At 62.6% G+C, this 56,878-nt stretch carries 56 protein-coding genes (2 of these 56 only partly in view); 38 read left to right on the top strand and 18 right to left on the bottom strand.

The features are described from left to right. The 4 genes from FNV92_RS22870 to FNV92_RS22855 form a co-directional block, all read left to right on the top strand. On the top strand, positions 1-1,403 hold the 3' portion of the coding sequence (locus FNV92_RS22870; RefSeq protein ID WP_143844454.1) for an ABC transporter substrate-binding protein. It extends 160 nt beyond the left edge of the window; 1,403 of the gene's 1,563 nt are visible here — the last part of the coding sequence; its start codon lies off the left edge, out of view; it ends in the stop codon at positions 1,401-1,403. Positions 1,404-1,515: 112 nt separating this feature from the next. Then, positions 1,516-2,496, top strand: a complete 981-nt coding sequence (locus tag FNV92_RS22865) for an ABC transporter permease (RefSeq protein ID WP_143844455.1) — start codon at positions 1,516-1,518, stop codon at positions 2,494-2,496. Positions 2,497-2,498: 2 nt separating this feature from the next. Further along, on the top strand, positions 2,499-3,416 hold the full coding sequence (locus FNV92_RS22860; protein WP_143844456.1) for an ABC transporter permease: 918 nt from the start codon (positions 2,499-2,501) through the stop codon (positions 3,414-3,416). A gap of 1 nt (position 3,417) precedes the next feature. After that, positions 3,418-5,238, top strand: a complete 1,821-nt coding sequence (locus tag FNV92_RS22855; RefSeq protein ID WP_143844457.1) for an ABC transporter ATP-binding protein — start codon at positions 3,418-3,420, stop codon at positions 5,236-5,238. Between the two features lie 38 nt (positions 5,239-5,276). Here the strand turns inward: FNV92_RS22855 and FNV92_RS22850 are convergent, their stop codons facing one another. Further along, positions 5,277-6,137, bottom strand: a complete 861-nt coding sequence (locus tag FNV92_RS22850; protein ID WP_143844458.1) for a LysR family transcriptional regulator — start codon at positions 6,135-6,137, stop codon at positions 5,277-5,279. 207 nt (positions 6,138-6,344) lie between these two features. On the opposite strand from FNV92_RS22850, the gene FNV92_RS22845 reads away from it, so the two are divergent. The 3 genes from FNV92_RS22845 to FNV92_RS22835 all read left to right on the top strand — a co-directional run bounded on the left by FNV92_RS22845 (position 6,345) and on the right by FNV92_RS22835 (position 8,654). After that, the gene (locus FNV92_RS22845) at positions 6,345-7,169 is read left to right on the top strand and encodes an oxidoreductase (RefSeq protein ID WP_143844459.1); all 825 of its coding nucleotides are present in this window, start codon (positions 6,345-6,347) and stop codon (positions 7,167-7,169) included. A gap of 49 nt (positions 7,170-7,218) precedes the next feature. Further along, positions 7,219-8,025, top strand: coding sequence for an alpha/beta fold hydrolase (locus FNV92_RS22840; protein WP_334266064.1), 807 nt, complete (start codon positions 7,219-7,221; stop codon positions 8,023-8,025). A 98-nt stretch (positions 8,026-8,123) separates the two neighbouring features. After that, positions 8,124-8,654 carry a VOC family protein gene (locus FNV92_RS22835; RefSeq protein WP_143844460.1) on the top strand — a complete coding sequence of 177 codons (531 nt, stop codon included), beginning with the start codon at positions 8,124-8,126 and terminating at the stop codon, positions 8,652-8,654. A 583-nt stretch (positions 8,655-9,237) separates the two neighbouring features. Here FNV92_RS22835 and FNV92_RS22830 read toward each other — a convergent pair. After that, positions 9,238-10,644 carry an amidase gene (locus FNV92_RS22830; protein WP_143844461.1) on the bottom strand — a complete coding sequence of 469 codons (1,407 nt, stop codon included), beginning with the start codon at positions 10,642-10,644 and terminating at the stop codon, positions 9,238-9,240. A gap of 125 nt (positions 10,645-10,769) precedes the next feature. Here FNV92_RS22830 and FNV92_RS22825 point away from each other — a divergent pair, with 125 nt between their 5' ends. Beyond that, on the top strand, positions 10,770-11,819 hold the full coding sequence (locus FNV92_RS22825; protein ID WP_244623649.1) for a phosphotransferase: 1,050 nt from the start codon (positions 10,770-10,772) through the stop codon (positions 11,817-11,819). Further along, a complete protein-coding gene (locus FNV92_RS22820; protein ID WP_143844462.1) occupies positions 11,816-12,772 on the top strand; it encodes a choline/ethanolamine kinase family protein in 957 nt (318 codons plus the stop codon). Before FNV92_RS22825 ends, FNV92_RS22820 begins: the two co-directional genes overlap by 4 nt. A gap of 24 nt (positions 12,773-12,796) precedes the next feature. On the opposite strand, the gene FNV92_RS22815 is transcribed toward FNV92_RS22820, so the two are convergent. From FNV92_RS22815 to FNV92_RS22805, 3 genes are all read right to left on the bottom strand, one after another. After that, positions 12,797-13,588, bottom strand: a complete 792-nt coding sequence (locus FNV92_RS22815) for an inositol monophosphatase family protein (RefSeq protein ID WP_143844463.1) — start codon at positions 13,586-13,588, stop codon at positions 12,797-12,799. Positions 13,589-13,655: 67 nt separating this feature from the next. Further along, positions 13,656-14,681 carry a helix-turn-helix domain-containing protein gene (locus tag FNV92_RS22810; RefSeq protein ID WP_143844464.1) on the bottom strand — a complete coding sequence of 342 codons (1,026 nt, stop codon included), beginning with the start codon at positions 14,679-14,681 and terminating at the stop codon, positions 13,656-13,658. Between the two features lie 13 nt (positions 14,682-14,694). Then, a complete protein-coding gene (locus FNV92_RS22805; RefSeq protein WP_143844465.1) occupies positions 14,695-15,531 on the bottom strand; it encodes a DeoR/GlpR family DNA-binding transcription regulator in 837 nt (278 codons plus the stop codon). 340 nt (positions 15,532-15,871) lie between these two features. On the opposite strand from FNV92_RS22805, the gene FNV92_RS22800 reads away from it, so the two are divergent. Together FNV92_RS22800 and FNV92_RS22795 are read left to right on the top strand one after the other, a co-directional pair. Continuing rightward, complete coding sequence (locus FNV92_RS22800) at positions 15,872-17,215, top strand: aspartate aminotransferase family protein (protein ID WP_143844466.1); 1,344 nt, start codon at positions 15,872-15,874, stop codon at positions 17,213-17,215. Positions 17,216-17,286: 71 nt separating this feature from the next. Then, positions 17,287-18,513 carry a Zn-dependent hydrolase gene (locus FNV92_RS22795; protein ID WP_143844467.1) on the top strand — a complete coding sequence of 409 codons (1,227 nt, stop codon included), beginning with the start codon at positions 17,287-17,289 and terminating at the stop codon, positions 18,511-18,513. Between the two features lie 30 nt (positions 18,514-18,543). On the opposite strand, the gene FNV92_RS22790 is transcribed toward FNV92_RS22795, so the two are convergent. Continuing rightward, positions 18,544-19,017, bottom strand: coding sequence for a MarR family winged helix-turn-helix transcriptional regulator (locus FNV92_RS22790; RefSeq protein ID WP_143844468.1), 474 nt, complete (start codon positions 19,015-19,017; stop codon positions 18,544-18,546). Between the two features lie 247 nt (positions 19,018-19,264). Here FNV92_RS22790 and FNV92_RS22785 point away from each other — a divergent pair, with 247 nt between their 5' ends. From FNV92_RS22785 to FNV92_RS22720, 14 genes are all read left to right on the top strand, one after another. Beyond that, on the top strand, positions 19,265-20,311 hold the full coding sequence (locus FNV92_RS22785; RefSeq protein WP_143844469.1) for a substrate-binding domain-containing protein: 1,047 nt from the start codon (positions 19,265-19,267) through the stop codon (positions 20,309-20,311). Between the two features lie 66 nt (positions 20,312-20,377). Beyond that, the gene (locus FNV92_RS22780) at positions 20,378-21,616 is read left to right on the top strand and encodes an urea ABC transporter substrate-binding protein (protein ID WP_015687038.1); all 1,239 of its coding nucleotides are present in this window, start codon (positions 20,378-20,380) and stop codon (positions 21,614-21,616) included. 62 nt (positions 21,617-21,678) lie between these two features. After that, positions 21,679-22,545 (top strand): branched-chain amino acid ABC transporter permease, encoded by an 867-nt coding sequence (locus FNV92_RS22775; protein WP_015687037.1) that lies wholly within the window; start codon positions 21,679-21,681, stop codon positions 22,543-22,545. Next, the gene (locus tag FNV92_RS22770) at positions 22,545-23,609 is read left to right on the top strand and encodes a branched-chain amino acid ABC transporter permease (RefSeq protein WP_015687036.1); all 1,065 of its coding nucleotides are present in this window, start codon (positions 22,545-22,547) and stop codon (positions 23,607-23,609) included. Before FNV92_RS22775 ends, FNV92_RS22770 begins: the two co-directional genes overlap by 1 nt. 2 nt (positions 23,610-23,611) lie before the next feature. Continuing rightward, positions 23,612-24,340, top strand: coding sequence for an ATP-binding cassette domain-containing protein (locus tag FNV92_RS22765; RefSeq protein WP_015687035.1), 729 nt, complete (start codon positions 23,612-23,614; stop codon positions 24,338-24,340). Next, positions 24,337-25,038 (top strand): ABC transporter ATP-binding protein, encoded by a 702-nt coding sequence (locus tag FNV92_RS22760; protein ID WP_015687034.1) that lies wholly within the window; start codon positions 24,337-24,339, stop codon positions 25,036-25,038. Before FNV92_RS22765 ends, FNV92_RS22760 begins: the two co-directional genes overlap by 4 nt. An 88-nt stretch (positions 25,039-25,126) precedes the next feature. Beyond that, positions 25,127-26,641, top strand: a complete 1,515-nt coding sequence (locus FNV92_RS22755; RefSeq protein ID WP_143844470.1) for an amidase — start codon at positions 25,127-25,129, stop codon at positions 26,639-26,641. Further along, positions 26,641-26,943 (top strand): putative quinol monooxygenase, encoded by a 303-nt coding sequence (locus tag FNV92_RS22750; RefSeq protein WP_015687032.1) that lies wholly within the window; start codon positions 26,641-26,643, stop codon positions 26,941-26,943. The genes FNV92_RS22755 and FNV92_RS22750 overlap by 1 nt, the downstream gene beginning before the upstream one ends. A 31-nt stretch (positions 26,944-26,974) precedes the next feature. Continuing rightward, complete coding sequence (gene ureE / locus FNV92_RS22745) at positions 26,975-27,427, top strand: urease accessory protein UreE (RefSeq protein ID WP_244623650.1); 453 nt, start codon at positions 26,975-26,977, stop codon at positions 27,425-27,427. Further along, complete coding sequence (locus FNV92_RS22740; protein ID WP_244623651.1) at positions 27,417-28,097, top strand: urease accessory protein UreF; 681 nt, start codon at positions 27,417-27,419, stop codon at positions 28,095-28,097. The genes ureE and FNV92_RS22740 overlap by 11 nt, the downstream gene beginning before the upstream one ends. A gap of 16 nt (positions 28,098-28,113) precedes the next feature. Beyond that, on the top strand, positions 28,114-28,812 hold the full coding sequence (gene ureB / locus FNV92_RS22735) for an urease subunit beta (RefSeq protein ID WP_143844472.1): 699 nt from the start codon (positions 28,114-28,116) through the stop codon (positions 28,810-28,812). A gap of 2 nt (positions 28,813-28,814) precedes the next feature. Then, on the top strand, positions 28,815-30,521 hold the full coding sequence (ureC, locus tag FNV92_RS22730) for an urease subunit alpha (protein WP_143844473.1): 1,707 nt from the start codon (positions 28,815-28,817) through the stop codon (positions 30,519-30,521). Then, the gene (gene ureG / locus FNV92_RS22725) at positions 30,518-31,168 is read left to right on the top strand and encodes an urease accessory protein UreG (RefSeq protein WP_143844474.1); all 651 of its coding nucleotides are present in this window, start codon (positions 30,518-30,520) and stop codon (positions 31,166-31,168) included. Before ureC ends, ureG begins: the two co-directional genes overlap by 4 nt. 26 nt (positions 31,169-31,194) lie before the next feature. Then, the gene (locus tag FNV92_RS22720) at positions 31,195-32,007 is read left to right on the top strand and encodes an urease accessory protein UreD (protein WP_143844475.1); all 813 of its coding nucleotides are present in this window, start codon (positions 31,195-31,197) and stop codon (positions 32,005-32,007) included. Positions 32,008-32,052: 45 nt separating this feature from the next. Here FNV92_RS22720 and FNV92_RS22715 read toward each other — a convergent pair whose 3' ends face one another. Together FNV92_RS22715 and FNV92_RS22710 are read right to left on the bottom strand one after the other, a co-directional pair. After that, positions 32,053-34,008 (bottom strand): primary-amine oxidase, encoded by a 1,956-nt coding sequence (locus FNV92_RS22715; RefSeq protein WP_143844476.1) that lies wholly within the window; start codon positions 34,006-34,008, stop codon positions 32,053-32,055. A gap of 65 nt (positions 34,009-34,073) precedes the next feature. Next, positions 34,074-35,522: an APC family permease gene (locus tag FNV92_RS22710; protein ID WP_143844477.1), complete on the bottom strand. Its 1,449-nt coding sequence runs from the start codon at positions 35,520-35,522 to the stop codon at positions 34,074-34,076. Between the two features lie 315 nt (positions 35,523-35,837). Here FNV92_RS22710 and qhpR point away from each other — a divergent pair, with 315 nt between their 5' ends. Both qhpR and FNV92_RS22700 read left to right on the top strand, forming a co-directional pair. Continuing rightward, the gene (gene qhpR, locus FNV92_RS22705; protein ID WP_143844478.1) at positions 35,838-36,776 is read left to right on the top strand and encodes an AraC-like transcriptional regulator QhpR; all 939 of its coding nucleotides are present in this window, start codon (positions 35,838-35,840) and stop codon (positions 36,774-36,776) included. A gap of 62 nt (positions 36,777-36,838) precedes the next feature. Continuing rightward, a complete protein-coding gene (locus tag FNV92_RS22700) occupies positions 36,839-37,318 on the top strand; it encodes a hypothetical protein (RefSeq protein WP_143844479.1) in 480 nt (159 codons plus the stop codon). 108 nt (positions 37,319-37,426) lie between these two features. Here the strand turns inward: FNV92_RS22700 and FNV92_RS22695 are convergent, their stop codons facing one another. Continuing rightward, positions 37,427-38,161: an SDR family NAD(P)-dependent oxidoreductase gene (locus FNV92_RS22695; RefSeq protein ID WP_143844480.1), complete on the bottom strand. Its 735-nt coding sequence runs from the start codon at positions 38,159-38,161 to the stop codon at positions 37,427-37,429. 10 nt (positions 38,162-38,171) lie between these two features. Continuing rightward, positions 38,172-39,188 carry a LacI family DNA-binding transcriptional regulator gene (locus FNV92_RS22690; protein WP_240536067.1) on the bottom strand — a complete coding sequence of 339 codons (1,017 nt, stop codon included), beginning with the start codon at positions 39,186-39,188 and terminating at the stop codon, positions 38,172-38,174. A gap of 218 nt (positions 39,189-39,406) precedes the next feature. Between FNV92_RS22690 and FNV92_RS22685 the strand changes: the two genes are divergently transcribed. Genes FNV92_RS22685 through FNV92_RS22650 form a run of 8 tightly spaced genes read left to right on the top strand, consistent with a single transcriptional unit; the run spans position 39,407 to position 47,741 of the window. After that, positions 39,407-40,708: an ABC transporter substrate-binding protein gene (locus tag FNV92_RS22685; RefSeq protein ID WP_143844481.1), complete on the top strand. Its 1,302-nt coding sequence runs from the start codon at positions 39,407-39,409 to the stop codon at positions 40,706-40,708. Between the two features lie 59 nt (positions 40,709-40,767). Then, positions 40,768-41,655, top strand: coding sequence for a carbohydrate ABC transporter permease (locus tag FNV92_RS22680; RefSeq protein WP_143844482.1), 888 nt, complete (start codon positions 40,768-40,770; stop codon positions 41,653-41,655). Between the two features lie 4 nt (positions 41,656-41,659). After that, complete coding sequence (locus tag FNV92_RS22675) at positions 41,660-42,487, top strand: carbohydrate ABC transporter permease (RefSeq protein WP_015687017.1); 828 nt, start codon at positions 41,660-41,662, stop codon at positions 42,485-42,487. Positions 42,488-42,494: 7 nt separating this feature from the next. Then, positions 42,495-43,499 carry a zinc-dependent alcohol dehydrogenase family protein gene (locus tag FNV92_RS22670; protein WP_143844483.1) on the top strand — a complete coding sequence of 335 codons (1,005 nt, stop codon included), beginning with the start codon at positions 42,495-42,497 and terminating at the stop codon, positions 43,497-43,499. 2 nt (positions 43,500-43,501) lie between these two features. Beyond that, a complete protein-coding gene (locus tag FNV92_RS22665; protein WP_143844484.1) occupies positions 43,502-44,575 on the top strand; it encodes an ABC transporter ATP-binding protein in 1,074 nt (357 codons plus the stop codon). Further along, the gene (locus FNV92_RS22660) at positions 44,572-45,531 is read left to right on the top strand and encodes a sugar kinase (protein ID WP_143844485.1); all 960 of its coding nucleotides are present in this window, start codon (positions 44,572-44,574) and stop codon (positions 45,529-45,531) included. The genes FNV92_RS22665 and FNV92_RS22660 overlap by 4 nt, the downstream gene beginning before the upstream one ends. Then, positions 45,528-46,565 (top strand): tagatose 1,6-diphosphate aldolase, encoded by a 1,038-nt coding sequence (locus tag FNV92_RS22655; RefSeq protein ID WP_143844486.1) that lies wholly within the window; start codon positions 45,528-45,530, stop codon positions 46,563-46,565. Before FNV92_RS22660 ends, FNV92_RS22655 begins: the two co-directional genes overlap by 4 nt. Before the next feature lie 48 nt (positions 46,566-46,613). Further along, positions 46,614-47,741 (top strand): mandelate racemase/muconate lactonizing enzyme family protein, encoded by a 1,128-nt coding sequence (locus FNV92_RS22650; RefSeq protein ID WP_143844487.1) that lies wholly within the window; start codon positions 46,614-46,616, stop codon positions 47,739-47,741. A 236-nt stretch (positions 47,742-47,977) separates the two neighbouring features. Here FNV92_RS22650 and FNV92_RS22645 read toward each other — a convergent pair whose 3' ends face one another. Next, positions 47,978-48,247: a hypothetical protein gene (locus FNV92_RS22645; protein WP_168213603.1), complete on the bottom strand. Its 270-nt coding sequence runs from the start codon at positions 48,245-48,247 to the stop codon at positions 47,978-47,980. A 69-nt stretch (positions 48,248-48,316) separates the two neighbouring features. Between FNV92_RS22645 and FNV92_RS22640 the strand changes: the two genes are divergently transcribed. The 3 genes from FNV92_RS22640 to FNV92_RS22630 are packed head-to-tail and all read left to right on the top strand — an operon-like array spanning position 48,317 to position 49,763. Then, positions 48,317-49,051: an ATP-binding cassette domain-containing protein gene (locus FNV92_RS22640; protein WP_143844488.1), complete on the top strand. Its 735-nt coding sequence runs from the start codon at positions 48,317-48,319 to the stop codon at positions 49,049-49,051. Between the two features lie 20 nt (positions 49,052-49,071). Continuing rightward, a complete protein-coding gene (locus tag FNV92_RS22635; protein ID WP_244623652.1) occupies positions 49,072-49,590 on the top strand; it encodes an ABC transporter ATP-binding protein in 519 nt (172 codons plus the stop codon). Continuing rightward, entirely contained in the window at positions 49,557-49,763 is a 207-nt protein-coding gene (locus FNV92_RS22630; RefSeq protein WP_334266105.1) for an ATP-binding cassette domain-containing protein, read from the top strand. Before FNV92_RS22635 ends, FNV92_RS22630 begins: the two co-directional genes overlap by 34 nt. 237 nt (positions 49,764-50,000) lie before the next feature. Here FNV92_RS22630 and FNV92_RS22625 read toward each other — a convergent pair whose 3' ends face one another. The 7 genes in view from FNV92_RS22625 to FNV92_RS22595 are tightly spaced (at most 28 nt apart) and all read right to left on the bottom strand, a layout consistent with a single transcriptional unit that may run on beyond the window. Continuing rightward, on the bottom strand, positions 50,001-50,627 hold the full coding sequence (locus FNV92_RS22625; protein WP_143844489.1) for an FMN-dependent NADH-azoreductase: 627 nt from the start codon (positions 50,625-50,627) through the stop codon (positions 50,001-50,003). A 5-nt stretch (positions 50,628-50,632) separates the two neighbouring features. Then, positions 50,633-52,210: an isochorismatase family protein gene (locus FNV92_RS22620; RefSeq protein WP_143844490.1), complete on the bottom strand. Its 1,578-nt coding sequence runs from the start codon at positions 52,208-52,210 to the stop codon at positions 50,633-50,635. 23 nt (positions 52,211-52,233) lie between these two features. After that, a complete protein-coding gene (locus tag FNV92_RS22615) occupies positions 52,234-53,082 on the bottom strand; it encodes an MBL fold metallo-hydrolase (RefSeq protein ID WP_143844491.1) in 849 nt (282 codons plus the stop codon). A gap of 28 nt (positions 53,083-53,110) precedes the next feature. Continuing rightward, on the bottom strand, positions 53,111-53,995 hold the full coding sequence (locus tag FNV92_RS22610) for an amidohydrolase family protein (protein ID WP_143844492.1): 885 nt from the start codon (positions 53,993-53,995) through the stop codon (positions 53,111-53,113). Further along, on the bottom strand, positions 53,992-55,113 hold the full coding sequence (locus tag FNV92_RS22605) for a vWA domain-containing protein (RefSeq protein WP_143844493.1): 1,122 nt from the start codon (positions 55,111-55,113) through the stop codon (positions 53,992-53,994). Before FNV92_RS22605 ends, FNV92_RS22610 begins: the two co-directional genes overlap by 4 nt. After that, complete coding sequence (locus tag FNV92_RS22600; protein WP_143844494.1) at positions 55,110-55,991, bottom strand: AAA family ATPase; 882 nt, start codon at positions 55,989-55,991, stop codon at positions 55,110-55,112. The genes FNV92_RS22605 and FNV92_RS22600 overlap by 4 nt, the downstream gene beginning before the upstream one ends. A gap of 11 nt (positions 55,992-56,002) precedes the next feature. After that, positions 56,003-56,878 carry the 3' portion of a xanthine dehydrogenase family protein molybdopterin-binding subunit gene (locus FNV92_RS22595; protein ID WP_143844495.1) on the bottom strand. It continues 147 nt past the right edge of the window, so only the last 876 of its 1,023 coding nucleotides appear in the window; the start codon falls outside the window, past its right edge; the stop codon is at positions 56,003-56,005.

The following is a 56,878-nucleotide window of genomic DNA, read 5'->3' as shown; positions in this document are numbered from 1 at the left end:
CGACCACGCACACCAATCTTGGTCAGCTCATCGTCGAAGGGTTCGTGTTCGGCTATCTGACGCGGGCGCCGATGAAGCCGGACAAGCCGGATGAGCTGATCTTCGAGCTGGCTGAGTCGATGACGCCCATCGATGGCTCCACGATGGAAGTGAAGCTGCGGAAGGGCGTCAAGTTTCATGACGGCACGCCTTTTACAGCAGCCGACGTCAAGGCGACCTATGAATATGGCTGTCTGCCCGACCGGCCGGCGCAGTGGTATCCGGGCCTCGTCACCGTCGACATCGTCGACGATTTCACCTGCCGCATCAACACCAAGGCGCACGGCTATCCGGCGGCGCTCTACTATTATCTCTCCTCGTTCCTGCCGATCATGTCCGCCAAGGACATTGCCAACAAGGCGCAGCTGTCGGCTCGCATGAACGGCACCGGGCCGTACAAATATGTCGAGCAGAAGGGCGACACCACTGTTCTCACTGCCAACGCCGACTTCTTCCTCGGTGCGCCGAAAATTCCCGGCGTCGAGTATCATTTCGTCGGCGACACCACGACCCGGACGCTGTCGTTGCTGAATGGCTCGGCGGACATCATCGAGCGGCTGGAGCAGGAGCAGGTCGAGACCATTTCCAAGGATGCGCGCTTCAACATCCACAAGGCGGTGTCGGTCGAGAACAAGTATCTATTCTTCCGCTGCTCCAAGAAGCCGTTCGACGATCCCCGCGTTCGTCTCGCGGCGTGCCATTCGATCGACCGCAAGCAGATCCTTGAGATTCTCGGCGTCTCCGGAACCTATTCCAAGGCGCACATCTCGCCGGTGAAGTTCGGCTATACGGAGGTTGCCGAATATCCGGAATTCGATCCGGCAAAGGCCCAGAAGCTGTTGGCGGAAGCTGGCTTCCCGAAGGGCCAGGGCCTTCCCGAACTCACCTATTACACGTCTGTCGGGTTCTATCCGAAGACCAAGGAATATGCCGAGCTGATCACCGGCATGCTCCAGGAGCAGGGTTTCAAGGTCAATCTCCAGACGCTCGAGGTCGCGGCTTGGGGCAATTTGCTTTATGACAAGCCCGGCGGCGGCGAAGGCAACATGATCGACTGCGGCTGGTGCACGGGTTCGCCCGAGCCCGATCTGGTGCTGCGCACCCACTTCCATTCCTCGTCCAAGCGTATCACCGGAATCGTCGACAAGGACATTGACGCGGTGCTCGACAAGGAGCGCAACGCGACCTCCATCGAAGAACGCAAGAAGATCCTCCAGACCGAGACGCTTCCGACCATCGCCAGGAAGGCACCGGCACTCGCGCTGTTCACGTCGGTCTTCATCCACGCCTACAGCAAGAAGCTCGACGGCCTCTACATCTATCCGAACGGCATGCAGGACATGACCAAAGCCACGCTGGCATGATGATTGCTCCGATAGGTCGGGCCTGTCCGACCTATCGGTTTCTATGGTCGGGTGCAGGTCGGACGACCCGGCCTGCCGGAATTTCCGACGAATGCAAGGATAGCTCTTCCCGATGTTGATCCTGGAATTCCTGGTCAAGCGGATCGCGCAGGGCCTCCTGATCGTCGTCATCACCTCGTTGATCATCTTTACGCTGTTGCGCGTGGTGCCGGGCGATCCTGTTCGTTTGATCGTCGGCGGCATGGCGCCGCCCGATGTGGTCGAGAAGGTGGCGACCAAGATGGGGCTGCGCGATCCGATCATCGTCCAATACGGTCGCTACATGCGCGGCCTGCTCCAGGGCGATCTCGGGCAATCCTATCTTCGGCCGCGTAGTGGCATGATTGCGGCCGGCGGGCAATATGTCGATCCGACCAAGTCGGACATGGCGCTGGTGACCGACCTCATTCTTGAACGCTTGCCGTTCACGCTGCAATTGGGCGGCATGGCCTTGTTGTTCGCGCTGCTGATCTCGTTTCCGGTCGGAATAGCCGGCGGCCTGCATCAGCATGGATGGCAGAACGCCCTGGCGTTCGGCATGCAGTCGCTGTTCGTGTCGATCCCGAATTTCTGGCTCGCGATCGTTCTGATCCTGTTTCTATCGATCAAGCTGAAGCTGCTTCCGGCGCTCGGCTACCAGGGCTTCTCCTATGTCATTCTGCCGGCCCTGGTGCTGGCGGTGGAGATCGCGCCCTTCATCATCCGGACGCTGACGACGTCACTCGGCGAGGTGATGCAGGCGCCGTTCATCGACGAAGCCCGGGTTCGCGGCCTGTCGCGGCGCCGCATCGTCTATTCTCACGCGCTACGCAATGCCGCGGTGCCGCTGGTCAATTTGCTCGGCATCCAGCTTTCGACCCTGATCGGCGGCGTGCTGGTGATCGAATACATCTTCGATTATCCGGGCCTCGGCAATCTGACCGTCGTCTCCGTGGTCGGGCGTGATTTCCCGGTCATCCAGGGCATCGCCATCACGACCAGCGCGGTGTTTGTCTTCATCAATATCATCGTGGATCTGGTCGCTTATCTCATCGATCCTCGCGTGGAGATCTGACCATGACGGCGACCACGGTCATCGCAGCGGAGCTTGAACCTCGATTGGCCCGTATCCGGTCGGTCAATCGGCGGATCCTGGCTGCAGCCTGGGGCATGTCGAGCTTCAAGATCGGCTTCTTCGTCTTCATCGCGCTGCTGCTCGCGTCCGCGATCTATCCTGAAGTGTCCTCGGTCAGCGCCACCAAGATGGTGGTAAAGGACAAGTTTCTGGCGCCGGTCTATCTGGGCGACAAGTGGACCTGGGATCATTTGCTGGGCACGGATCAGCTCGGCCGCGACATCCTGATGCGCAGCCTGATCGGGCTGCGCTACTCGCTGCTGGTCGGCGTCGTCACCGTGGTCCTGATCTTCGTCATCGGCTGTGGCCTCGGCCTGTTCGCGGGCTTCAAGGGCAAGTGGTGGGACACCATCATCATGCGGATCACCGACGCCCAGCTCTCGATTCCGATGATCATCCTGGCGATCACCATTCTCGGCGTGTCGCGGCCGACAGTCCCGACCATCATCATCGTGCTGGCGCTGTCCGGCTGGCCGCTCTACGCGCGCGTGGCCCGCAGTGCCGCGGTCGCCGAACGCGGCAAGGAATATGTGCGCGGCTTGCGCGTGCTTGGGGCAGGGGACTGGCGTATCCTGCTGCTGTTCGCGGCGCCCAACATCCTGCCGCCGATCGCGTTCGTCGCGGTGCTCGATGTCGCCCGCATGATGATCTTCGAAGCAATCCTGGGCTTCCTTGGGCTCGGCATTCAGCCGCCGACCCCAAGCTTTGGCAGCATTATCGCCGATTCCCGCAAATATCTGCTCAATGCCTGGTGGATCGGGACCATTCCAGGCATCTTCCTCGCCGTCGCGCTCACCTCGATCAACCTCATGGGTTCGGCGCTGGAAAAGGCGCGCAACCGCATCTATGGAGGTCTCTGAGATGGATCTCTCCCTCATCCTCGAAATCGACGATCTGACGGTTGGCGCCACGACGCCGGGCGCGGCTCCCATTCTCGATCACATCAGCTTTCGTCTCAGCACGTCGGAGATTTTCGGCATCTACGGCGAGAGCGGGGCGGGCAAGACGGTGCTGAGCCGCGCGCTGGCGAACTGGTTGCCGGAGAGCCTGGAATATCGCGCCGGTCGGGTCGCCTTCGCAGGACACGACATCCTCGGCGCCGGAGCGCGCGAAGTCCGGATCGGGCGTGACATCGCCTATATCGGCTCCAAGCCCCAGAGTTCGCTGGATCCGACCGTGCCGGTCGGCGTCCAGATCGCGGAGAAGCTGCACAGCGTCAGGCCTGAATGGAACGGGCGCGAGTGTCGTGACCGGGTCATGCAGCTGCTCGGCGAGGTGCGCATCCCATCGCCCAAGGAACGTTACTGGGACTATCCGTCGAAATTCTCCGGCGGCATGATGCAGCGCGCGATGATCGTGGATGCCATTTGCGCCGAACCCGCCGTGCTCATCGCCGACAACGTGACCCAGCCGCTGGACGTCACCATTGCCGCGCAGATCGTGGCCCTGCTCCATGACCTCTGCACGCGGCACAAGATGGCGACGATCTATCTGTCCTCGTCCTTGCCGACACTCGGGCAGTTCGGCGATCGGACGGCCGTGCTGTACCAGGGCCGATTCGTCGAGCAACAGGCCTTCGCCGAACTGCTGGCTGCGCCGCAATCCGACTACACGCGCAAGGCCATCGCGAGCGTGCCGCGGATGTGGGAAACGGCGGAGGGGCCGCTGGCCCGCCGTCAGGCTCAAGGCGAGATCCCGTTGATGAAGGTGGAGAATGTCCATCGCACCTATCGTGCCCGCAAACGCGGCACATTCAACACCTACAGCAGCGTGCAAGCCGTGCGCAGCGTGACGCTCGACATCATGCCGCGCGAGAATTTCGGCATCGTCGGCGAATCCGGCTGCGGCAAGTCGACCCTGACCCGCCTGCTGGCCTGGCTGGAGACGCCCGACAGCGGCGGCATCGTGCTGAACGGCACCTCGCTCGGCGCGCTGTCATCGCGCGACCTGATCCGCAAGCGCAACGAGTTCCAGCTTCTCCTGCAGGATCCCTACAATGCCTTGCCGCCGCGCACCACGGTCGGCCGCATGATCGAGGAAAGTCTCCTGATCCGGGGCCGGATCCCGCGTGCCGATTTGCGGAAGCGGGTGATCGCGGCGATGGCCGAAGTCGGTCTTGCTGCCGAACTGTACGATCAGTTGCCGAACGCGCTCTCGACCGGCGAGCGCCAGCGCATTTCGATCGCACGAGCCCTGATTCTCGATCCCAAGCTCCTGATCCTCGACGAGACCCTGTCTGCACTGGACCAGCGCGAGCAGGGCAGGCTGATCGAGCTGTTCTCCAAATTGCAGGAAAAGAACGACCTCACCTACGTCTTCATCTCGCACGATCTGGCCATGGTGCGGAAGGTCTGCACGCGGATCGCGGTGATGTATCTCGGCGAGATGGTCGAGATTGCCGACAACCACCATCTGTTCTTCGATCCGCAGCATCCCTACACCAAGGCGTTGCTGTCGGCAGCCCCGACGCTGGAGCAGAAGCCCTTTGATCCCTCCGACTTCCTGCTGGAGGGCGAGCCGCCCAGCCCGATCGACATCCCGGCCGGCTGCAGCTTTGCGTCGCGCTGCCCGAAGGCATTCGGCCGTTGCCGGGTGGAGACGCCGGCGCTCGTCGAGCATTCGCCCGGGCGCCTTGCCGCCTGCCATCTTCTCGATGGCAATCAGGCGCAGGCGGCGGCCTAGAGACGGGGCCGAGAGCTCATAAACTTCTTCTTTTCGTGCTATGCGGTCGCGTTCACGAGATGGTCCGATACCGTCGAGATGAATGCGCGAAGACGCTCAAGACGCCGTAGGTCCCGGTGGTATCCCATCCAGATGTCTCGCGCTGGCGGCGGCGTCGGCAGTTCCAGTCTGCGGATACCCGGGATCTGATTGCCGACCACCCGGGGCAGGACGGCGATGCCGACGCCTTGCCTGCACATGCGCCCCTGGACGTTGCGGTTGTTCGATCGCAGGACCGGTCTTGCGTTGGGGAAACTCTCGATGAGCCACGCGATGTCAGGGAAACGGCCCGTGGATGTGTCATGGGTGATCAGCCGGAAACCGGTGCCATCGCCATATTTGGGATCAGCCGCCTCTTCGGCGAGGTAGACGCCGTATTCGAGCCTGAAGAGCCGCCGCTGAACCACATCGGCAGTGTCGAACGGCACGATACGAAAAGCGACGTCAGCCTCCCGTTGGGCAAGGTTGACCCGGCGTGTGCCGGTCAGGATCTCGACATCGACATTGGGGTAGGCTTTCGAGAAATCCGCCAGGATAGGAGGGAGGACATAGGCCCCAAACCAGTCCGCTGACGAAATGCGCAGACTGCCTTTGAGATTCTGTTCCTGCCCTGCTAGCCGGCGCTCGATGGCCAGCGCGCCTTCTTCCATTTGCTCGGCCAGCGCGATGACCCCGTGGCCCTCTTCGGTCAGAACAAGACCGTCCGCTGTGCGCTGGAAGAGCGTGTGACCGATCGCCTGCTCAAGTGCGCGAAGGCGCCTGCTGACGGTCGGATGGCTTGTCTGGAGAGAACGCGCGGCGCCTCCGAGCGTGCCGGATCGCGCAATAGCAAGGAAGATTCTGACGTCACTCCATTCCATCGCGATCACCCGAACAAAACTGAACGCTGAGAGTACAATTATGTCAGTTAAAGAACAAATCTAAGCACCTAGTTTTCCGACATCGTCTGGGGGCGTCCTTCCGTGGATTCCCTCTCGGAGAGAAAAACTGGTCGATCATGGCCGATATGACGGTTTGCGGCGGGGCGACAGCGTGGCGTCGTCTGAAAACAACTCGGAGAAGAAGTCATGAAAACTTGGCTCATCACAGGCTGCTCAAGCGGCTTCGGCCAGCGGCTCGCGCTCGCTGCAGCACACCGCGGCGATCGGGTCATCGCGACGGCCCGCAATGTCAAGACGATCGAGGACATGGCCGAGCCCTTCGGCGGTCGCATGATCACTTTGCCACTCGACGTGACCGATGCGGCAGCGGCCTCAGCAGCGGTCGCAAAGGCGGTCGAGACCTTTGGCGGTTTTGACGTGCTCGTGAACAATGCCGGCTACGGACTGTTCGGCGCGATTGAGGAAGGCACGCCCGAGGAATATCGGCCGATGTTCGAGGTGAACGTCTTCGGTCTGATCGAAACCACCAGAGCCTCCTTGCCGGTCCTGCGACGTTCGGGCGGAACGATCGTCAACATGTCGTCCGGCGCGGGCATCGCGGGCGGCGGCGGAGGAGGTTATTACAACGCTGCCAAGTTTGCCGTGGAGGGGATTTCCGAAGCGCTCGCCGGCGAGCTGGAGCCGTTCGGCATTCGCGTGCTGATCGTTGAACCCGGGCCGTTTCGCACTGATTTTCTTGGCCGTTCGATCACGATGGCGGCCAACGGGATGCCGGAATACGCCGCGAGCTCGCGCAAGCACTATCGCGAAACCAACAACGGCAATCAGGCGGGCGATCCCGACAAGGCGATTGCGGTGATCCTGCAGGCAGTCGATGCAGATGACGCCCCGCTTCATCTGCCGCTCGGCCCGATCGCGCACGCGATCGCCGAGCGAAAGCTGGCTGCCTTCCGCAGCGATATTGACGCCTGGCGCGACATCACGATCGCCACCGATTTCGACCAGCCCTGAGCGCTGGCCACGAGCTCTGTGAACGTCAACATCTGACTGGAAAGCGATCATGATCGCAACTTTGAAGGGGTTTACCCAGCAGCTGGTGCCGGTGAATGGCATCAAGATCAACGCCGTCACGGGAGGCTCAGGCCCGCCGATCCTTCTGCTTCACGGCTGGCCGGAAACATGGTGGGAATGGCACAAGGTAATGCCGCTGCTGGCCGATGATTTCAGCGTGGTGGCCATGGATCTGCGCGGCGCGGGCTTTTCGGACTGTCCGCTCGACGGCTATGACAAGGCGACGATGGCGCGCGACGCGCATGAAGTGATGGTTGCCCTTGGGCACGAACGCTACGCCGTGTGCGGTCATGACATCGGCGGAATGGTCGCCTTGCCGCAGGCCGCCATCCATCGGAAGGCTGTTACCCACCTGGCCGTCCTCGACGTTCCGCTTCCCGGCTGGACTGGATGGGAGGCGACGGCCGCAAGGCTCTGGCATTTCGGCTTCCATATGAGCCGGGACCTGCCCGAGCGCCTGCTTTATGGCCGTGAATATGACTATCTGTCGGCCTTCATGGCAGAGCGGTTTTACGATCACAGCAGCTTCAATCCGGCGGACATCGAGATCTACGCCAAGGCGATGGCGCTTCCTGGCCGCACGCGCGGCGGCATGGAGTGGTACCGCGCCTTCGCCGCTGACCATGCGGCCGCGCTGGAATACAAGAAGCAGCCGCTCGCGACCTGTGCTTGGCCTCGGCGGAGACCAGCGGTTCGGTGCGCAGATGGTGCCGATGCTCAAGGAGTTCGCCACCGATGTGAGGGGCGGCTCGATCGCGCGGTGCAGCCACTATGTCGCGGACGAGCGGCCGGATGAAGTCGCAACCGCCCTGATCGATTTCCTCAAGGCCAATTGAAACTCAGCGCCCGCGCCGTGTCGGGCCGGGCGGATCGAATAAATCGAAGGAGACTGTCATGAACGCACCCGTCATTCGCGGCGTCAATCATATCGGCATCACGGTGCCCGACATCGAAGCGGCAAAAGCGTTCCTGGTGGAAGCTTTCGGCGGCCAGGTCATCTACCAGTCCTTTGGACCGCAGGATCCGCCGCGGCAGGGATCCGAATTCGAGCGGGCCGTCGGCGCTTTTCCCGGAACGGTCGTGCGTGCCCAGGCGATGGTCAAGATCGGAACCGGACCCGATATCGAGCTCTTCGAAATGCACGGTCCTGAGCAAGCCAAGCCGATCCGGGCGAGCGACTTCGGCATCACGCACTTCGCTCTCTACACCGACGACATCGACGCATCGGTCGAGCGCTTCGAGAAGGCGGGAGGCACACCCCTCACTGCGCCGCGCGCTATTCCCTACGCAACCGAGAAAGGTCCTGGAAACAAGGTCTGCTACTGCCGCATGCCATGGGGCACGACGATGGAATTCATCACCACGCCGGACCGTATGGCCTATCATGACCAGACAGATCTGCGCAGGTGGCAGGACGAGAACTGAGCAGGGCGCGAAAAGGGACCTGCATCAGCTAATTCACGGCGATGCTGACGTTGTCGGAAGGTTCGACAAGTGCGCAGCCGCGACGGCTATCGTGACGGATCGACCGCGCCGGCGGTCAGCCCATCCGGGTGAGCCTGACCTTCCTCAGCGCCTGCCTCTTGCCGCGATGCGCTGCGAGCGGGCGAAGTTCGCACGGGGATGCTACAACGGCCGACCTGTCGCTGCCGGCTTAACTCATCTCGGCTAACACTGTGCACAGGCTTGGACCGCATCATCTGCTTGGGTGCTTCGACGGTGACGCTTCGTCGGGCTATCCCTCGTCGAGAGCTACGGCTCATAGCCTCGAGCAGCGTAAGTCAGCTTGGGATCATAGGACTAAACCGCTCGCGCGGTAGGGCACGACGCCGGCAAGGAGCAGGGGTGGACATTCCGTAAAACGAAATCGCAAAGTGTGACGATGACATCATGCCAGTGTTTTGCCCGACGTGTCAAACGTATTTCGTAAAATCCGCAAGGGGCGCTTGCGGCTCTCTACTGTGCATGGGGTTGTTTTCGACGTTTTTTTTGTCCGGCCCTGGAGGCCTCAGGGCCGCGGCTTGAACGGCCAGTCCATCTTGACGGTCCGCATGTCCTCCAGCACCTTGGTCACCTGCAGCACGCCGAGATCGTCGAAGCGATGGCCGATGACCTGCACGCCGATCGGCAGATGGCGGGAATCGAACGCCATGTTGACCGTGGAGGCGGGCTGGCAGGTCTGGTTGAACATGGCCGTGAACAGCGTGTGCTCAAGCGGCATCTCGCGGGAGACGCCAGGCTCCTCCGCCGGAAAGTTCACCACCGGCATGACCGGCGAGATGACATAGTCCCAGCCTTCGAAGGCCGCGAGCAGCGCCGCCTTCATCTTGGCGATCCGGCCCAAGGCGCGGTAGAGGTCGATGCCTGAGTGCTTCGCTCCGCCCAGCGACCACGCGCGAACGTAGGGGTTGATATCGCCTGGCGTGTCGCCGTGTGGGGGCAGGGAGATGTATTCGAGATAGCCGCGGACCTGCAGGAACAGGTCGATGGCCTCGTAGGCGTCATGATCGAGCGGCGAGACGAACGGTTCGACGCTGGCGCCAGCTCCGGCCAGCAGCTGTCCGGCCGCCTCGACGGTCTCGCGCACGGCCGCCTCGGGCTTCATGCCAAAGCCCATGTCGGTGAGGACGCCGATCTTCAATCCCTTCACATCGCGCCCGAGGCGCTCGTGATAGCGCATGCCGTCGGCGGGGAGGCTCCAGGTGTCGCGCTCGTCCTGCCGCGTCAGCACGGTCAGCAGGCGGGCGATGTCGTCGACGCTGCGACCCATCGGGCCGGCCATGCGCATGGTGTCAGCCGGCAGATGCGGCACTCGTCCGTGGGTGGGTTTCAGTCCGGCGAGGCCGCAATGCGCGGCCGGAAGGCGGACGGAGCCCGCGATGTCGGTGCCGACGGAGACATATCCGGCACCGGCCGCGACCGACGCGCCGGCGCCGGCCGACGAGCCGCCGGTGTTCCAGGCAAGCCCCCAGGGGTTGCGAGTGATGCCGTGCAGCGAGCTGATGCCGGACGCCATAAGGCCGCAATCCGGCATGGTGGTTTTTGCAAAGATCACCGCCCCGGCCTCGCGCAATGCGATGGCCGGTGGTGAATCGTAGTTTGAGGGTGGCAGGGCGCGGTTGGCGCCGATACCGTGAAAATAGGGCCAGCCGGCCATGGCGACGCTGTCCTTGACGGTCATCGGAACGCCATCGAGCGGACCCAGCGCAGCTCCCGCCTTCCATCGCGCCTCCGATTGCCGCGCGCTGGCCATGGCCTGCTCAGGACGGAAGCTGAACAGGGCGTTGATCGCGCCATTGACGTTCTCGGAATGGTTGATTGTGGCCCGCAGCACCTCCACCGGCGATAGCGCGCGCGAGGCATAAGCGCCGGTCAATTCGGCAAGGCTCATCCCGATCAGTTCTGCAGCAGACATAGTGGCCTCAATGGGTAGCGTCCCGGATCACTGTCCCGGATAGCGAACATAGCCTGCGTTGGGGTAGGGCCGCTGCTTCAACGGCATGATTTGGTGGAGCGCGAGGCATCCCTTTTGCATCTGTCTTGATCAAAATCTGCCTGATCAAAATCTGGTTGATCAAATTTGGCGGACATGAAGGTCGGCCAGACGGCAAGCGCAAGAGATCAGAAGTCACCATGAGTCAATCTGGAACGGAACTGGCCATCATCCGGAATTTCATTGCCGGGCTCCCTGGATGGGGGTCCGAAGACATCGTGATCGAACCCGCGATCCCGATCCTGGCTTCGCCAAGCTGGCGAGGCGTCGACGGCTTTCCCTGGCGCGCCACCCGGAAAGGCGGTGGTGACAGCATCTTTATCAAGGCCATGGATCGCGATGCGGAGCTCTATATCGACGTGCCGTGCGCCTTCGAGGCGGCGCAGCGTGCATCCGATCTCGGCATCGGCCCAAAGGTGCTCATGGCCGATTCGGATGTAGGCCTGCTGGTGATGGAGGATCTCAACCAGGGCTGGCGGGTCGGCACATTGGAGCGGATGCTCGAGCCCGACATCGTCGACGCCGTCATTGCGGCGATGCGCCTGTTTCAATCCGGACCACCGCTGCCACGCCGCAAGACCGTCTTTGACGAGATCGAGCATTTCTATGCTGCTGCGGCGGCCGCGAAAGCCCAGTTGCCGTCGGACGCCGAATGGCTGGTCAAGGAGTTGCGGTTTGCGGCCGACGCGTTCCGGTCGCTTGATATCGCGGCGGTGCCGATCCACGGTGATGGCAATGTCTCGAATATCCTGATCAGTGATGCAGGCGAGGTTCGTCTGATCGACTGGGATCGCGCGACGACGGCCGACCCGCTGGAGGATATCGGCAGCTTCCTCGTCGAGGCCTGTGCACAGGAGCCCGAGGCGCGCGACGTCTTCACCCGCAGCACCGGGACGTTCGAGGAGGGGGCATTCAACCGTGCACGGATTTATGGCGTGGCTGACGATCTGCGCTGGGGATTGATCGGCGCGCTGCTTGCCGCCAAATCGGCACGCAATACGCTGGAGTTCTACAAATTCGCCAGTTGGCGCTTCGTGCGCTGCCGCATGGTGGTTCGGGAGCCCCGCTTTGGCGAGATGCTTCGGAGGATCGCATGACTGTTCGCAGACAAGTTGGCGAGGCGACCACAGTTCACGAACGCAACCTCGAAGCCGCAATCGCCCGCGTTCCGCAATGGCGCGGCAAGCAGGGCACCTATGCGCCGCTGGTCGGCGGCCTGTCGAACCAGAACTGGCTTGTCGAGATCTCCGGCGACGGGCGCCGCTATTTCGTCAAGGTGCCGGGCGAGGGCTCGGAAATGTTCATCGATCGCGTCACCGCCAACGAGGCCGCGCGCAATGCCCATGCCATGGGTGTCGGGCCGGAGGTGATCTTCTTCGACGCGGCGGACGGGCTGGAGATCAGCGAATTTCTGGAGGGCTATCGCGCCTGCACGAATGCGGATTTCGGCGATGCCGCCATCCAGTCCGACGTTCTCGATCTCTATCGCCGTCTGCATGGCGGCCCCAAGCTCGGCCAGACCAAGACGATCTTCGACATGATCGAGGAACACATCGAGCAGGGCAAGGAGCTGGGGGCGCATTTCCCGCAGGACATGCCCTGGCTGATGCACCGCTACAATCAGGCCAAGTCGGCCTTCCTGGCGTCCGGGCTCGACCTCGTGCCGTGCTTCAACGACCCGATGCCGGGGAATTTCCTCATTTCGGCGGAGGCCGGCGCGCCGAGGCCAATGAAGCTGATCGACTACGAATTTGCCTCCAACAACGAGCGCAGCTACGAGCTCGGCGTGCTGTTTGCCGAGATGTTCTTTGACGAGAAGCTGACGGAATCGCTCATCGAGCAATATCTGGGCGAGGTTCGTCCGCAGATGATCGCGCGCGTCATTCTCAACCGTGCGCTCGCGGACATGAAGTGGGCCTCATGGGCGGTGGTCAACCGCAAGCTCAACAGCTGGGATTTCGACTACCAAAAGTATGGCGTCTGGAAATACATGCGCGCCCACGACGTGATGTATGACCCGCGCTGGGACAGCTGGCTGCGGCTGGTGTGAGGCGGCCCCGGCCGCCTCTTGTGCCTATTGCTTTAGGACGCTCAGGGCCTGCTTGAGCAGGCTGTCGTTCGCCGCGGCGATTACGCGCCCGTCGGAGTCCGGCGTGAGTGGCCGCCCATCCCAGTCACGGATGACTCCGCCGGCCCCCTCGACCACGGGGATCAATGCCATGAAGTCGAACGACTTGAGCGACGTCTCTACGACGAGATCGCAATGGCCGGACGCCAGCAGGCCATATTGATAGCAATCGCCGCCAAATCGCCGGAACATGGCCTTCTTGCTCAGTATGTCGTAGCGGGCCCAGTCCTGCGGCGTAAAGAAGTCCGGCGATGATGTATAGATCTGAGCGTCCTCCAATCTCGCCGTGCGGCTCACCTTGGCCGGCTTGCCGTTGAACGTCGCACCGCGCGATGTGCCGTACCATCGTTCTGCCAGTGCCGGCATGTCGATCATGCCGGCGACGACCGCGCCCTTGCGCTCGTCGGCAAGCGCGACAAGTGTGCCGAACAGCGGCATTCCGGAAATGAAGCTTTTCGTTCCGTCGATCGGATCGAGATACCAGGTGTAGCGATCGCCCGGGGTCGATCCCATCTCCTCGCCGAGAATGCCGTGATCGGGGAAGCGCGCGCCGATTAGGCGCCGCAATTCCACTTCGATCGTGCGATCGGCGATCGTCACCGGCGTCAGATCCTGCTTGCGTTCGAAATCGACGCTGGAGCGAAAGTGGGTCCGCGCGATCCGGCCGGCCACGTCGGCGAGTTCATGGAAGAACGACGCGAGTTCGTTCGCGGAAATCTGGTCTTGAATATCGTCCAATGCATGGCTCCATGGGAAAGCACGTCGCGCATGAGCGGCGCAACGGCTGGCCTTGGGAATGTCGGCTCTAGACCGTCTCGCGAAGCTCTTGCTTGTTGACGTCCCAATACGGGGACCCGAAAGCCCTTCGCGACGAGGCTATTCGCGGCGAGGACGATCCGTTCGGTTCGGCGGTGCGGGTATTTGCGCCCGGCTGCGATCCCGCTTCCGGGGCTTGGCGAACGTCACGCGGGGCCACCTTGAAATGACGGCTGAAGCAGCGCGAGAAGTGCGACACGTTCTTGAATCCCACTTCGTAGGCGACCTCCGACACGGTACGGTGGCCCCTGGGATCAGCAACCAGGATTTCGTAGGCGCGCTGCAGCCGCTTGGTCTGCACGAACTGGCTGACCGTGGTCTCGTTGTCCGTGAACAGGCTGTAGAGATAGCTCAGCGAGATGCGGCTGCTGGCCGCGATCTTCTTCGGGGACAGCGACTGGTCGCCGAGATGGCTTTCAATGAAATCGACGATCCTGCGGCGCAGATGATAGCGCGCATTGCGGACGTCCGTGGCGGCGCCCCGGTCCTCCGAGCCGATCGTGAGTGCCACGAAGCTGATAACTTCGGTCGCGAGCGCCTGCGGATTCGGCGCCGGAAACTCGATGAACAACTCGGCCACGCTTCCGATCATTCCGGCCAGAAGGCGGGTCATCTGTTCGTTCGGCTTGAAGCGCCGGCTGACATGATCCTCGATCGAGACGAGGCGTCCGCGCAGCTCCGCGGCCGGGATCCGCAGCACCAGAAAGCGCGCGCTCTTGTCGGACGACAATTCGTAGGAGGCGAGTTCGCTGAGCAGGACATATTCGCCGGCCCGGGCAATGGCGACGCGGCCGTCCTGGCTGAATGCCACGCATCCGGTCAGGGGAAATACCAGCACATAGGACGCATCGAGGATGCTGGAGGTGCGTTTCCAGCTGCGGGTGAAGGCTTGATGCGGCTCGATGAGTTCGAGATCCAGGCGTCCAATCCTGGTTCGCTGATGCGGTGCAGGACCCTCGTCACCGTCACCATCAAGGAACTCCTCGCGAGACGCAAGAGATGTGAGGCTTGCCATGGTTTGGTCTTTCTCAGGGTTGGGCAACTATCAACTCCGTTCCGGCTTCGCGGAGTGCCGTTGCCAGAGATCCTTCCGGTTGCCGGTCGGTAACCAGACGGTCGATATCGGTCCATTGCGCAAACACGGTCAGGGCGCGCTGGTCGAACTTGCTGTGATCGGCGACAAGGATCGCTTCCGCGGCGCGCTTGACCATCGCGCCGTAGATCGCGCCGGCCTCGTCATCTGCATCGTTGGCGCCCCGGGCGCTGATGCCTGTCGCACTCACGATGGCGCGGTTGGCCTCGTAGCTGTTGATGTTGGCGATCGTCTGGGTGCCGAACACATAGCCTTCGGCCGGGTGATAGCGGCCCGGGCAGCACAGCACCCGGATCGATGGATTGACCGCGAGCGCGCCCGCAATCGCATAGTCGTGCGTGATCACCGTGATGTCGCGCGCGCGCGAAGCCAGTCGTCTGGCGACATGAAACGTCGTGGCGCCGGCGGCCAGCATCAGCACTTCGTTCGGCAGAACGAGGTCGGCGATCACGGCGGCGATCGCTTCGCGTTCGGCGATCATGAGCGCCTTGCGATCGGTGAGCGCTGGCTCGAGCGCAAACGGGCGCGAAGCGCCGCCATAGGTTCGGTTGATGAGCTTCTGTTCCTGAAGCTCCACTAGGTCTCGACGTATGGTTTCGCCGGAGACGCCAAGCACCGCCGCAATCTCTGAGGCGCGCAGAGTAGGGGCGGCGGTGAGCTGCGCGACGATGTGCTTGTGTCGCGCCAGCTTCGAGAGGCGATCGCCATCGCTCTTTCGCGGCCGTTTGTCGGCCGCGGAAGCGTCACTGGTCTGTAGCGGCTCGCTCGTCATTCAGATGTCCTCATCTGCCTCGGCCGTCGGGACGAGGAAGTCTTTCTCGCGGCGGCTTGGAAAGATACACTAATTATGTGGCAAGTCCCTCAAATTTTGGGCAGCCACATGCACACTATCTCTGCAGGTCATGACTCGCTTGCCAGTATTGCATTGATATTGATTGTATATTTCTAGAGGCGCGAGGTTGGATGTCTGAGGCTCCGATGTTTCTTGCCTCCGTGCAGCTCGACGTTGTGGGAATTCGCACATTTCTCCAAGCTGACCGTAGAATGGCTGCGGCACGATCGCTGCAGCGGTCGCTTTGACTTGCGCAAGGCGCGGTCAGAGGAGGCGTGCGGTGAAGCAGGAACGAGAAATTCTGGCGTTGAACGCCTTCGACCAGAGCCGGGCGTCGGCGATCGGCGCCGAACTCGGGGAGCAGGTGCAACGACGACTGCGATCGTTCGGCAAGGCTTCGGTCCTGTTCTACCAGGAGCCGATCCGGATGGAACGCGCCGAAGGCGTCTACATGTTCGACGTCGAGGGTCGCCGATATCTCGATCTCTACAACAACGTCCCGTCGGTCGGGCACTCGCACCCTCGAATCGTCGAGGCCATTCGCCGCCAGGTCGGCATGCTTAACACCCACACGCGCTATCTCAACGACGTCGTCGACGCCTATGCGGAGCGCCTGCTGGCGACATTTCCATCCGAGATCGGTCATCTGGTGCTGACGTGCACCGGGAGCGAGGCCAACGATCTCGCGCTGCGGATCGCGACGGTCGCGACCGGCCGGGCCGGCTTCATCGTCACGGAGACGGCGTATCACGGCAACACCGCAGCCGTGACCGACGTATCGCCGTCCTCACGTCCCGGCCAGCCATCGCCGTCCCATGTGCGGGTGGTACCGGCGCCAGAGATGTTCCGCAATCCTGTCGGTGATCCCGGCAGACGTTTCGCCGACGATGTTGCGGCGGCGATTGCCGATCTCGAGCGAAGCGGTGTTGGCTTTGCTGGGCTGCTGGTGGACACAATCTTTTCGAGCGATGGTGTCTACGCCGAACCCGCCGGCTTCCTCGCGCCGACCATTGAGCTCGTCCACGAACACCAGGGGGTGTTCATCGCCGACGAGGTGCAGCCCGGTTTCGGTCGCACCGGTGCAGCAATGTGGGGCTTCGCGCGCCATGGTGTCGTCCCCGACATCGTGACCATGGGCAAGCCCATGGGCAACGGCTTTCCGATGGGAGGCGTCGCTCTGCGTGCGCCGCTGCTTGATCGCTTTGCCGCGGACGTGAAGTACTTCAACACGTTCGGCGGCAATCCGGTGGCCGCTGCGGCAGGGCTTGCCGTGCTCGACGTGATCAAGGACGAGGGCCTGTTGCAGAATGCGCGCGAGGTTGGACGTCATCTGATGGACGGATTGCTTGAGATCGGCAATCGTCGCATCCAGATCGGGGATGTTCGCGGCGCCGGCCTGTTCATCGGCCTCGAGCTGGTCATTGATCGCGATAGCATGGAACCGGCGCCGGAGCTCGCGATCACGCTGATTAACCGCCTGCGCCAGCGCGGCTTCCTGATCGGCGCTGCCGGACCATTCGGCAGCACGCTGAAGATTCGCCCGCCTCTGTGTTTCGGCACCGACCATGCAGATATGTTCATCTCCGCTTGCGACGAGGAGTTGGGCGCGATCGCGCCGGCCTGAGGGGCTCGTTCAGGTCCATGGATGCAAGGCCGGTCGGAGCTGAAGAACTGGATCGCCCATTTGGATAGGACATGACCGAGTTACGCAATCTCATCACGAGCTTTGCCGCCATCGGCGCGACGGATGATGGCGGGGTCTGCAGGCTTGCAGCGACCGCACCTGACAAGCAGGCGCGGGACCTCTTTTTGCGCGAGATCGGTAACCGCGGCCTCGTCCCGAGGATCGATGGGATTGGCAACATGTTCGGCGTCGCAATTATTGAACCTGGGTCGAACGACGTTGTGATCACCGGCTCGCACCTCGATTCCCAGCCGACGGGTGGTCGATACGATGGTGCCTATGGTGTGCTGGCAGGCCTCCTTGCGGTTGAAGAGGTTAGGGGGCGCTGTCTTGCCAACCCCGGAGCCGCGAGACGCAACTTGGCCGTTGCGAACTGGACCAATGAGGAAGGCGCTCGGTTTCAGCCCAGCCTGACCGGTAGCTCCGTTTTCGCCGGCGGCTTAAGCTTGCAGGATGCCTATGCCTGTACAGACGGTGACGGGGTCACGCTCGGCGCTGCGCTGGCTGCAATCGGCTATTGTGGCGTCACTCCACTCGAATATCGCCCGGTACGTTATGTGGAACTTCATGTCGAGCAGGGCGATCGGCTCGAGCAGGTTTCAGGGGACGTTGCCGCGGTTTCCGGCGCATGGATGACGCGCAAAATATCGGTCGTCTTCGAGGGCGACTATTCGCATACGGGACCGATGCCGATGCCGTTGCGCCGGGACGCCCTGCGCGCGGCGGCCCGTGCGATAGAAGCCCTCTACGTCGAAGTGGCCAGCGAAAACGCCGGCGCGCACGCCTCCGCGGCGCGCATCAGCGTCTACCCGAATTCGCCAAATGTGGTCGCAGGCCAGGCCAGGGTCTGGTTCGAGATCAGACACGAAGACGAAGCCGTGGTCGTCGCAATTAGCGACCGTTTTCTGGAGCGGATCGAACGCGAGGCTCGCGAGATTGGAGTCGGCATCTCGATCGCTGCCGACGAGAAGAGATCCGCCTCTTCGCTCGATCGGGATGGAGTTGAATTGGTCCGTTCCGTGGCAAGGGATCTCGGCTTCAAAATCGAGACCTTCAAGACCATCACCGGCCACGACGCTTTGGCGATCCAAAAGCGCGTTCCGGCCTCGCTCATTTTCGTGCCGAGTCAGGGCGGACTCAGTCACAATCCGCGTGAATTCACAACACAGGACGCGCTCGACAAGGGCTATGCGGTGCTCGCGGAAACGCTGTGGCGCATGGTCACGGCGCGAGAGTGAGGTGCGAAACGGCTTTTCAACTGGCGCTGTTCATTTCGAAGCAGCCTTATCATCGTAGCTCAAGCTTTCGCGTCCGCGAAACGTTCGTGGACGGGAAGAGACGGAGCCACCGAGCAGTTCGGAGAGCAGGCTCGTCAAAGCAGCGGCATCTGATGCGCCGAGCCTGTCCAGGATGTCCTGCTGAATGGACGAGATCAGTGGACCAATATCTTCGAAATGCGCCGCTCCTCTGCGCGAGAGGAAGATCAGAACCTTGCGTCGATCATTCGGATCAGGGCCGCGGTAAACTTCGGCCGACTGCACCATCCTGTCGATAATCTTTGTGAGCGTCGGACTATCGACAAAGAGGCGGGTTGCCAGATCGCCCATAGGCAGTCCGTTCCGTTCGGTCAGCGCCTCGAGCACACGATACTGGTGAGCAGACATGCCCCTTGGCTTGAGCTCCGCCTCGAGCGTCTGCTCGAGTAGGCGGTTCACGCCCCGGATGAGGTCGGGAAGATCCACTCTATTGGTCCTCGGCGGAGTTTATTTGATAATTCAACCTTTGCATTGGAATATAAAGCGGAGCAAGTGGAAAGCAGATGTACTCCCGGTTGCTCAATGAATGGGCGGTTATTGCGCTCCGCGGCGAAGGAAGCGGCAATTTCCCTCCCGGCCGGGCCGCTTTCGCTGCAAAACGGGTCTCGCCGAGACCGGATCGCCGTTGGCACGATTCGTGAGTGGTCTGTCCGGAAGCCCGGAGACGCCACCGTTGCGTAGTGTTCGAATATGTCTGCTCATCCCCCAAAGCGGTGCAGCGGGACTGTGGGCCCCTTCAGCCGAAGCCTGCGGGCGCTTGGCTGTCGACGAAATCAACCGGATCTACGGCATTCTTCGCCGTCCGGTCGAGCTGCGTATCGTGAATGCCGGAGAAACTGGCGCGAGCGCCGGCCGGGCCGCGCGCGATGCAATTGAAATTGATGGCGTTGACGGCATCGTCGGTATGCTGCCCAGTTTTGCACGCGACTTCGTGGCGCGCGCGTCCCGCGGCCGTGTTCCATTCATATACACCCCGCAGTTCGAGGGCCGCTCGACGCCGGACGTCTTAGCGACCGGCGAAACCGCTGAAGAGCTCCTGGCTCCTGCGATCCAATGGCTTTCGGAATCGAGGCATGCGCGCCGCTATTTCCTCTGCGGCAATGACTATGTATGGCCGCGCTCATCGCTTCAGATTGCGCGCGCCTTGATTGGCCGCTTTGGCGGGACGGTCACTGGCGAGTGCTACCTACCCGTTGGCCAGCATGACTTCGACGAGATGCTGGACCGGATCAAAGTCACGCATTCGGACGTCGTTCTTCCCTATTTCCTCGGGGGCGACTGCATCGCATTTAATCGGGCCTTCTGTGCGGCGGGATTGAGTTCGCGCGTGCTGCGCTTTTCCTCGGCAATCGACGAGACCGTCGCGTACGGACTTGATGTGGACGAAACGGAAAATCTCTACGCCACTTCGAGCTATTATGCGTCGATCCGCTCGCGCAACAATGGTGCGTTCCTGGAGCGCTACCATATGGCGTTCGGCGATAGTCCGCCGCCCGTGAATGCCTTTGGTGAATCTTGCTACGAGGGCATCTATTCGCTCGCGGCCCTGATCGAAGAAGCTGCCAGCCTGGATGCGCGCAAGCTGACGCGCCTCTATGGCCGAACATTCCAGCAGCGCACGGCGCGAGGGGATCAAGCACAATCCGTGGTCGGGAGCCGGCACCCTATCTATCTCGCCAAGGTCGATGGCTACGACTTCTCGATCATTGCGCGTCGATAAATAACTTGCTTTTTCAAATATTGTATTCTTAATATTTTCAGTATCAAAAAACACATGGGGACGTCTATGCCTTTCTCCCGTCGCCGCTTCCTGCGGCACTCGGCCCTAGCCACGACGACGTTGATCGCGGCACCGGCTATTTTTCGCTCCGGTGCGTTCGGCGCCGAGAACCCGATCGTCGTCGGCAGCCTGCACGACCAGTCTGGTCCGATCGCGGCCTCCGGCACGCCAATGGTCTACGCGCTGCAACTTGCCGTGGATGAGATCAACGCCGGCGGCGGACTGCTCGGCCGGCCGTTGAAGGTGATCCACTACGACACCCAGTCGAACATCCAGATGTACTCGCAGTTTGCCCAGCAGCTTGCGGTGAAGGACAAGGTGGATGTCGTTCACGGCGGCATCACCTCGGCATCGCGCGAGGCGGTGCGTCCGACCTTCGATCGGTTCAAGGTGCTGTACTTCTATAACGTGCTCTACGAAGGCGGCGTCTGCGATCGCAATACGTTCTGCACCGGCACCACACCCGCGCAGACCGTGGAGAAGCTGGTACCGAGCGCGATGAAGAAGGCGGGCAAGAAGGCCTACATCATTGCCGCCGACTACAATTACGGCCAGATCACCGCGAAGTGGATGACGAAGTACGTCAAGGACAATGGCGGCGAAGTGCTGTCGACCGACTTCTTCCCGCTCGACGTCACCAATTTCGGCACGACCATCTCGAAGATCCAGGCGGCGAAGCCCGACCTCATCCTGTCTGCGTTGGTAGGCGGCAATCATACCGCGTTCTACCGGCAATGGACTTCGGCCGGTATGAAAGGGAAGATTCCGATCGCGTCGACCACCTTCGGTCTCGTCAACGAGCCCAGCACACTCGATGCGGCTGAGAGCGATTCCATTCTCGGCGCATACGGTTACTTCGAGGAGCTCACCACGCCGGCCTCGAAGAGCTTCGTCGAGAAGATCAAGAAGGCTCATCCCGACTCACCCTATGTCAGCGAACTGGCTGCCTGCACCTATGAGGGCGTCATGCTTTGGGCCGCCGGGGTGAAGAAGGCCGCAAGCATCGATAGGATGAAGGTCATCGCGGCGCTGGAGGACGGGATCGCTTTCGACGGCCCGAGCGGCAAGGTTTCGCTCGACAAGCCGACCCATCACACCACCCGCAACGCGTTCCTCGCCGAAGTGAAGGACCGCAAGTGGTCGGTGTTGGAGAGCTACTCCGACGTCAAGCCGGCCGATACTGCGAGTGTCTGCGATCTCGTCAAGAACCCGAACGACACCAAGCAGTACATCATCAATCTCTGACGAGTTCCGGGCCTCGCCAGCCGGCGAGGCCCGCAGCATCAAGAGACCGAAAGAATTCAAGAATGGCGATCTACCTCATCGTCGCGCTCGACGTCCTGAACGGAATATCGTCGCTGTTCCTGTTGTGCCTCGGACTGGCGATCATCTTCGGCATGATGAAGATCATCAATCTCGCTCATGGCGAGTTCATCATGCTCGGCGCCTATGCGACGGTCATATCAGCCAATGCGGGCGTCAACATCTGGATCGCGATGCTGATCGTCGCGCCGATTTTCGTCGGTCTGGTCGGCCTTGTCATCGAGCGCTGTCTCATTCGCTTTCTTTATGGCCGCCTCGTCGATTCGATGCTCGCGACCTGGGGGCTGAGCCTTCTCATCATCGGCATCATCACCACGATCTACGGCAACACGCAGCAGGGCGTGCCGACGCCACTCGGCGGTTTCTCGATCGGGTCGTATCAATCGAGCTATTACACGCTATTCCTGGCCGGCATGGCGATCGTGATGATGGCTCTGATCTACGGCGTCATGAGCTACACCCGCTTCGGCTTGATCGCCCGCGCCACGATGCAGAACCCCGCGATGGCAGCCACGCTCGGCGTCAATCCGGCGCGAGTCTATATGAGCACGTTCGCGGTAGGGGCGGCAGTCACGGGGCTCGCCGGAGGCCTGCTGGCTCCGGTTTCGGGTATCACACCCGGCATGGGTGGTGCTTACGTCGCGAAAGCCTTCATGACGGTCGTCGGTGGCGGCGCCGCCATTCTGTCAGGCACGATGTCGGCGGCGAGCCTGTTCGGCGCGGTCAATCAGATCGGCGCCTATTTCACGACGCCTGTCTATGGCGAAGTCCTCGTGTTCACGGCGGCGATCGTCCTGATCCGTCTGCTGCCGCAGGGCATTTCCGGCCGCTTCTTCAAGGGGAATCTGTAATGCCCATCCGCTTTCGCCTCGCGGCACAGGCGGTTGCCGTCCTTCTTGCGATTGTTGCCATCGTGTTGATTCCCAGCATGGTCGAGCTGTTCGCGATGATGCAGTTGACGCTGTTCGCCGCAATGGCGGTGCTGGCGCTGAGCCTTGCCTTCATCTGGGGCTTTGGTGGCATTCTGTCGTTCGGCCAGACGGCCTTCTTCGGCCTCGGCGGCTATGCCTACGCGATTGCCGCGGTCAATTTCCAGGACTCGACGCCGTCGATCCTGCTCGCCATCGTTGTTCCGTCGTTGTTCGCCGCGATCCTCGGCTATTTCATCTTCTTCGGCCGCATCTCCGACGTCTATCTCGGCGTGATCACGCTGACCGTCACCCTGATCCTGTTCAACTGCGTCAACTCCACGTCCGGCGACGAGTACAGGATCGGCAAGGCGCTGCTCGGCGGGTTCAACGGCATGCCGGCAGTGCCGACTTTCAACGTGCCGTTCTATCCGGACCAGATTCTGTCACCGGAGCAATCCTGGTGGGTGACAGGCGGGGCATTGCTCGGAGTTTTCCTGCTGCTACGCCTTCTGCTGTCTCTCCCGGCAGGCCGCATCGTGGTGGCCGTGCGCGAGAACGAGGTCCGTGCCTCGCTGCTCGGCTATGACCCGCGCAAGGTCAAGCTACTGACCTTCATCCTGAGCGGTGCGATTGCGGGACTCGCCGGCGCGCTCTACGTAAATTGGGGCGCATTTGTCGGCCCGACCATCTTCAGCTTGTCGTTGTCGGCCGAAATCATCATCTGGATCACGGTCGGCGGTCTTGGCACCTTGCTCGGACCTATCGTTGGCTGCGTTCTGATCGAGTACATCATCGCTTACATTGGTTCGCAACAGGCCTTGAATTCGAATCTCGTGCTCGGGGCCGTGCTCGTCGTATTCGTCCTGCTGCTGCCCAAGGGATTGGTGCCGACGGCGCGCGATCTTCTGATGCGGCTCGTGCCCGAGCCAAAGCCGAAAGCGCAGCTTGCAGACGAGCGCGCACCACCATCGGCGGTGGCGTCGCACATGGCCGGAGCGGAATAACCATGGCGGATCTTGTACCTCTGCTCAAGGCCGAGCACCTCACCATGCGCTTTGGCGGTGTGGTCGCCAATGATGACATCACTTTCACGCTGGAAGAGATGGAGCTGCGTTGCCTGATTGGCCCAAATGGCGCCGGCAAGAGTACCTTTTTCAAGACTCTGACCGGACAGCTCGTCCCGACTTCGGGTGCGATTGCGTTCCGCGGGCAGCCGATCGCCGGCAAGCTGTCGCACGAGATCGCTCGTATGGGGATCGGGATCAAGACCCAGGTGCCCAATGTCTTCAACGGCCTCTCGGTCCGTGAGAACATCTGGCTCGCCGTCCGTCGCAAGGCGACGCCGCGAGCCCAAGGGCCCGCGGTCGATGCCGTTTTGGAGATGATCCGGTTGACAGACCATGCCGACCGGATCGTAGCGACGCTGTCGCATGGTCAGCGCCAGTGGGTGGAGATCGGCATGGTGCTCGCGGCTGAACCGGACTTGATCCTGCTCGACGAGCCCGCTGCCGGGATGACCGACGAGGAAACGCTTCACACTGCCGCGATCATTCGCGAGATCAACAAGGACAGGGCGATTATCGTCGTCGAGCACGACATGGAATTCATCAAGCAAATCGCCAAGAAGGTGACTGTATTCCATCAAGGCCGGGTGCTGGTCGAAGACACCGTGGACAGGGTTCTCGCCGATCAGCGTGTGCGCGACGTCTATCTTGGCAAGAAGGTGGCGGCATGAGCGCGCTCCTCGAAGTCAAGGACTTGCGCTCCGGTTACGGCCGCATTCCGATCCTGTTCGGCATCGACATGTCGGTGCAGGATGGTGAGTATCTCGGCATTCTCGGCCACAATGGGATGGGCAAGACCACGACCCTGCGTGCGTTGATGGGGCATCTGCCAACCACGAGCGGTTCGGTCGTGTTCGCCGGTAAGACGATCACCCATCTCAAGCCGCACGAGCGATCCCGGCTTGGAATCGGGCTAGTACCGCAGGGGAGGGAGATCTTCCCTGATTTGAGCGTCCTCGAGAATTTGCGAATGGGCCTCGCGGCGGCGCCTAAGGAGGACCGTTCGGTGATCGACACCGTGCTGCAGGACTTCCCGCGCCTGGTGCGGCTGCTCGACCGGCGCGGCGGTGCTCTGTCAGGCGGTGAGCAGCAATTGCTGGCATTGGCACGGTGCCTCTGCACGAAGCCCCGGCTGATCCTGCTGGACGAGCCGACCGAGGGGATCCAGCCGTCGATTATCGAAGAGATCATCGAGACCCTGCTTGCGCTGAAAAAGCGCTGGAACATGTCGCTGATCGTGGTCGAGCAGAATCTCGAATTCATCACGTCGCTGTCCGACCGCGTTCTCAATATCCAGAAGGGACGCATCACGGAAGAGCTCGACCGGGAAAGCCTCTTGGCACGGGACGCTGCCATGCATCCAACCTAGATTCAAAGTCTGACGCGGCTACGCCGCGCCGCTGCTATCGCTGATTTGTTGTTGTCACCAAGCTTGTCCTCACAAGAAAGGATCACTCATGTCCATCAAACGCCCAACTGCCGAAGACGTCGCCGAACTCGCTGCAAGCCTGCACATGAACATGACGGTCGAGGAGGCCGGAGAATATCTGGCGCTGATGGGCGGGATGTTCGACGCGTATGATGTCATCGACGAGTTGCCGAACCCCCTGCCGCCGGTCAAGTATCCGCGCATGCCTGGCGCCAAGCCCATGCCGAAGGACAACAAGTACAACGCCTGGGCAATCAAGACCGAGGTCAAGGGCGCGTCTAGCGGCAAGCTCGCCGGCCGCACCATTGTGCTGAAGGACAACGTCGCCCTGGCCGGCGTCCCGATGATGAACGGCTCGACGACGCTCGAAGGCTTCATTCCCGCCGCCGATGCGACCATCGTCACCCGCATTCTCGATGCCGGCGGCACAATCGTCGGCAAGGCCGTATGCGAGCATTTCTGCCTCTCGGGCGGCAGCCATACCTCCCATCCCGCACCGGTCCATAACCCGCTCAAGATGGGCTATTCGGCCGGCGGCTCGTCCTCGGGCAGCGCTGCGCTGGTTGCCGCCGGTGAGGTCGACATGTCGATCGGCGGCGACCAGGGTGGCTCAATCCGTATCCCCGCGTCCTATTGCGGCATCTACGGCATGAAGGCAACGCATGGGCTCGTACCCTACACGGGCGTGATGCCGATCGAATCCACCATCGACCACACTGGCCCGATGACGGCGAACGTTGCCGACAATGCGTTGCTGCTGGAGGTGCTCGCCGGGCCCGACGGACTCGATCCCCGCCAATACGCACCGAAGGTCACGAGCTACACGGAAATGCTTCGCAAAGGCGTGAAGGGCATGAAGATTGGCGTCCTCAAGGAAGGATTCGCCGTTTCGAACATGCAGGAGGGCGTCGTCGAGAAGGTGAGGGCGGGCGCAGAGCGCTTCGCCAAGCTCGGCGCCAGCGTGTCGGAGGTCTCGATACCGGAGCATTTGCACGCGCTCGCCGCCTGGAATCCAATCACGCTGGAAGGTTTCCTGGTCCAGATGATGATCGGCAACGGCATGGGCTTCAACTGGAAGGGCCTCTATGACGTCGGCCTGCTCGACGCCCATTCCAGCTGGCGCAACCGCGCCGACGACCTGTCGGAGACGCTCAAGCTCACCATGCTGGTCGGGCAGTGGGGCGTCAGCCACTACCGCGGCCGCTACTATGCCAAGTCGCGCAATATCGCAATCGCCGCCAAGGCTGCCTATGACGCGGTGTTCGGCTCTTACGACCTGTTGCTGATGCCGACCCTGCCGTGTGTCGCCACGCCGATACCGGCCAAGGACGCGCCGCTCTCCGAGATCGTTCAGCGTGCATTCGAGATGACGGCGACGACCAGTCCGTTCGATGTCACCGGCCATCCGGCGATGAGCATCCCCTGCGGCCTTTCGGATGGCCTGCCGGTCGGATTGATGCTGATTGCGAAGGATTACGACGAAGCGACGATCTACCAGGCCGCCAGCGCATTCGAAGCCGACGGCGACTGGAAGAAGTTCTGATGATCACGATCACCGCCGTCATCAGGGCGAAGGCCGGCCATGAGGTCGTGATGCGCGACGCACTCGTCGCCGTCGCGGCCCATGTCGCCGCCAACGAGCCGGAGACGATCGGCTTCTTCATTTCGCAGAGCGAGGAAGACCCGTGCGTGTTCACGACCTACGAGCGCTTCGCCGACAAGGCCGCGATGGATCGCCACAATGGCTCGGCGGTCGTCGCGACCTTCTTCGGGATCGCCAAACCCATCCTGGATGGCGAAGTCATACTTGTGACCTCGAAGGAGGTGTCGGCGACGGTCCGGTAAGCGGGCGCTGGGTCAATTGCGGGAGAGCATCGTGACGTTACGGCTTCACGGCATCATCGGAAGATCCGACGACGCAGCCTATGCGCGTCGTCTCCACCACATCGAGCATCACGGCGGGATCGAACTGCTGTTCGTGCCGCCGTCCGACGTTGGCCGCAAGCGGTTTCGCCTGACCACCGATCGCGGAACCGACTGCGCCGTCAGCCTGGACCGCGACGAGCAGCTGGAGGATGGGGCGCTGCTTTTTCTCGAACACGATCGCGCCGTCATTGCCCGCTTCGGCGAGCAGGCGTGCTGGCGATTGAAACCTGTCGACCAGGCGGCGGCACTCAAGCTCGGCTGGAATGCCGGCAATCTGCATTGGCGGGTCCGCTTCGAGGGCGATCTTCTTGTCGTCCTGCTCGACGGGCCGCTCGACACTTACCGGGCACGCATCAGGCCGCTGCTCGAGGCGGGCGAGATCGCGGAGAGCGATGCTGTTTGACAGATCTCAGACATTGGCGTTGCTGCAGCTCGGGGATAGTGCCTACCCAGCCGGCGGCTTCGCGTTCTCCTGGGGGCTGGAAGGACTTGCTGCGGACGGCATGGTTACCGATCGCAGCGAACTGGATCGGATCATTGCGGATCAGCTTGCGCGCCGCTGGGCAAGCATGGACCGCATTCTGTTGCGCCAAGCCTTCCGGGCGGAGGATAGCGTCGCCATCGCTGGCGTGGACCGCCTGGCCGAGGCGGCCACAGCTTCGGCCGAAATGCGGGAAGGATCACGACGGGCGGGCAGGGCGCTGCTTGGGGTCTGGGTCAAGCTCGATGGCGCGCTCTCGGTTGTTTACCGTGGCCTTGTGTCGTCGGATGGCAGGCTCGGCCATCTGGCGGTCATGCAGGCGGTCGTCGGCCGGGACGCGGGACTCAGCCTGGATGCAGCCGAACTGGTCTCAGGCTGGACGCTCGTGACCGGCCTCGTGAGCGCCGCCGTGCGGCTCGGCATCGTCGGCCATATCGAGGCGCAGCGAAGCCAGGCCGCCGCGCGCGGTCTGCTGGCGGAACTGCTGGCGGAGGCGCCGCCGCCGAATGCGCTGCCGGCGAGCTTCACACCCTTCATCGACGTCGCGGTCTCACGCGGGCCGCTTCGGCACGTCCGCATGTTCACGACCTGAGAGAGGATATTGTCCCATGATGAATCTGTCGCCGACCGAGATGGATCGCCTGGTGATCTTCAATGCGGCGCAGATGGCGCGGCGGAACCGGTCGCTCGGAATCAGGTTGAGCCATCCCGAGGCGGTCGCCTACATCACTGACGAGGTGATGACGGCGGCTCGTCGAGACATGCCGTATGCCGAAATCCGAGATATGGCCGGCCGGTTGTTGACGGCAAACGATGTCGAGCCCGGTGTCGGACAGATGATTCCGATGCTCTACATCGAATGCATGTTCGCCGAAGGCACCAAGGTGATGGCGGTGTTCGAGCCGATCGGCCCCAATGATACGTCCGCCGCCGACGAGCTCATACCAGGGGAGATCATCGCGGGCGGCGGAGACATCGAGAGCTTCGCGGGCATGCCCGCCATCACGATCGACGTCATCAATACCGGCGATCGCGATATTCAGGTTCGCAGCCACACCCACTTCTTCGAGGTCAATCGCGCCTTGCGCTTCGATCGTGCGGCGGCGTGGGGCATGAAGGTCGATCGGCCCGCGGGGGCAGGCGTCCGATTCGAGCCCGGCGTCACCAAGTCGGTTCGACTGGTTCCGATCTCGGGTGATCGCGTCGTCCACGGCCAGGCCGGGCTCGTCAACGGCAGCCTGGACGCACCGACTGCGCGCGACGAAGCGCTCAAGCAAGCCCGCGCACGCGGCTACCAGGGAGCTTGAGCATGGCTATTCTGTCCCGTCGCGCCTATGGCGAACTCTACGGGCCGACCAAGGGCGATCTCGTGCGGCTGGCCGATACCAGTCTACTGGCCGAGATCGAACACGATTACACCACCTATGGACATGAGCTGCTGGTCGGCGCGGGCAAAAACCTGCGCGACGGCGAGGGCGTCAACGCCTACCGGACGGCATCGCATAAGATCCTGGATGTCGTCATCAAGAACGCCACGATCGTCGACGCGGTCGCCGGTATCGTGAAGGCCGATATCGGCATCCGCGACGGCCGAATCGTCGGCATCGGCAAGGCCGGCAATCCCGACGTGATGCCGGATGTGCATCCCGATATGGTCGTCGGTCACACCACGGCGCCGATTGCCGGCGGTCCCTTCATCGTCACCGCCGGTGCCGTCGAGTCGCACGCCCATTTGATCTCGCCCGAGCAATCCGACCACGCGCTCTCCGGCGGCACCACGACGCTGGTCGGCAACGGGTCCGGTCCGGTATTCGACGTCGGCAGCGGTGCCGCTTCGACCTTCGCGCGCTTCCTCCAGGCAATCGAGTTCTCGCCTCTCAATTTTGCGCTGTTCGGACGGGCCGGGTCCAATCCCGAGGCCGTCGAGGAAGCGGTTGCCTCGGGCGGCATGTCGGTGAAGATTCACGAGGATTTCGGCGCCGCTCCTGCCGTGATCGACCAGAGCCTGATTGCCGCGGACCGCAACGACTTCGCAGTTCACCTTCACACCGACTCGATCAACGAATACGGCTTCTGCGAGGATACGATGGCGGCCGTCGAAGGCCGCACGATCCACATGTATCACGTGGAGGGCGCGGGCGGCGGCCACGCGCCGGATCTGCTCAAGGTGGTATCGTGGGACAACGTCATTCCGTCGTCCACCAATCCGACCAACCCCTACACGTCCTACGGCATGGAAGAAGGCGTGCCGATGACCATGATCTGTCATCAACTCAATTACAACGCGCCCGAGGACGTGATGTTCGGAGAAGCGCGGGTGCGCGCCCAGTCCATGGCGGCGGAGGATTTCCTCCACGACATGGGCGCGATATCGATATTCGGCACCGATACGCAAGGCATGGGACGTCTCGCCGAGAACGTTGCCAAGTGCTGGCAGCTTGCCAGCGTGATGAAAGATCGCATCGGCCGTCTACCGGAAGAGAAGACGGCGCGCGCGGACAATGAGCGCATCAAGCGTTACATCGCCAAGCTCACCATCAATCCCGCGATCGCGGTCGGCATCGATCACACGGTCGGCTCGATCGAGCCCGGCAAGATGGCTGATCTCGTGCTCTGGCCACGGGCATCCTTCGGGATCAAGCCCTATATGGTGATCAAGAACGGCTTCGTCGTCTGGGCCGCCATGGGTGACGGCAACGGCAGCCTCGGTCTGTCGGAGCCGATGATCCAGAAGCGGATGTGGGGCGCGCTCGGAGCCGCCCCGCAAAGGCTGGGTGTCAACTTCATGTCGAAGCTCGCCATGGAAGCCGACGTGAGCCGCAAGCTCGGCTTGTCCCGTGACCCCGTCCAGATCAAGAACGTGCGAAAGCTGCGCAAAACCGACATGGTACGCAATGTTGCCATGCCCCATGTCGATGTCGATCCGCAGACGTTTGAGGTCCGCGCCGATGGTAAGCTGCTGATGTGTCCGCCTGCGACGAAGGTGCCGCTGGCCAGACGGTACATGCTGCGATGAGCCGGCTCTCACTCAGCGGCGGATTGGCCGAGCCGCGTATTGCGGCCGCGCGGGTCGGGATCGGAGGGCCGGTCGGGTCAGGCAAGACGGCCTTGGTCGAGCGCCTGATTCCGGCGCTGCTGGCGCGCGGCATCGATATCGCCGTCATCACCAACGACCTCGTCACGGCCGAGGACGCCGAGCGAATCAGGCGCTCGGGGTTGATCGATCCGGCGCGCGTGTCGGCAGTGGAGGCGGGTGCCTGTCCTCACACCGTCATTCGCGAGGATCCGACGCTCAACATCGAGGCGGCTGACGAACTCGAGCGGCGATTCCCGGGCGTCGAGCTCATTCTGCTCGAAAGCGGCGGCGACAATCTCGCCTCGACCTTTTCGCGCGACCTCACGGATTTCTGGATGTTCGTCATCGACGTCGCGGGCGGCGACGACATTCCGCGCAAGCGCGGCCCCGGCGTCATCCGGGCCGATCTCCTCGTCATCAACAAGGTCGATCTGGCGCCGCATGTCGGCGTCAACATGGAGCGAATGCGCCAGGAGGCTTTGGCGGTTCGCGGCGATCGTCCGGTGCTGCTCACCAACTGCCGTCGCGGCGAGGGGATCGACGCGATCGTCGATCTTCTCGAACGCGAGGTTCTATTCAGAACGTGAGGGCCGCGGCGACAAGAGATCATGCGTTGCTCGACCTGAGCTTTGTCCGCCGTGCCAACCGTACGGTCATCGACCGCCGGTTGTTCGCCTGGCCGTTCGTTCTGACCCGCAGCTTCTATCTCGATCCGGAGCGGCCGAGTTGCCTCAGCGTGATCGTACAGACCGGAAGCGGAGCCGTTCACGGTGAGGACAGCCTCGCACAGCGTCTTGTGCTCAATCCCGGCACGGCCGTCTGTCTGACCAATCAAGGTGCGACAGCGGTGCACCGGGCCGAACCGGCAGCCCTTGCCACGGAGACGATCGATCTTCGGGTGGCAGGTGGGGCCAGCCTCGAATATCTGATCGAGCCGCGCATCCTGTTCCCAGATGCCGCGCTATGTCAGTCTGTCGAGCTCGATTGCGCAAACGACGGCGCTGCGCTGATCGTCGACGCATTCACGATGCACGATCCTCGCGGCGAAGCCCGCGTTTTTCGCGAACTGACATCGACCTTCTGCCTGAGGCGATCAGGCAGCGAGCCGCTAGTGATCGATCGGACGCGTCTGTCTCGCCCGACCGCCGATATCTTTCGCGGTTATCAGGCCTTCGGATCGGCGTTCCTGGTGCTGAGCGCGCGGCATGATCTGGCGAATCTTCAGGCGCTGGTGACAAAAGCATTGGGCGAAGTTCCCGGGCTATACGCCGCGGCAAGCGTGCTGCCGGAGTCCGCGGGGCTGGGTGTTCGCCTTGCAGCCCAGGATCTCGCGGGAATCCGGACTGCGTTCGCGCGCTTCAGCGCGATTTACCGTCAGGCGCTGTTGAGCGTAGCCGAACAGCAGACTGCCGTGCAGCGTCGGTAGCGCACTTGCGCTACCGACCGTTCGGACGTTGGGCCGCCTTGTCCGTCAGCCTCGTTCCGGCATGGCGCAGCAGCTCGCTTTGTTGACCTCAGGCGGCAGGTCGATGCAGGGATTGCCGTTGAAGAAGCCCGAGGGCGTCAGCTTGAAGCCCGTGTTGACGCAGGGCTGCACCGGGAAGTCCTCGACCCGTACCGGATGATGCAAGCCGAAGACGTGCCAGAGTACGATATCGGTGTTGTCGATCGGACGGTCGTTGGCGATGAAGTCGACCAGGCCGCCGCTGCCGTCGGAGTGGTTCATGTATTCGCCGGCGGGATAGCGTTGCTCCGGGTCGAACGCCGTAACCCAGACATGGTTCTGGACAAAGGTGGCGCGCTTGCCGGAGGGCGAATTGGCGTTGACGAAGGGTGTCACACAATTCATCGCGTCGAGCTTGTAGCCGGTCGGCGAGCCGGTATAGTTGGTCTTGTTCGGATTGATGACCTTCCAATAGCGCTGGCTGGCGGCATTGGCCTTGCGGGCAGCGGCGCGTTCCGTCGGCAGCAATGTCTGTTCCTCGTAGAACGCATTGCCGTAGGGATTATCCGGGCCCTCGGGCTCGGCGACCGTATTGCACTCGACGAAGCTGTTCTGGTCGCCGTCGATCGCCACATCGAGCCGTGCACAGAAGATGTGTTGGTGGATGTGACCGACCACGCCCGGCAGGACCTCGCGGGCGTATTTCCCGGGCTGGCCCGGGATACAGGCGGCTGTATTGATGATGCCGGTCGCCTTCATCTCGAATTCGATCGTGCCGTCGATGTGGAAATACCAGTACAGGGCGTACTCATAGTTCCCGACCGTGCAAATGCTCGAAACGACGAGCTTCCTCGCACGTCGCACCTCGGCGCGGTCCGTGCGGAAGTCCCAATGCTTCCACAGCAGGCCGGAATCCTCCTCATGGATGCAGATTGCCTTTTCAATCGTCAGTACGTCGCCGTTCATGGTGTTGAGATGAACGTCGAGATATTCGATCGCCCCCAGACAGTCGCAACCGAGCGTCAGCGAGTTCGCGAGCTTGCCGATGCCGTATTCGCCGATGTCGAACACGTTCTTGCGGAAATGGCCGTTGGCCGGGCTGCCATAGGGCACCACCATTTCGACCAGTGAGGCACGGTGCATGATCGGCCGGCCGTCATAGCTGATGTCGTGCAACGTGAGCGACTCGCGCGCGTTGAAACCGATGACGAAGCGCCATTTGTCCCAGGACAGTTGATTGCCATCCAGCTTGAAATTGACGCCTTGCGGCTGCACCACGTCGATCGGCTTCAAGGGCTTACGCTTGGTCTGCACGAACTCCCGTTCGTAATTGGCTTCCTTCATGGGAATCGGGATGACGCCGTGATCGTCGACCCGGATCACTTCCCAGCTCTTCAGGTCGATAACGGCATTAAGCCCCTCGATCGGGTGTGCGTAGAAATTCTCGTTCTCCCGCAGGCGCAGCCACGCGAAGACGTGGCACAGATGGCGGCCTTCTTCGCCCGGGATGGAGAAATTTCCGGCCGACCAGGGATCGATGCACACGGTGGTCATATCGGTGATGCCCCGTCGGGCGCAGCCGGCGATGAATCCGGGATCCTGTCGAACGATGCCTTCGATGGCGAGGAACTGCTCCAACTGGATCATCGGGCGTGCCGTCGCCACTTCCTTTCGCGACACGATCTCGTTGCTGTCCAGGGAAACCACAAGGCGCGTAACGCCAATTTGGGCGGTGCTGAAGACGTTGACCCGAGCACGACGGCTGATCGGCATTCCCGGCTTGAAGTTCCTCACCACGGATTTCTCGGGCTCGCACAGTTCGATGGTCTCGAACCGCGTATCGGTTCCATAGGGCGGATTTCTGTTGACGATCGCGGCGGCGCGAACGATCTCGGTCGGCGTCAAAGCCTCCAGCGGATGCTTCACGGCGGGTGCCGGTGGGGGTGCGGCGTGGCAGTGATCCGGTTCGGCTGTTGTGCTCATGGTGTCTCCATCATCTGATGCATCAGTTGCAGGGCGAGCGCATCGTTAAGCGCTGGGTGGTATCTTCATTCGAAGGCGCGGCCGAGATTCGCGTAGACGGCAGGACGGCGCGATCGGGTCCAGACCGCAAAGCCGAATCCCGCCGCGCCGATCGCCGCCAGCATTGCCGGAAAGCAATCCACGAAGAGAGAATCCGAGCCGCTGACGACGGCGAGGTTGGCGGCCATCAGAACAAGGCAGCCACCAAGGCCAAGCGCGCTCAGTCCTGGCGCGATCACCCGGTGCGAAATGCCGAGACCGCGCCGGTCTTTGCGGAAAAAGGCGATCGCGGCGATCGATACGATCACCTGGATCACAAGGATGCCGAGGCTGGCAAATGTTCCCATCCAGGCGACCACGACCGCATAAGGGTCTTGACCAGTAATGGCAAAAATGGCGGTGATACCCATCGCCAGCACCGTCTGAACTGCACCGGCGACGTGCGGCGCGCCATGCAGACCGTTGGTGCGAGCGAGGCCGCTCCATATCAATCCCTCGCGGCCGATGGCGAAGAAATAGCGGTTGATGGTGTTGTGGAACGACAGGGCACACGCAAAGATGCTGGTCAGCAGCAAGCCATTCATGATCAATGCCAGCGCCGTACCCAGCAATTCGCGAACCGCGCTGATGTAAATTGTCGCGATATGTGCATTGGCTTCAGCCTGGATATTCGACGGGCCGTAGTGCAGCGCGATCGCCCAGGTGGAGAACGCGTAGAACACGGCGATCAGGCTTACGGCAATGTACGTCGCCCTCGGAATGGCGCGGCGCGGATCGCGGGCCTCTTCGCCGAAGATCACGGTCGCCTCGATGCCGATGAAGGACGATACCACGAACACCAGGGCAACGCCGCAGCCCTTGGCAAAGATCGCCTGCGGGCCGAACGGGGCAGCGTGGATCGATTCAGGTCCGCCGCCATCTGCAAGGATAGCCACTGCGAGCAGGAGGAGAATGGCAATTTCCGCGATCATGCAGAAGCCGAGCACCTTGCCGCTGAATGCGATGTTGCGGGTGCCGCAAAAATAAACCGCGATGCCCAGGCCGAAAGCATAAACCCACCAGGCGATGTCGGGTCCGCCTTGGGACTTGATAATATCGTTGGCGAAAAACCCGAACAGGCCATAGACCGCGATATCGATCGCATTGTACGTCGCGAGCGCGATGAGGGCGCCGGCGACACCGGCTGGCCGGCCGAGGCCGGCAGTGATGTATGGGTAGAATCCGCCCGCGCTATTGATGAACTTGCTCATCGCGGTGAAGCCTACGCTGAAGAGTAGATACAAAAGGCCAACCAGCAGAAATGTGCCGGGCACGCCGGGCCCGTTGCCGTAGGCGAACGCCGCCGGTGTCACGCCGACCACTGCGGTCAGGGGGGCGGCGGCGGCAACGACGAAGAACACGATATGCGCGACGCCGACGGCGTTGCGCCGCAACTGGTTGGGGGCCTCCTGCTTTGGTGAGACGTTTGCCGCCAATTTGACTCCAATCTGCTTTCCCGGACGGCCAGAACTGCCTTGGATCGGCCTGCGGGAGGTCGCCGCGACATTATGCATGATGGGCGGGGGCGAGATTGACAGTAGGCGCCAACTTCCCGGCGAAATGTCCTCCCTTACGACGGCCTCCCGGGCGATCCGTTCTCATTGGCGTGGTTCTTGCTAGGTTTCTCGCTGGGAGCGTCGAGGCACTTGGTCTTGGCTATGGCGGAGATGTCTGGATCAGGAACAATTACAGCGACTGCCGCGCAGGAGCTTCTCGTCGTACTGGCGAGGCGGCGGCCTGGGTCTTGCGGCGTGAACGCGCGCGTCGGCATTCCGCGTGCGATGTTGCGGGATCCGCAGGGCATGTTGCCGCTTGTCGCCTTCACCTCGATGCTGGAGGCGGCTGCTTGCGAATTCGGCAACTCTACGCTTGGCCTTGAACTCGGCAAGGAATGCAGATTGTCCTCGATCGGCCCCGTCAGCCGGTTGGTGCAGACGGCGCGAACCGTGGGCGACGCGCTCGACAAGTTCAATCGCTATTTCGGCAGCATCCAGACCGACACGCAGAGCACGCTTTCGGTGAGCAATGGCCAGGCCCGGCTGGCCTATGTGATCTCCGACAATGCGGTGCGCTTCCGGGTCCAGGATGCGGGTTTCACGCTTGCGCTCGAATATTCCATGCTGGCAAGTTTCCTGGGAGCTGATTGGAATCCGAGTTGCGTCGAGTTTGAGCATGCCGCCGGCGACGACTTGCCGTTCTACAGACAGCAATTCGATTGTCCCTTGCGCTTTGAAAGACGTGAGAACGCGCTGATCTTCCCTGCGAGATTATTGGACAAGCCGTTGCGTGATGCTGACGAGAACCTGCACGCGAGGCTCGAAGCCGATCTCGCGGAGACGATGGAGTTTCGAACCAGGCAGCTCGATTTCATCGCCAGCATCGAGGCGTGGATGGCGTCGTCGCTGTGTCGATCTGATGTCACGGACATCGAGGCAGCAGCGGCCGACTTTGGCATGAGCGAGCGTTCCTTTCAGCGCAAGCTCGCCACCTACGATGTCAGCTATCTGGATATTCGCAACCGCGTGCGTTCGCGGATTGCCAGATGCATGCTGGCTGAGAGCAACCTGCCGGTTACTTCAGTCGCGCTCCATTTGGGCTACAGCGAGACCAGCGCCTTTTCCCGAGGATTCAAGCTCCAGACAGGGGAGTCGCCGGGTGAATTCCGTAGGCGTGAAAGGATCGCGGCCTAGCCTGTAGCGCGAGCGGAGCCGTCCCGTTTTGTGAAGACCTGCCTCTTGTTCGGGAGACGACAATGGGATCTCTGGCGGATATTGGGACCTTCAGTTCCTTTGCGATGGAGCTGCACGAGCGCAGCCTGAGTTGTAACCCGATCTCCCTGTTCCAATGGAGTGTCGAAACGCTGGCCGATATTGTTGGTGCCGACAGCTGTTGGGCAGGCTGGGCCGACCTGCAGCGGGGCGAGGTCGATCTCTGCGCCAGCTTTTCCCACAATCTCCCCGCGGATTTCGAAGGATTCTGGTCGGACATCAAGCACGAGGATCTGCTTGCCCACGAGGTCATGACCACCAAATCCACATTGGCTCATTACGACCGATATGGACCCCGTCAAACCGAGGGCATGGCGGCGCTGTCGGATCGCTATCGTATCGAAAAGATGGCCGTGGTCGTCGCGGACCAGCCGGACAATCCGGTGTCGCTGTTTATGTCGGCTCAGCCAATTTGGAGCTGGGGCGCTCCGTATGCTGTGGGATTAGCTGGCTCACGTGATTAGCGAACGAAGGTTGATGACGAGGCGGCAGGCGAGCCTCGCGGGCTCGAAGTCGTGACCTAGTTTGCAAAGTGTGGAGTCACGAACCAGATCGTGTCTCGCCTTCCAAGGTCATCCCGCAAGAAACCCGCCGTCCACCGCGACCACAGTTCCGGTTGCATATTGTGACGCCGGCATGCAGAGGAAGGCGACTGCACCCGCGATATCCTCGGGCTGTCCCCAGCGCTTGAATGCGGTGCGGTCTGCGATGCGCTGATAGTGCTCAATGTCGGTGCGGCCGGCGGCGTTGATCGCCGTTTCGATATAGCCGGGCGCTACCGCGTTGACGCGGATGCCTTCTTCGGCCCACTTCAACGCCAGCGCCTTGGTCAGCATCACGACGCCTCCCTTGCTGGCGCAATAGGCAGGGATTCGCGGCAGCGCCAGCGTGGCATTCATCGAGGCTATGTTGACGATCGAGCCCCTGGTCTGCGCGAGTAGGGGGTAGAACGCCATGCACGTGCGGAAAGTGCCGGTGAGATTAACATCGATGACCTTCATGAAGGTCTCAATCTCGAATTCCTTGTCGCGCGCGAGAATTCCGGCGCAGTTGACCAGCGCGTCGACGCGCTTGTGCTGTCGGGCGATGGACTGGATGGCGGCATCATCAGTGACGTCGAGCATCGCGAGCTTGAGGCCCGCACGCGGCTTGAGCAGGGTGCGCGCGAGATCTGCCTCGTTCGCACCGGTCGCGGTGACCGTCGCGCCTAAGTCGCAAAGCTGATTGCTGATCGCAGCACCAATGTCGCCGGCGCCGCCGACCACGACGGCATGAAAGCCGGGTGCGAGAGAGAAATTCGAATTCATGGGAAGGGGCTCACTTCAGGGATTTCGGAGGCGGCGCCGTGGATTCACGAACTACCAGCGAAAAATCGATCTCGCGATGCATGATGGTCTGCTCGCCGGCAAGGCTACGCACCAGAAATTCGCCCGCGCGCTGCCAGGTTTCTCCGGTCGGAACGTGGATTGTGGTCAGGCTCGGCCGCAAATGGCGACTCCAGTCGAGGTCGTCGAACCCGACCACTGATAGATCGCGCGGCACGGAAAACCCGTCGCGCTCCGCCTCTAGCAGCACGCCATAGGCGATGACGTCGTTACCGCACACTACGGCGGTTGGACGGTCTTTGAGATTGAGGAGATAGCGCGCCGCCTCGCGCGCGTCGTCCAGCGTATAGGGTACCTCGACATGCCATTGGGGAGGAAGTTCGAGGCCGTTCTCCGCGAGCGCGCGGCGAAAGCCGGCGACGCGCGCGCTGGCGCGGTCGTTGTTGCGTTGAAGTGCCGAGACGATCCCTATGCGGCGATGGCCGAGCTCGATGACGTGCGCTGCCGCGCGATGAGCGGCGGATTCGTTGTCGGTGCCGACGCAGGGGTAGGGTCGATCAGGCTGATAGATGCCGACATTGATGAAGGGCACGGCGTTGTCGGCGAGCAGCTTGCGCAATCCGTCGTGATGGCAATCGCCGCGCAGCACGAGACCGTCGACGCCGCGGCTGATCAGGTTGCGCGCCTGCTGCAGTTCGACGTCGAGATCGTATCCGCTGGTGGTGAGAAACAGCATGTATCCAACCGACGAGAGATACTGCTGCAGCGACGCGATGCCGCGCGCGAACATGGTGTTGTCGATCGTCGGCACGATCGCGCCGAGCGTACGCGAGCGCCGCGACGACAGGATGCGTGCAGGTGCGTGCGGGATGTAGCCGAGAGCGTCGATGGCCTGTTCGATGCGAGCGCGCAAGGACGGGCTGACTGCATCGGGATTATTGAGTGCGCGCGAGACCGACGCCGTCGACACGCCGGCGCGGGCCGCTACGGCGCGGATGCCTTGCTTCACAGATTTTGCGTCGGTTAAGCGCATTGATGTAACGTTACATCGTCCTTGGCAGGCTGCAAGAGAGCGGATCTTATCCCAAAATCTGCCGTATAATGCACGAAATGTCCACCGCTTGACATGGCGGGGCCAATGCCTAAGATGTAACCGTTTTCAGAATGCGTTAAAGCGTGGTCATAAGGCCCTCCAGTTCAAGGCGGGCCAGCCGGGAGGAGAGTTCGATGAAGGCCAGGATGCTCGCGACGCGGGTCGCGTTGCCCGTTCTCGCAATTGCCGCCGTCAGCGCGCAGGCGCATGCGGCCGATTTCGACTGGATGAAGTTCAAGGGCAGGACCGTCACCTTTCTTGCCAACAACAATCCGGTCTCGCAGGCGCTGCTGACATACAAGGCCGATTTCGAAAAGCTGACTGGCATGACCCTGAAGGTCGACGGCTATCAGGAACAGCAGATGCGCCAGCGTCTGGTTACGGTTATGAACGCGAACAGCGACGAGGTCGACGTGTTCATGACGCTGCCCTCGCGCGAGGGCGAGCAGTTCGCCGCCGCCGGCTGGTACGGCGATCTCACCGCAATGGCGAAAGAAGCGGTCGCCAAGGATTATGATGCCTCCGGCCTGAGCCAGGCCCTGGTCAAGGCCGCGACCTTCGGCGGCAAGCTGACCAGCATGCCGATGAACCTCGAAGGCCCGATCTTCTATTACCGCACCGATATCTTCAAGAAGTGCGGCATCGAGGCACCAAAGACGATCAAGGACGTCGAGGCCGCGGCGGAGAAGATCAAGACATGCGATGGCACGGTGACGCCTTTCGTCTCCCGCGGTCTCAAGCCTGCGATCGCCTATACCTTCAGCAACGTCTTGCACAACATCGGCGGCAGCTATATCGCTAACGGCAAGTCGAATTTATGCTCAGCCAAAGCCAAGGACGCGCTCGACACCTACAGCCGTCTGCTGCGCGATTTCGGTCCGCCCGGCGTCGTGAACTACAGCTTCCAGCAGATTTCCGCTCTGTATCGCGGCGGCCGCGCTGCGATGGCTTTCGAATCCTCCAATGAGCTGCGCACGGTCATGGAAGGCGGCGCACGCCTGAAGGATACCGGCCTGTTGCCGTTCCCGGCGGGTGATGCCGGCCAGGTGCCGACCACGATCGGCTGGGGCATGGCGGTGTCCTCGCACAGCAGGCAACCGGATGCGGCCTGGTACTTCGTGCAATGGGCGACCAGTCCTGAGGTACAGAAGAAGATGGCGCTCCAGGGTATTGCGCCGCCGCGTCCGGCAGTCGCCAACGATCCCGAATATCGCAAGTGGATCGATGAGGAGCCGGTGCGGAAGGAATGGCAGGCAGCGCTCGACGTGCTCGCCACCAAGGGCTCGTCCGAAGTCGGCTATCCCATCGTCGCCAATCCGCAATCGCGCGAGTTCATCGGGCAGGCGGTGCAGGATCTGATCCTGAAGCAAAAGACCGTCGATCAGGCTTGCGCGGATGCCGACAAGGCGCTGGACGCGCTGATCGCGCTGAACTGACGCCTCATACCGGCAGGCTTGCGGCCTGCCGGTACCCACCCGATCGAGGACACGAACGCATGTCTGATACGGTTGCGACGCTCACGCAGGACCGGCAGAAGCTGGAGATGGCGGCGCTCTCGGCGCCGGCCGTGGCCTTTACGGTCGCGATGATCGCGTTTCCGGTCGTCTATACGATCTGGCTCGGTTTCCAGACCTTCTCCTCGACCGGCAAGCAATCTTTTGCAGGCCTCGCCAATTATTCGAAGCTGATCTCCGACGTCGAGTTCTGGCACGGGCTGTGGGTCACGATCGCGCTGTTCGTGCTGTCACTGGTGCTGCAACTCGTCTTCGGCGTTTGGCTGGCGCTGGTGCTGTTCCACGCCAAGCGCCTGCCGGGCATCGTCCGCTCGCTGTTCATCTCGCCGTTCATGATGCCGCCTGTCGTGGCCGGCATGATGTGGCTCGTGATCCTCGATCCGTCGCTCGGCGCGGCAAACTACATCCTGCAGGCGTTCGGCCTGCCGCCGTCGGACTGGCTGGCCTCGCCGACCTGGGTCATCCCGACCGTGGCGCTGATCGACAGCTGGCAGTGGACGCCCTATGTTGCGCTGATTGTGCTGGGCGGATTGCAGTCGCTACCGCCGAGCGTCTACGAGGCCGCGCAGATCGACGGTGCGTCTCCGTTCAAGACCTTCCAGCGCATCACGCTGCCGCTGCTGCTGCCGACCATCGTCACCGCGGCGATCCTGCGCAGCGTCGATCTGCTGCGTTTCTTCGACATCATCTACATCACCACCCAGGGTGGTCCCGGCAACGCCTCGAACACGCTCAACATCTACGGATTCCGGGTTGGCTTCGAGTTCTTCGACATCGGCTATGCCAGCGCCCTGATGCTGACGTTGACAGCGATCGTGTTCGGCGCGGTGTTGGCCTTCAACCGCCTGCGCGGCGCGGTGGCATGGTGATGTCATGAACGACGCCGCCACCACCGACCGCTGGATCCGCTGGCTCAACACGCTGCAGCTCGTGTTCGCCGGCATCGTCATCATGACGCCGACGGTCTGGATGGTGCTGTCCTCGTTCAAGCCGTCCTTCGAGGTGACGGCCTATCCGCCGACGCTGATCTTCACGCCGACGCTGGCGAACTACGCCGAGTTGACCAGAACGACGCCGTTCATGAGCTACGCTTTCAATAGCCTGGTGGTCACGGTCGGCTCCACCGCGCTCGGGCTGCTGTTCGGAATCCCTGCCGCCTTCGCCGTATCCTGGACGCGGATCTCATGGCCGGCGATCCTGACGCTGGCGGCGCGCATGGCACCCGGCACGCTTTTCCTGCTGCCATGGTACGTCATGTTCCGGCAGGTCGGCATGATCGGCTCCTACACCGCACTGATCCTGAGCCACGCCGTGATCACGCTGCCGATCGTGATCTGGGTGCTGCTGCCGTCGTTCGACGGCATTCCGCGCAGCGTGTTCGAGGCAGCCCAGGTCGACGGATGCAGCGTCACGCGCATCCTCTGGCGTATCGCGCTGCCGCTGGTAGCGTCGGGTGTCGCGGTCTCGGCGATCCTCGCTTTCGTCTTCTCCTGGAACTACTTCCTATTTGCGCTGGTGCTATCCAATGGCGACAGCAAGACGCTGATCGCGGCGGCCTTCAACTTCATCGGCGAAGGCTCGACGCAGTGGGGCGCCCTCATGGCCGCGGCGACGCTGATCGCGTTGCCGCCGCTGGTGCTGGCGGCCCTGGTTCAGCGCTGGCTGGTATCCGGACTGACGCTCGGCGCGGTGAAAGGCTAGGTCTCTGATGAATCTGTCACCTCGTCCGAATTCGCTCATGCAGGCAGCGGTCTTCCATGGCGACGACCGCATTACCGTCGAGCGCGTGGCGATACCCGACGTCGGAGCGGGTGAAGTGCTGGTGCGCGTCTCGCGCACTGCTCTGTGCGGCTCCGATTTCAAACTCTGGCACAAGGGCGCCGAATTTACCGCCGGTCATGAGATTTTTGGCGTGGTCGAACAACCCGGCCACCGATTCCATGGCCGCCGCTGCGCCGTCTATATCCCCTTGCACTGCGACCATTGCGCGGCCTGCAAGCGCGGCGATACCCAGATGTGCCTGGAAGTATCGAGCCTGATTGGCTGGAACAGGCCGGGCGGCTATGCCGAATACGTGCCGGTGCCGGAAAACTGCCTGCTGCCGGTACCTGACGACATCGAAGATAGCCTCGCGCCGCTGCTGCTCGACACCATTGGCACGTCGGCGCATGCGGTGCGCTTTGTCAGCCGCGTGGTGCCAGCCGGAGAGGCCGGAGCCGTTCTCGTGATGGGGGCAGGGCCCGTCGGCCTCGGCGTCGTGCTGGCGCTTCGCGCGCTCGGTTACGACGATATCTGGGTCGCCGATCCCAACCCGGCGCGGCTCAAGATCGCGCAATCCTTTGGTGCGAAGGCGCATCCGGTTGGCGATGCCTCGAAGCGCTTCGCTCTCATCATGGAGTGCTCGGGCGCGCATGCGGCGCGCAATCTCGGCATCGAGCTCGTCCTGCCGCGTGGCGCGCTGGTGTTGGTCGGTGAAAACGCGGCGCCCTGGATGATCGAGGAAGGCAAGGTGTTCCGCCGCAAGGATTTCTACATGATCCGGACCTTCTATTTCCCGGTCTCGGATTTCGAGCCGAATGTAGAGCTGTTGCGCAGGTACAAGGACGAATACCGCGTCCTCGTCGATAACGAGTTCGGGCTGTCGGCTCTCCCTGAGAATTTCGCCCGCTTCGCCAAAGGCGAGCTGATCAAGCCCGTGCTGGCATTGGACTGATCATGGCATCGATCTCGATCCGTAACCTCACCAAACGCTACGGCAATTTCACCGTGATCCCCGATCTCAATCTGGAGATCGCCGACCACGAATTCGTCGTCTTCGTCGGCCCATCCGGCTGCGGCAAGTCGACCCTGCTGCGGATCATCGCCGGTCTCGAACCGATTTCGTCTGGTGATCTCTATATAGGCGACAAACGCGTCAACGGTGTGCAGGCCGCACAGCGCGACATTGCGATGGTGTTCCAGGACTACGCGCTCTATCCGCATATGCGCGTCTACGACAACATGTCGTTTGCACTGGAGCTGCGGGGAACGCCAAAGGCGGAGATCGACGCCCGCGTGAAGCGAGCCGCGGCGTTGCTGCACATCGAGCCCTATCTCGACCGCAAGCCAAAGGAGCTGTCTGGCGGGCAGCGCCAGCGCGTTGCCATGGGGCGCGCTATCGTGCGCAATCCCAAAGCTTTCCTGTTCGATGAGCCGTTGTCCAATCTCGACGCAAAGCTGCGCGGGCAGGTACGTGCCGAGATCAAGGCGCTGTCGCAGCAGCTGAAGACCACGATGGTCTTCGTCACCCACGACCAGATCGAGGCCATGACCATGGCCGACCGCATCGTCGTGCTCCAGAGTGGCACGATCCAGCAATATGACACGCCGGAGACGGTCTACGAGCGGCCCGCAAACCAGTTCGTCGCCGGCTTCATCGGCTCGCCCGCGATGAATTTCTTTCCGGTCGAATGGCGCGGGCAGAGCGCGATCCTGTCGCAAGGCGAAACGGCCGTGCCGCTGGATGGTGAGATCGCAGGTCGGCTGCGGCAGGCAGGGAATGCCGTCCTCGGCATTCGGCCAGAGCATTTTGTATTGGCCGCGGATGCGGCCGATGGTGTCGCTGTCACCGTTCGGCTGGTCGAGCCGCTCGGCTCGGACACGCTGATCCATTTCGACCTTGCCGGCGTCTCCGCGATCGCACGGGTCGATCCAGCGCTGCGGCCGAAGGTTGGTGACCGCCTCAACCTGCGTCCGCAGTCCGGCAAGACGCATTTGTTCGACGCAACCAATGGACAGGTCCTGCTGTGAGTGCGTCGACCGACATCGGAGATCTCTCGCCGCTCTCGGGCGTCCTGTCCAAGGCCAGGTCGGTGCACGTGATCTGCCTGGGTCTGTCGGCGCTCGATCAGGTCTGGCGCGTCGATCGTCTGTTTGCCGGGCAAAGCGAGAAGATCAAGGCAACTGGATACGGCACGCTCGGTGGCGGCATGGCGGCCAATGCGAGCGTGGCTGTGGCAAGGCTCGGTGCGTCCGTTGCGTTCTGGGGGCGGGCAGGAAGCGACGCCGCCGGTCATGAGATGAAGTCCTCCTTCTCCGCTGAAGGCGTCGACGTCGCCAATTTCCGGCTGTTCCCCGACGGTCGCTCGTCGGTATCGGGAATCATCGTCGACAGTTCCGGTGAGCGGCAGATCGTCAATTTTCGTGGTCACTATCCGGAAGCTGCAGACTGGCTTCCGCTGGATGCGGTTTCCCGCGCCTCCGCGGTGCTGGCCGATCCGCGCTGGGTCGAGGGCGCGGCAACGCTGTTCGGTGAGGCGCGGAGATGCGGCATTCCGACGGTGCTCGACGGCGACATGGCGGATGCCGAGGTGTTTGAACGGCTGCTGCCGCTGACGGACCACGCCATCTTCTCCGAACCCGCGCTCACCTCCTTCGCTGGGTCGGCCAAGGATGAATCTCTCGCCGCGATCGCCCGCTTCGGCTGCCGTGTCGTTGCCGTCACGCGAGGCGAGCAGGGCGTGAGCTGGCACGAAGGCGGCCGGCTGCAACGACAGGCGGCCTATGCCGTCGACGTCGTCGACACCACCGGCGCGGGGGACGTCTTCCATGGCGCCTATGCGCTCGCGATCGGCCTCGGCCTCGATGTGCGCACAGCCATGGCGTTCTCGGCTGCCACGGCTGCGATGAAATGCGGCCACGCCGGCGGTCGCAACGGAATTCCCACCATCAACGAGTGTCTTGCATTCATGAGGACGAAGCCATGAGAACGATCGGAAAGAACCGCGGGCTGGCACGGCTTGCCGATGCGGACGGCCACTTTCGCATGGTCGCGCTGGATCAGCGGCCGCCGCTGTTTGATGCCATCGCAAAGGCGAAGGGGATCACGCGGGAGCAGGTGGAGTATTCCGACGTCACCGCCGCGAAGCGGCTTCTGGTGGAGAACCTCGCGCCGCATTGCAGCTCGATGCTGTTCGATCCGAATTTCGCGGTGCCCGCGGCGATAGATTTGTTGCCGCCACGCTGCGGGTTGATCATGACTCTGGAAGAGCACCGCGTCGAGGAAACCGCCGGCGGCCGCAAGTCTCGCGCCATCACCAATTGGAGCGTCGAGAAGATCCGCGCCATGGGTGGCGACGCAGTCAAGGTGCTGGCCTGGTATCGTCCGGATGCCGATGCGGCCGTGAACGAGCATCAGAAGCGCTTCGTGCGTGAGATCGGCGAGGACTGCGCCCGTCACGATATTCCCTATGTCCTCGAGCTGCTGGTCTATCCGTTCCTCGGCAGCGCCAACCACACCGCCGATTACGTGGAATCGCCGGGCAAGCTCCCGGGCCTCGTCATCGACAGCGTGCGCGAGTTCGCCAAGCCGGAATATGGCGTCGACCTCCTCAAGCTTGAGAGCCCGCTCGCGGCGAACGGCCTGCCGGCTCACGATGGCAGCGCGGAAGCAAAGGCCGCGCAGAAGGAGTTCGATGCGATCGGCGATATCTGCCGTGAGCGGAGCATTCCCTGGGTGCTGCTGTCCGGCGGCGCTGCGCCGGAGAAATTCGAGCGCGTGCTCGACTACTCCTATGCCGCCGGCGCGAGCGGTTTTCTCGCTGGCCGAACCATCTGGCTCGACGCCGTCCTGAAGAACTTTCCGGACCGCGCCGCAGTTTCCGCAAGTCTGCGCAAGGATGGCCTCGGCGTGCTGGAGCGACTCAACCAGCTGACCATGGCAAAGGGTAAACCCTGGAAGGCGCGCTTTCCCGTTTTTGCGGATATCAAGCAGGAGGGAGACTTCGCGCGCGCTTACTGAGATGGTGGCAGCTCCGCGTGGTCCGGTCTCGATCGCAGGGTGAGCTATATGACGACTGACGACTTCACCATCCGTTCAATCGAAGCCCTCTGCTATCGCTATCCGCTGGCGACACCGGTGGTGACCTCGTTTGGCAAGATGCTCAACCGTCCTGCCGTCTTCATTCGCGCCGTCGATGAAGACGGCGTCGAGGGATGGGGGGAGGCTTGGTCGAATTTTCCGGCACCGGGCGCGGAGCATCGCGCCCGGCTGGTCAACGAGGTGCTCGCGCCGGGCCTCGTCGGACGAAAGTTCGATCACCCGGCTCAGGCCTTCGACATCCTGACGAGGGGCACAGAGGTGCTGGCGCTGCAATGCGGCGAGCCCGGGCCGTTTGCGCAGGCAATCTCCGGCATCGATCTCGCGCTGTGGGACCTTTTTGCGCGCCGCCGGCATTTGCCGTTGTGGCGGCTGCTCGGCGGGCGCGCCAGCACTATCAAGGTCTATGCCAGCGGCATCAATCCCAGCGGTGCGGCTCAGACGGCCGAAGCCGCGCTCAAGCGCGGTCATCGCGCGCTGAAGCTCAAGGTCGGCTTCGGCGCCGATACAGATCTGGCCAATCTCGCCGCGCTTCGGGCCATCGCCGGAACCCGCATGCTCGCCGCGGATGCCAATCAGGGCTGGTCGGTCGATCAGGCGCTGGAGATGCTCCCGCGTCTTGCTGAATTCGACCTGCGCTGGCTGGAAGAGCCCATCCGCGCCGACCGGCCGCGGGAGGAATGGCACAAGCTGCGGGCGAGCGCGAAAATGCCGATCGCCGCCGGTGAGAACATCGCAAGCGTCGAGGGCTTCAAGCAAGTCCTCGCCGAGGACGTGCTTGGCGTGGTCCAGCCTGATATCGCGAAATGGGGAGGGCTCAGCGCCTGCGTCGGATTGGCAAGTGACATTCTCAAAGCTGGGAAGACCTTCTGCCCGCATTACCTCGGTGGCGGCATCGGTCTGCTCGCCTCGGCGCACCTGCTGGCAGGCATAGCAGGAGATGGTTGGCTGGAGGTAGATACCAACGACAATCCGCTACGCGATCTATTCTGTGGACCTGTTGCCAGCGTAAAAAACGGAACGATAGATCTGGGCGAGGGGCCGGGGCTCGACCTTTCGCCCGACCTCGCCACGATTGTGAATTATCGCTTTATCTAGATAAAGCCAACCTCAGTCAGTTGGCCAATTCTGTGTGGCGCCCGCGGGGGCAGCGGGCCGCCATCTTTCGCCGTATGCACGCGTTGATGCGCGAAGAGGTGCCGATCATCGGCCTGTACGGTTCACCCGCCGTCGAAGCAGTGGGCCGTGCAGTGCACGACTACCAACCTTGGGCATCGGGGCGGCCTCTGGCATGGAGGGTCTGTCTGGACAGGGTCAGACTCCACGCGTGGAGCTCAAAGGTAGCGGCACTGCCATGGGGCGATCGCGTTTCTGTTGAGCGAACCGGCGACAGCTTGTCCGAAGGCGAAATTTGAGTTGCGGCGGTTTGATGCTGACGAGCCGATCGTCGAGTGCCTGCGGATTGTGTGGTCGCAGCTAAAGCTGGAACAGGTGATCGCCTGAAATCCATCGTCGAGCATATCGACGAGGATATGGTGCGCCTGCATGTCTTCGCGCTGCCGTTCCTGGGTGTCGCCAATCGTTTGGATTTTGCGCAGGCTCATCCGTGCGCCCATCGCTAAATGGTGCCATTGGCGGCACCAATGTATCCAAAACTATAAACATGGCTCCGTGTGCTTTCTGGGCTCGTCAATAAGGGCCGTTGTTTACGGTCTAAATACTGTAGAGCGGGGATTGCAGGGGCGCTCTACACGTTCCAGACTCGTTTTATCAGTCCATCGCCATTCGGGATCGGACAATCCTTCACGCTTCTGATCGTCGCAATTCTCGGCGGCGCGACCTATCCGTCAGGCGCGGTCGTCGGTGCCGTGCTGGTGGCGGCGATCAATCTGGCGCTCCAGACGCTGTTTTTTGGCCTGATCGACCGCGTCGGGCCGATCGAGCCGGTCATCTTTGGCATGCTGCTGATCATCCTGCTGCTCAAATGGCCGGACGGAATCTGGTCGGCGATCGAGGCGCGCCTCAGCAGGGTCGTTCTCACCGCACCCGCCACGGGGCCTGAACGCACGCCGGTTCGGGCGGCCGCCGGCGGAATCGGCGAGGTGCCGCTGCTTGAACTCATCGATGTGAACAAGAGCTTCGGCGGCATCCAGGCCTCGCGGCATTTGTCGCTGAAAGTGTCCGCTGGCCAGATCGTGGGTCTGATCGGTTCGAACGGTGCGGGCAAGAGCACGGCCTTCAATGTGATGTCGGGCCTGTTGCTTCCGACCACCGGCTCGGTATGTCTCGCCGGGCAACCGCTGCCGCCGGAGCCATGGGCTGTTACGGCCGCCCATATCGCGCGCACGCCGGCATCGATCAGGAAGGATCGGAGGGTGATCGATGCCTATCTTGGGGCGGCGGCATAATCATGTTTGAAGTGAGGAACTTGTCCGTCGCTTATGGCAAAGCCGTCGCGATCGAGGGGATCAACATCAACGTGTCGAAGGGCGAGTTCGTCGCCGTCATCGGCGCCAACGGAGCAGGCAAGACCACCACGTTGAATGCGGTGATGGGGTTGGTCCCGGCCGTCAGCGGTACGGTGCTACACAACGGGCAGGCGATCGACGGTCTGCCCGCGGAACGATGTGTCGAGCGTGGGATCGTGCTCGTGCCTGAGAGCCGGGACTTGTTCGGCCCGCTGTCAGTGCAGGACAATCTCAGGCTCGGCGGCTATCTGCACCGCCATCGCTACGATGGGTCGTCGCTGGAGCGAATCTATGATCTCCTGCCGAAGCTCAAGGAGAGACGCAATCAGGAAGTGAAGACGCTGTCGGGCGGCGAACAGCAGATGGTCGCCATCGGCCGCGCGCTGATGGCGGAGCCCCAGGTGATCCTCCTGGACGAACCGTCGATCGGCCTCGCCCCCGGATCGTGGAGCAGATCTTCGAGGCCATCACGCGCCTGAAGAAGTCGGGGATGACGGCTATTGTCGTCGAGCAGAATGCAAAGCTTGCACTGTCGGTGACAGAGCGCGCTTACGTCATGGAACTCGGGCGGATTGTCATGGAGGGGCGGTCGGAGGATCTAGCCCACAATCCCTCGCTTCACGCGGCCTACCTGGGAGAACGGATGGAGTAGGAACTTAGCTGTTGCAGAAGACGCGGCATCGCGAAACACGAGTTTTTCCGAGAGAACCGTCGCCGTCGTTGGGCCCGAACAACAGTGAGTGGCGAAGCGGTGGCGGACGGCGCACCCGACCAGCAAAAGTCCAGGTTCAAGTGGGCGATATTGAATTCGCAGACGCGGCGCTCGGCCTTCTGCGTTTCCTGGATAGGCCCTCGATATTACCCATACTGCAGAGGCGGGTTCGATCAACTAAAACCGTGTAGCGATCTGCCCCAGTCGTCGATACGCCGTCTCGCGTGCAGCAAGGATCGAGTCCGCCGGGCCGATGGTCGGCCCGATCGGCACGAAGCGCACGTCGCTGACGCCGATGAAGCGGAGCGCCTCGCGTAAATAGGGCGTGGCCATGTCGATGCGGCCACGATTCATGCCGGTTGCGAAGTCGCTGCCGGAGGCGAGGATCACAATGGTCGGGCGGTCTTTCAGCAGCGGAAGATATCCCTCCACCGGATCGAAGCGGAACGTCAGCCCGGGCTGGATGACGATGTCGAACCATTGCTTCAGCCTGTAGGGGATACCGAAATTCCACATCGGCGTCGAGATCAGCACGCGATCGGCCAACGAGAAGCGCAACGCCATCCGTTCTGCCTCGGCGAAACTGTCGCGCTGCGCATCGTTAAAAGCCTGCGCCTTCATCCGCGCATATTTGGCCTCAACGATAGGACCTGCAAAATCCGGCATGCGGTCACGCCAGAGATCGACAATGTCGATGTCCCAATCCGGTCGCGCCTGACGAAAGCCGTCAAGGAAGACGCGCGCGCCGGCGCTTGACTCGGAGTCGGGGCGCGGCGAGCAAGACAGATGCAGGAGCTTCGCCACTGCTCTCATCCCAACGCGTTGATGACGGTATCTGCCCGGGTGACCACGGCGACGTTCTGCATCGCAAAATTGATCGAGGCGGAGTGCCAGTCGGCGTTCATGGTCGAGCAGCAGTCCTCCGGCACGATCATGAAATAGCCTTTGTCGGCCCCGGTGCGCGCGGTGTGCTCGACCGACATGTTGGTCCAGGCCCCGGTGTTGATGATCATGTTACGCCCGGTGGCTTTGAGGATCGTCTCGAGCCGGGTGCCTTCCCAGGCGCTCATCCGCATCTTCTCGACGACGAAATCGCCGGGCCGCGGCTCAAGGCCCGAGACCGGCGCCGCGCCCCAGCTGCCACGCACCATCGCCTTGCTGTCGACAAGACCCTCGAACAGCGGCGCATTCAGTGTCACGCCGGGCGCGCCGGGCTCGACCACGAACCAGACATGGATGATAGCCACACCGCGCGCACGTGCAGCTTCCGCGAGGCGGCGGACATTTTCGATGACAAGTTGTTGCTTCGCGTGTTCCGGCGCTCCTGACTCGGCGAACGCACCGCCATCCATGATCACATCGTTCTGAAGATCCTGAATGATCATGGCGCAGCGCTGCGGATCGAGTCGCATCTCGCCGTCGGCGAGGATCGGTGCTGCGGCCGCAGGGCCGGTGCTTGTGCCTGGGCCGCTGCTGCGCCTGCCGCTCATATAGGGCTCGTGGCGCGGTCCGGTCTTGGTCGGGATGGCATAGACCGAATGCGTTGAGGTCAGATAGAGCGTGCGGAAATCCGGTCCACCCCAGGCAAGGTTGGCGACAAGTTCGGGCACGCGAACCTTTCCGAGCAGCTCGCCGCGCGGCGAATAGACCCAGACTCCACCAGGTGCGGTGACCCAGACATTGCCGCACTGGTCGCACTTCATGCCGTCGGGCACGCCGGGCTCCAGCTCGGAGCGGATGCCGCTCGCGAACACGCGTGTGTTCGACAGTGTGCCGTCGGCAACGACGTTGAACACACGAATCAGCGCCTGCACGGTGTCGTTGACATAAAGCAGTTTTTCGTCGGGCGAGAAGCACAGCCCGTTCGGTTGGTCGAACAAGGTCCTGTCGACCATCAGTTTCGGCTCGCTGCCGGGCACCGCGCGGTAGACGCCCTGAAAGCCGAGCTGGCGTGGCCGCTCGACGCCATAGACGGGCATGCGGCCATACCAGGGATCCGAGAAATAGATCGCGCCGGAAGAGTGCACGCAGACGTCGTTGGGGCTGTTGAGCTCCTGTCCGCCGAAATGCGAGGCGAGAACCTCGCGCCGTCCGTCCGGCCGTTCGCGGATCAGCGACGAGGTCGCGTGCTCGCAGACGATCAGATTGAGCTCGGCGTCGTAAGTCATGCCGTTGCATTTGTTCGAGGGGCGCTTGACTTCGGCGACACCGCGACGCGCGTCCCAGCGTCGGCGCACGTCGCCCGGCATGTCCGAGAACAGCAGGTAGTGATCGATCGGATGCCAGATCGGTCCTTCCGTGAAGTCAAAACCCGTGCCGACCTGTGCGACCGGCGCGTAGGGATCGATCAAGGTCTCGAATTCGGAGCGCAAGGTGACGTGCGTCATCGGTCTATCTCCAAAAGGGAGTGTCAGGCCGGGAACCAGTTGCGTTCGGGCAAGGACTGAACGATGGGACCAGGGACCTGGTCGTGAAGCCGGCCCACGACATTGCCGCCCTCGATCTTGGCCGGACGGTCGTGCACTGGCAGCAGATAGCGGGAGTTGCTGAGCAGCTTCTTGATCGCGGCCTTCTCGGCGCGCTTGCTGGTGCCGTGGTTGCCTGTCGTACGCGGCTCCCAATCGTGGATCTCGTGAAAGGGCGTAACGATCTGGTCGTTGAAATCGTAGATCACGTCGCCGCAGATGGTGGCGATGCCGTCGGCGGTCTCGACGATGATGTTCATCGAGCCCTCGGTGTGGGCATTGGCGGCATCGCAATAGACGCCGGGCATCAGCTCAATCGGGCCAGTGATTTCGAGGTCGAGGAATCGCAGCGCGCTCTTGGTGTGAAGGCGGTCGATCAAATGTTTGATGTCGGGCGCCGGGTATTGCGGATGCATCAGGCCGGAGACCGAATATTCCAGCTCCTTGCGGTTGAGCACGACTGTCGTGTTCATGGGAAACAGATCGTCCTTGCCGGCGTGGTCAATGTGCAGATGGGTGTGGCAGACGAACCGGACGTCACCCATACGCACGCCATGACGCGCGAGCTGGTTCTCGATCATGTGTTCGTGGTACTGCAAGCCGCGCATGCCCAGCGTTTCCATGATCTGGTTGGAGCGATAGCCGGTGTCGACGACGACGGGATATTTTCCGCCGAGAATCAAAAAGCCCAGCGTGAGGACGCGGCGGGTGCGGCCGCAGTCGCGGCCGAGCACCAGGAAGCTCGATTCCAGCTCGATATCGCCGTAGTCCAGGATCTTGATCTCCAGCGCCATTCGTTTCCCTCCCTTTTCTCATTTTTTGTCAAAGCCGATAGACACGCGTTGCCGTGCCTCGGAAGATTGCATCCCGTTGCTCGGCGCTCAGGGGCGCAGCCGCCGCACGAAATGCCGCGGCCAGCTCGCGATAGCTGGTCCACAATTTCTCGATCGGGAAATTGGAGCCGAACAGGCACCGCGCGGCGCCGAAGGTCGCGACGGTGTCGGTGATGACCCCGGCGATATGCGCGGGCTCGTTCCGGTGAATGAAAGTGCCGAGCCCTGAGAGCTTTGAGATCACGTTCGGGCAGGCTGCGAGCCGGGCCATGCCCGCGCGCCAGGCGGCGCGGCCCGCCGGCGAAAGGTCTTCGAGCATGCCGGCATGCTGAAGGATGAAGGTCACCTTCGGGCAGGATTCGGCGAGCAGCGCTCCATCTGGCATCTGCGGCGTGAAGAGCTGGAGATCAAAGCTCCAGCCGTAGTCGGCGAGACGCGAGACGTTGCGTCGGACTATGGGATCGATACAGAGATCTGGCTTGGCTGCGAAGCGATAGAGCGGGTTCTCGTGCCAGTGCAGCTGCATCCGCACGCCACGGACCAGCGGATAGCGCGTCAGGCGGTCGAGCTGCGGGCGGACGTCGTCCACCGCAAAATTAGCATAGGCGACGGTGGCATGCGGCCATCCGTGTTCATCGGCGGTCTGCTGCACCCAGGCCGCTTCGTCCTCGAAACGGTCGTTGGCCCAGTTGGTCTGGACGTAGACCGAGCGGGTGACGCCGGTACCTTTGATGTCGTCGAGATATTCCTCGATCGGATAATCGCGCCTGATAGTCTCGTAGGGTCCGAAGATGCGCGGCTGCATCGGGCCGACCAGCCAGGGCAGGTCGGCCTGCCGCCAGATGTGATGATGGCCGTCGACAATCTCGGTCACGCAACCCTCCTTCGTCCCAGTGCCAGCACATGCGTGACGATTGACGCGGTGGATCCGCCATCGACGAGATCGTCGACGAAGCGCTCGATGGCAACCAGCGCTTCCGTCTGCGGACGGAAGCCAGGGCCGGACGCAAGCGGCGTCAGCCAGCTCACGCGCCAGGCCCGCCGCGACAGCTTCGCGACGGCGTCGCGCAGCGCGTCGGGCTCGCCGCGCTCAAGTCCGTCCGAGACGACGACCACGGCGGCCCCGCGGGCGTACCCTCCAAATCGCGGCACCGCGAGGAAGGCCTGCAACGCATCGCCGATGCGGGTGCCGCCATCCCAGTCGCTGACGAGATGAGCGGCCGCGCTCAGCGCCTGCTCGCGACGCTTCAGCCGCAGGGCGCGGGTGACACGAGTCAGTCGGGTGCCGAAGGTGAAGACCTCGACATTGGGCGCGGCCTGCACCAGCGCGTGCGCCAGCTTCATGTTCTCCTCGGTGCGGTTCTTCATGGAGCCCGAGACGTCGATCAGCAGCAGTAATTTTCGCGGGCGCTGGCGTCGCTTCATGCGGCCGAGCCGCAGGACCTCCCCGTCGCTGCGGACGGAGTCGCGCAAGGTACGGCGGAGATCGGCGAAGGGCCCGCGGCGGGCGCGCATGCGCCGATGTCCGCGCCGCCGCGGCAGGCGGCGCGGCGCCTCACGCGACAGACGGCGCAGGGCCTCGGTCGTGGATAGCTGCGCGAAACGACGTTCGACGAGCGCTTCGGTTCGTGTCGCGGTGAGACCGGATTCGTTGGCATCGTCGGACAGCAGCGGCTCCTGGTCGCCGCGGCCTTCCTCCTGGAGCCGGATGGTCTCGTCGTCCTCGCCGTCGTCGGCGTGATCGATGGCCTCACTGCCGCGGAAGTGCAGATCGAACAGCCGGTCGAAGGTGACGCGTCGCTCGGGCGGCGGGGCGACGGTGGCCAGCGCCGCCTGCCTGATATCTCCGAGGTCGCGCGGCCCAAGCAGCTCGATCGCGGTGAGGAACGCGGTGGTCTGTTCCGGAGCTACCGCGAAGCTGTTGGCGCGTAACAGCGCGACGAAGGAAACGAATACGCGCGCCGCCCGAGGCAGTTGCAGCTCCGTGCTCATGCGGTCGCCTCCGAGAGCATGGCGTCGAGCCGGGGCGCGATGAAGTGCAAATCTTCCTCGTCTTTCAGCGCCACGCCGATCGATCGCCTGAAGGCATCAGGCCAGCGCGCGCCGCCCTTGTTGAGGAGCGTTGCGGCCTCGGCCCAATCGACGGCCTCGGCGATGCCCGGCGCCTTGCTGAGCGGCTCGCGCCGGAGCTTGCCGACGGCCGCGACGACGGCCCGCGCCGTCGCCTCGGCCACGCTGGAGGCCCGCAGCATCACGATCCGCGCTTCGCGCTCCTCGGTGGGATAGTCGATCCAGTGATAGACGCAGCGGCGGCGCAGGGCCTCGTGCAGGTCTCGTGTCCGGTTCGAGGTGAGCACGACGACGGGACGTTCGGCGGCGCGCACCGTGCCGCGCTCTGGGATCGAGATCTGGAAGTCGGAGAGGAATTCGAGCAGGAACGCCTCGAACTCCTGGTCGGCACGATCGATTTCGTCGATCAGCAGCACGGTGGAGTCGGGCGCGCGCAGCGTGGCGAGCATGGGACGCTCGATCAGGAACGTCTCGCCGTAGATATCGATACTCTCGTCGCCGGCCTGGCGGATCGCGAGCATCTGGCGCGGATAGTTCCACTCGTAGAGCGCCGCGGAGGCGTCGATCCCCTCATAACATTGCAAGCGGATCAACCGACGGCCGAGTACCGCGGCGATGGCCTTTGCGGCTTCTGTCTTGCCAACACCCGGCGCGCCCTCCAGCAGCAGCGGCTTGCCCAGCGCAAGCCCGAGATAGGCGGCTGTCGCGAGGCCCTCGTCGGCGAGGTAATATGCTGCGCGCAGCGCCTTCTCCAGAGCCTCTGGACTGTCGATGCCGACGATGTTGCTGCGGACCGCCATGAACCAAACCTCTAGCGCCGCGGCTGCGGCCGCGCGCCGCCCTGGGCCTTGATCGCACGCAGCACCTTTTCCGGGGTGATCGGCAGATCGTCGATGCGCACGCCGACTGCGTTGAAGATCGCATTGGCCACGGCCGGCAGCACGGGGTTGGCGCACATCTCGCCGGGGCCCTTGGCGCCGAACGGGCCGTCGGGGGCAGGGCGCTCCAGCACGGCGATATCGTGCGGGCAGATGTCGCCCGGCCCGGGCATCAGATATTCGACGAAGTCACGCGGGCCATGCACGGGCTCGGGATAATAAGGCTCCGGCGTCTCATAGAGCGCGTGGCTGACGCCCATCCAGGCGCCACCGACAAGCTGCTGCTCGACCAGACGTGGGTTGAGCGCGCGGCCGAGCTCATAGGCCGAGTCCATCCGCACCATCGCAACCTCGCCGGTCTCGTCGTCAACATCGACCTCGGCGACGAGACAGGCATGGGCATAGCAAGTGGCGGGCGACATCTCGCCGGTCTCCGGATTCACCTCGGAGAGCGGCACCAGGAAGATACCGCGGCCGGAGATGGTCTTGCCCTGCTTGAACTGGGCGGCAATCGCGACGTCCTTGGTCGAGATCGAGCGATGCGGCGCGCCCTTGACGTGGATGTTACCGCGCCCGTCTGTATCGAGGTCGGCGGCGTTGACCTCCAGCTCCTCGGCAGCCGCCTCCATCATGACGCCGCGCGCCTCGCGGGCGGCCGCCATCACGGCGTTGCCGACGCGATGCGTGCCACGAGAGGCGAAAGAGCCCATGCAATGCGGACCGGTGTCGGAATCCGCCGTGTCGACATAGACGTCCTCGACCGGCACGCCCAGCGTCTCCGCGCAGATCTGCCGCGTGACTGACTTCAT

The organism is Bradyrhizobium cosmicum (assembly GCF_007290395.2).
Lineage (GTDB): Bacteria > Pseudomonadota > Alphaproteobacteria > Rhizobiales > Xanthobacteraceae > Bradyrhizobium > Bradyrhizobium cosmicum.
This window is presented reverse-complemented; position numbering and strand designations above follow the sequence as displayed.

What these genes read in the sequence shown, in the direction of transcription:
- FNV92_RS22865 (WP_143844455.1), top strand. Translation starts at nt 1,516, where the DNA reads ATGTTGATCCTGGAATTCCTGGTCAAGCGGATCGCGCAGGGCCTCCTG.
- FNV92_RS22860 (WP_143844456.1), top strand. Translation starts at nt 2,499, where the DNA reads ATGACGGCGACCACGGTCATCGCAGCGGAGCTTGAACCTCGATTGGCC.
- FNV92_RS22855 (WP_143844457.1), top strand. Translation starts at nt 3,418, where the DNA reads ATGGATCTCTCCCTCATCCTCGAAATCGACGATCTGACGGTTGGCGCC.
- FNV92_RS22850 (WP_143844458.1), bottom strand. Translation starts at nt 6,137, where the DNA reads ATGGAATGGAGTGACGTCAGAATCTTCCTTGCTATTGCGCGATCCGGC.
- FNV92_RS22845 (WP_143844459.1), top strand. Translation starts at nt 6,345, where the DNA reads ATGAAAACTTGGCTCATCACAGGCTGCTCAAGCGGCTTCGGCCAGCGG.
- FNV92_RS22840 (WP_334266064.1), top strand. Translation starts at nt 7,219, where the DNA reads ATGATCGCAACTTTGAAGGGGTTTACCCAGCAGCTGGTGCCGGTGAAT.
- FNV92_RS22835 (WP_143844460.1), top strand. Translation starts at nt 8,124, where the DNA reads ATGAACGCACCCGTCATTCGCGGCGTCAATCATATCGGCATCACGGTG.
- FNV92_RS22830 (WP_143844461.1), bottom strand. Translation starts at nt 10,644, where the DNA reads ATGTCTGCTGCAGAACTGATCGGGATGAGCCTTGCCGAATTGACCGGC.
- FNV92_RS22820 (WP_143844462.1), top strand. Translation starts at nt 11,816, where the DNA reads ATGACTGTTCGCAGACAAGTTGGCGAGGCGACCACAGTTCACGAACGC.
- FNV92_RS22810 (WP_143844464.1), bottom strand. Translation starts at nt 14,681, where the DNA reads ATGGCAAGCCTCACATCTCTTGCGTCTCGCGAGGAGTTCCTTGATGGT.
- FNV92_RS22805 (WP_143844465.1), bottom strand. Translation starts at nt 15,531, where the DNA reads ATGACGAGCGAGCCGCTACAGACCAGTGACGCTTCCGCGGCCGACAAA.
- FNV92_RS22795 (WP_143844467.1), top strand. Translation starts at nt 17,287, where the DNA reads ATGACCGAGTTACGCAATCTCATCACGAGCTTTGCCGCCATCGGCGCG.
- FNV92_RS22780 (WP_015687038.1), top strand. Translation starts at nt 20,378, where the DNA reads ATGCCTTTCTCCCGTCGCCGCTTCCTGCGGCACTCGGCCCTAGCCACG.
- FNV92_RS22775 (WP_015687037.1), top strand. Translation starts at nt 21,679, where the DNA reads ATGGCGATCTACCTCATCGTCGCGCTCGACGTCCTGAACGGAATATCG.
- FNV92_RS22770 (WP_015687036.1), top strand. Translation starts at nt 22,545, where the DNA reads ATGCCCATCCGCTTTCGCCTCGCGGCACAGGCGGTTGCCGTCCTTCTT.
- FNV92_RS22765 (WP_015687035.1), top strand. Translation starts at nt 23,612, where the DNA reads ATGGCGGATCTTGTACCTCTGCTCAAGGCCGAGCACCTCACCATGCGC.
- FNV92_RS22760 (WP_015687034.1), top strand. Translation starts at nt 24,337, where the DNA reads ATGAGCGCGCTCCTCGAAGTCAAGGACTTGCGCTCCGGTTACGGCCGC.
- FNV92_RS22755 (WP_143844470.1), top strand. Translation starts at nt 25,127, where the DNA reads ATGTCCATCAAACGCCCAACTGCCGAAGACGTCGCCGAACTCGCTGCA.
- FNV92_RS22750 (WP_015687032.1), top strand. Translation starts at nt 26,641, where the DNA reads ATGATCACGATCACCGCCGTCATCAGGGCGAAGGCCGGCCATGAGGTC.
- FNV92_RS22740 (WP_244623651.1), top strand. Translation starts at nt 27,417, where the DNA reads ATGCTGTTTGACAGATCTCAGACATTGGCGTTGCTGCAGCTCGGGGAT.
- ureB (WP_143844472.1), top strand. Translation starts at nt 28,114, where the DNA reads ATGATGAATCTGTCGCCGACCGAGATGGATCGCCTGGTGATCTTCAAT.
- ureC (WP_143844473.1), top strand. Translation starts at nt 28,815, where the DNA reads ATGGCTATTCTGTCCCGTCGCGCCTATGGCGAACTCTACGGGCCGACC.
- ureG (WP_143844474.1), top strand. Translation starts at nt 30,518, where the DNA reads ATGAGCCGGCTCTCACTCAGCGGCGGATTGGCCGAGCCGCGTATTGCG.
- FNV92_RS22715 (WP_143844476.1), bottom strand. Translation starts at nt 34,008, where the DNA reads ATGAGCACAACAGCCGAACCGGATCACTGCCACGCCGCACCCCCACCG.
- FNV92_RS22700 (WP_143844479.1), top strand. Translation starts at nt 36,839, where the DNA reads ATGGGATCTCTGGCGGATATTGGGACCTTCAGTTCCTTTGCGATGGAG.
- FNV92_RS22695 (WP_143844480.1), bottom strand. Translation starts at nt 38,161, where the DNA reads ATGAATTCGAATTTCTCTCTCGCACCCGGCTTTCATGCCGTCGTGGTC.
- FNV92_RS22685 (WP_143844481.1), top strand. Translation starts at nt 39,407, where the DNA reads ATGAAGGCCAGGATGCTCGCGACGCGGGTCGCGTTGCCCGTTCTCGCA.
- FNV92_RS22680 (WP_143844482.1), top strand. Translation starts at nt 40,768, where the DNA reads ATGTCTGATACGGTTGCGACGCTCACGCAGGACCGGCAGAAGCTGGAG.
- FNV92_RS22675 (WP_015687017.1), top strand. Translation starts at nt 41,660, where the DNA reads ATGAACGACGCCGCCACCACCGACCGCTGGATCCGCTGGCTCAACACG.
- FNV92_RS22670 (WP_143844483.1), top strand. Translation starts at nt 42,495, where the DNA reads ATGAATCTGTCACCTCGTCCGAATTCGCTCATGCAGGCAGCGGTCTTC.
- FNV92_RS22665 (WP_143844484.1), top strand. Translation starts at nt 43,502, where the DNA reads ATGGCATCGATCTCGATCCGTAACCTCACCAAACGCTACGGCAATTTC.
- FNV92_RS22655 (WP_143844486.1), top strand. Translation starts at nt 45,528, where the DNA reads ATGAGAACGATCGGAAAGAACCGCGGGCTGGCACGGCTTGCCGATGCG.
- FNV92_RS22650 (WP_143844487.1), top strand. Translation starts at nt 46,614, where the DNA reads ATGACGACTGACGACTTCACCATCCGTTCAATCGAAGCCCTCTGCTAT.
- FNV92_RS22645 (WP_168213603.1), bottom strand. Translation starts at nt 48,247, where the DNA reads ATGAGCCTGCGCAAAATCCAAACGATTGGCGACACCCAGGAACGGCAG.
- FNV92_RS22620 (WP_143844490.1), bottom strand. Translation starts at nt 52,210, where the DNA reads ATGACGCACGTCACCTTGCGCTCCGAATTCGAGACCTTGATCGATCCC.
- FNV92_RS22615 (WP_143844491.1), bottom strand. Translation starts at nt 53,082, where the DNA reads ATGGCGCTGGAGATCAAGATCCTGGACTACGGCGATATCGAGCTGGAA.
- FNV92_RS22605 (WP_143844493.1), bottom strand. Translation starts at nt 55,113, where the DNA reads ATGAGCACGGAGCTGCAACTGCCTCGGGCGGCGCGCGTATTCGTTTCC.
- FNV92_RS22600 (WP_143844494.1), bottom strand. Translation starts at nt 55,991, where the DNA reads ATGGCGGTCCGCAGCAACATCGTCGGCATCGACAGTCCAGAGGCTCTG.